We start from the raw sequence: 49,636 nt of genomic DNA on the forward strand, positions 1-49,636 counted from the left end.
CCGTTGGATTGCCGCTCAGCGCGTCCGGGAAGACGAGCAGCGCCCGGCGGCGTCCCGGCGGCATGGGCGGCAGCTTCTCAATGGCACGTGCCACCGCGTCACGTCCGGCCGCTCGGGGGTCCTTGCTGACGGGCCCACCCATCCCCGTCCCGACCTGCAAGTCCACCCCGCAGACGAGCGCGACCACCATTCCCTGGAGCAGCAGCTCGGTTCCCGCGAAGACGCCCGCCGCGCAGCATCCGGCCCAGGGAACGCCTCCAAGCTCCCGCCGGAGCGCCGACGCCAGGTCATTCGCGTCATATTGGTCCGTGCAGAAGACCAAGGCGAAGGTGGGCGCGTCCGCGCCTCGCAGCGCCTCCGCGCTCGCCTCCCGGACGGCGACTTCGCCATCGGGCGAGCTGCTCTTTCCAATCCGCATCCGCATCCCACTGGAATCGATATCCACGCGCGTGCTGGCGTGCAGGTGGCGCTGGCTTCGTTCGGCCGAAGCGGGCGCCTTGTGGGCCTGCCTCGGTTGACACCCCCTCGTTCGCCCGGTTGTATCCGCGTGCTCATCGAGTCAATGCCGTGTGTGCTTGAAAAGGGGGACCTCGTGAGAAACGGAACCGTCATCTTCGCTCTGGCCGTCGTGATTTCCGTGGGGTGTGGCGATGCCGCGGACCCGGACCCCGGCGGGTGCCCCGAGACGGGCACGGGGACGTTGGAGTTGTCGATTGAGGGACTGCCGGCCTCCGCCAGCCCTCACGTCCTCCTCCGCCGAGGCAGTGAGTCCCGGGAGGTTCGCGCGGGTGGCCGGCTGGCGGGGCTCGCGGCGGGCATGTGGACGCTCTCCCCGGAGCCGGTGGCGGTGAGCGGCGGCCGGGTTCGCGCCGCCTATGATGCGCCGGCGCGCCAGCTCTGCGTCTTGGATGGAGAGGTGGCGAACGCGGCCCTCCAATACGCGCTCATCCCCAGCAGCCAGCGGCTGTGGCTGTCCACGAGCAATGGGGCGGCCGAGGTGGAGGCCTTCGCCGCCGTGGACCTGGAGACCACGGGCGCGCCGTCGGCCGCCGTCCAGCTCGGTTCGAGCCCGGGCATTCCCCGGGCTTCAGGGCTCGCGTTCGACAGGCGTGGCAACCTCTGGGTGGCGCTGGGGTCGGGGGAACTGCGGCGCTACCCCGCCGGCGACCTGGGCGCGTCTGGCGTCAAGAGCCCCGATGTCATCATGCGCGGCGGCGTGTTGAGCGCTGGGAGCCCGGGCCCCATCGCCATTGCATTCGATGCCGCTGGCGACCTCTGGACCTCCATCGGGTTCAGCGACACCGTCATCCGGTTTGGCGCGGCCCAGCTTGTCTCCGGCACCGCTCCGGCGCCGCAGGTCGTGCTGAGCGGGCTGGGAGCCCCCTCCACGCTCGCGTTCGACGCCACGGGCAACCTCTGGGTGGGAGACGTGACGGCCGGGGCGTCCCGCGTCCACAAGGTGGCCGCATCGAGCCTCCAGGCGTCGGGCGCCGTGACGCCCGTTGTGAGCATCGACGTGATGGAAGCCGCTCCGGGCAGGAGCTTCGCGGGCCCCGCGGGGCTCGCCTTCGATGGGGAGCGGAACCTGTGGGTGTCCTATGGCGCGAGCGGCGTCGTCGTGCGGCTCACGCCCGCTGACCAGGAGGGCTCCGGCGCGGTGAGCGTCGTCCCGAGCATCCAGATTGACGCGGGCGGCCCCAAGGAAGTCGCCTTCGACGAAGGCGGGGGCCTGTGGATGGCCTACGACTCCGGGAGGATTTCCCGGCTGAGCCCGAGCCAGCTCAGCGTCTCTGGCGCGCCCACGCCTGACGTCGTCATCTCCAGCCCCGACCTCGGGGCCACGCATGGCGTCGCGGTGTATCCGGCCCCCGCGAACCTGCCCTTGTTTCACCGGCTGCCGTGACACGGCGCGGGGAGGGCAGGGGGCTCGGCAACTTCCCGCGCGGAATCGATTTGGGAGCTGACGTCAGTGTAGGGGACGCGACGGCGATGGGGATGCAGGGAGTCCGTATAGAAGTCCAAGACGCCGCGTCGTTGTTGCGGGAAGGCGACGTCTTCGTCATCACCGGGCTGGTGCTGCTTCCCCAAAGCCACTTCCAGGAACGCTTCGCGAGGCCCCGGGCTGAGGAGGGGCATCGGCGGCAGACGGTGCAGTCGCGGTGGGGCTACGCCCGTGTTTCGGGATGACGCACTGTTGTTGTAACTAAGCAACGATTGCCCCTGCCCAGACCAACGCAGCGCGGACGCAATGGAACAGCATGCGCCCCGACTTCCGGCGCCACTGGGCAAATCGATTTGGCGCGTGGCCCACCGACACCACTGGGACACCCTACGAGGGGCATCACGTTCAGGACCTCTGGCACGGAGGCAATCCCACCGACTGGGACAACATCATTCCGTTTCCGCAGGACCTGCACCAGCAACTCCCGTCCGCGTACAAGCAGTGTTACGCGAACAACCCACCGTGGACCAGGACCGGGGTGGACTATCCCAATGGAGAATGCCCTTCCATGAAGGACCTTCTCGCGGAGGTGTCGCGCCTCCACTTCCCGAACCCTCCTGCGACGCCCGAGCAAATTGAAGCGTTCGAGCACAGCGCAGGTTGGCGTCTGGACCCGGACTTGCGCGCCTTCTATCTGCACTGCAACGGTGCGCGCCTCTTTGACCGCATGGACCCTGCCTTCGCCTTCGCTCCGCTGGCGGAGCTTCGTCGTGCCCGGCTCGTCATGCGTAACGACGACAGCGAAGATGCCGGGCCCGCGTCTTGGTATGCCCTCTGCCGTGTGCGGGATAGCAACTTCATCCTGCTTGACGTGAGCGAGCAGCATGACGGCCGCTCCCTCCTTCGTGACGGCTACAACGAGGCGTTTCCAGACCCGGGCTACTGCCCCAAGATTGCCAGGTCGTTTCGGGAGTTCTTGATGGGGGCGCTCAGGTCGGAGGAGCGGTGGTTCTGGCTGTCAACCGAAGATTAGCTGTGGATGGGTCGGAAACCGCATGGCCTGGGCCAGCCGCGCCACGGCCGTCTTGAACTCGCGCCGCTCCACCTCCTGAGCGGCCCTGACAGACGGCTCTCGCCATGCGTGCCCAGTGGCATGCCAGCGACGAGGGTAGCAGGGCTGAGCGTCTTCCGTGCGCTTCGCTCATGACGCGCAACGAACCGTTGAGTGGCCGGGCGGGGGGCTTCCGTCCCCCGTTGCCAGGACGGTAGCGTTGCCCGCATGGCATCGGGCACCGTCTTGCTGCGACTGGGTGTGTTGGGAGGGCTGCTCGCGGGTTCCGGCTCGCAGGCGGCGGAGGCCACGGAGGCTCCCCGCGCCGAGGAGGCTCCCGAGGCCTACGAGTCCTCCTCCGTGCAGTGGCAGCTCCTGGTGGGCGGCCTCACCTCGCTGGACGGCTACGCCTCAACGGGCTACCAGGGATGGTTGCTCGGGGCCGGCTGGGAGTTTCCCCGGCTGCGCATCCGCTTCCAGTACCTGGCGGGCCTCCCGTCGAGCATGGTGGACACCCGCACCGAGGTGAAGCTGGAGCAGTATGTCTTCGGCTTCTGGCTGGACACGCCCGTGCTCCGCTCGGGTGAGTGGCGTTGGAGCGTGGGCGCGGGGGCGGGCTTCCTCCTCTTCGGCCGGACGGCTTTTGCCCGCGTGGGCGGGCTGGACACCGCGGGCCCCCGCTTCCTCCCCGCGTTCCTCACGGGGCCGGATACCTCCCTGCGCTGGCGCTTCTCCCGGTACCTCGCCGTGGAGGGCTCGCTGGCGATGGACGTCGCCTTCGGCCGCCCCCTCATCGGCTTCCAAGGTCCGCAGGGCTTCGAACCGCTCTATGAGGGCTGGGCCATCCGGCCACGGCTGAGCGTCGCGCTGATGGTCTTCCCGTGAAAGGTGGCCGTCCGATGAACAACCGTACTGACCTCGCATCGCACACGCTTCGCGGGCCCTTCCGGCACCTGCTCGTCCTGGCGCTGCTGGCCTGGAGCGGAGGCTGCGCCGTGGAGGACCCGATTGCACGACTGCGCGGCGCGGACAGTGGCACGGGCACCTTCTCCACCGACGACGAGGCCCTGCTCTTGGGTGAGGACAGCCTGGAGCTGGCGCTGCCGGATTGCGTGGAGGCCGAGCCAGCGGGGGACGCGGGCGTGGCCTGCGAGGACGCGGGGACGCCAGACGTTCCGTAGTCGCCTGGTGGCCAGCGTGGGTGGACCTCCCACGCGGTGGGACCCGACAGTGAATCGCACGCCCCGAGGTCCAGGAACTGGCGCGGCCGGAGTCTCGTGTCCATGTTGCGCGCGTCCATCCGGTGAACAGGAAGGTGCGCGTGTTCCAGCCAGCTCCTCGCGATGCGCGGGCCCAAGACGGGAGCTGGCCCGTGTTGCTGTGGGAGCCTGCTTCCACGCGGCCCCGCGCTGGGACGTCCCGGTCAGCGGAGAAGGCATCGACGCCCTGCGCCACGGCGCCCGTGGTGCTGGAGGTGCGCCCGCGGCTGCGCCCGGCGGATGGCGACGTGACGGTGGGCAGCGGCGCCGAGTGCGACATCGTCCTGGCCGAGCCCACGGTGTCCCGCCTGCATGCGCGCCTTCGTCGTGAGCCGCACACCGGGCTGTGGTGCGTGACGGACCTGGAGAGTGAGCGAGGGACGTACCAGGACGGGGTGCTCATCCTCCCGGGCCGCCCGGCGCCGCTGCTGTGCCGTTCCCGGCTCACGCTGGGGAACGTGGAGCTCCTGTTCCTCCGGACGTATGCCTTCGAGCAGTCCGTGCGCGCGTCCTCGCTGACGCCCCCGGTGCGCTTGACCCGCCGGAGGTGACCTCCTAGAAAGGGCGCGCCCTTGGGTGCCCATGCCGGGCTTTCAAGAGGGAAGCCGGTGTGAGTCCGGCGCGGTCCCGCCACTGTGAACGGGCAGCCCTGAGGTCAGGGCCGGGGGCTTCGGTTTGTCGCCACTCCAGCCGCGGCCGAGCGCCGCTCCGGGGGAAGGCGGAAGTCCTCTTCTGGCATGACGCAGCGTGCGCCAGCCGCCAGAGCCCGTCAGCCAGGAGACCTGCCCAGGGGTGCGGCCGAGCCTTTCGCGGGCCCGGGCGGTTGGCCTTCTCTCTTCGTCGGAGGGAGCGGAAGGCGGAGCATGCGGTGGAACTTCCTCGCCGGGCCTGTCGTGTGCCTGGCGCTCAGCCTTCCATGTCCCGCCGGGGCGCAGCCCTCCGAGGCCGAGCCCGCCCCCACGCGCACCACCGTGGTTCGCGGCAGGACACCGCCTCCGCCTGAGTCTCCAGAGCGGAGGGACCCGACGGGCGCCATCACCGTCATCGACGCGCGAGAGCGCGCGGGCGAGGCGCGCGACACGGCGGAGCTGCTCGTGGGCTCGGTGGGGCTCGCGGTGCAGGACTCCGGTGGTTACGGCCAGAGCAAGAGCCTGGTGGTGCGGGGCGCGTCATCCAACGGCGTGCTCGTGTTCCTGGATGGGATTCCGCTCAACGGCGCGGGCGGCCTGTCGGACCTGTCGCTCATCCCCTCCGCGCTGGTGGAGCGCTTCGAGGTGCTGCGAGGTGGCGCGGGCGCGCGCTATGGCTCCGGCGGCCTGGGCGGCGCCATCAACATCATCACTCGCGCGCCAGGGCCGAACCTGCGCACGAGCGGCGAGGTGACCTACGGGAGCTGGAACACGGCGCTGGGCCACGTCGCCGCCACGGGGCCGCTGCTGGGCGGGCAGGCGCTGCTGCTGGTGCACGCGGGCCGCTCGGATGGCGACTTCGCCTACGACGTGGACGACCTGCCCGCCGTGGACGGCAACCCCCAGGTCTCCGAGCGGCGTGCCCGCAACGACGCGCGGGGAGGGGGCGCGCTCCTGCGCTACCGGCGACGGCTGGCGGGAGGCTCGCGGCTGGATGCGCTCGCGGAGCTGTCCCTGGAGGACCGCGCCATTCCGGGCACCGTGCAGAACCCCCAGTCCACCGGAGACCAGGAACTGGGGCGGCTGGCGTTGGGCCTTCGCTGGTCGGGCGTGCTCGACGGGCTGGGGCAGGGGAGCGCGCGAGGCTTCTTCCGGCGTGATGGCCTGGAGGTGACGGGGCACATCCCCGGCGCGGGTGGCGCGCAGCGGCACGCGGTGGGCGGCGTGGAGCTGGAGGGCCGCGGGCCGTTGGGAGCGCGCCAGTCGCTGACCGTCACGGTGGCGACCTCGGGTGAGACGGTGACGCAGGCGGAGGGCGCGCAGGCCGCCTCGTGGTGGCGCGGCAGCGTCATGGCCATGGATGAGGTGCGGCTCTTCGGCGGCGCGTTGGACGTGGTGCCTTCCATGCGGCTGGAGCGGGTGGGCCCGTACTGGCTGCTGTCGCCGAAGCTGGGCGCCTCCGTCGAGCTGGGGCGCGGCTTCGGCCTGCGCGCCAACGCCGGCCAGTCCCACCGCGCGCCGTCCTTCCTGGAGCTGTACATCCGGCAGGGCACGCTGCTGCCCAACCCCGGATTGAAACCCGAGCGCGCCCTGTACGCGGACGCGGCGGTGAGGTGGCGCTCCGGCCCGGAAGACGGCGAGGACGCGGCGCCGCGCTGGGGCTTCACGCTGGGCGGCTTCGCGGCGCTGTATGAGAACCTCATCGCCTATGAGCTGTACCCGCCGCTGATGGCGCGCCCGTACAACTTCGACGCCGCGCGCGTGTGGGGCCTGGAGCTGGAGGGCGAGGCGCGGCCCCTTCCCTGGCTGCTGGCCAGCACGGGTTACACGTATCTGCGCACGGAGAACCGCTACGGGGACCCGCGCTTCTTCGGCAAGGACCTGCCGAACCGTCCCAGGCACAAGTGGGTGGGGCGGGTGCGCGCGGGACCCGACTGGCTCAACGCCCGCGCCGAAGTGCTCTATCAGTCCGCGCAGCGCATCAACCGCACCGGCTCGCTGGACTTGCCCTCGCGCACGTGGGTGAGCGCGGGCGCGTCCAGCACCTTCCTTCACGGGCCGGACCTCACCCTGTCCGTCGAGCTGAAGAACCTCCTCGACGTCCGGACCTTCGACTTCACGGGCTTCCCGCTGCCGGGACGCGCCGTCTACGTGACGCTCGCGGTGGCGCTCGAGCCAGGCGCGTCACCGTCTTCCTCCTCTCCTCGGGAGCTCCATGACTCGCCCGCGTCCCCTGTCCCCTGAGCCGTCCCTTCCGACCTTGCTGCTGGCGGCCGTGGCGGCGCTGCTGCTCACCGGGTGCCCGGAGGAGGGCGCGGTGTGCACCTCCGGCCTGTCCGTCTGCGGCGAAGCTTGCGTGGACCTGGGCGGCGATGCCGCGAACTGCGGCGCCTGTGGCAACGCGTGCGGTGACGGGCAGACGTGTCAGGCCAGCGTCTGTGGCTGCCGCCCGGGGACGGAGTCCTGCGGTGGCGCGTGCGTGGCCACGGCGAGCGATGTCGCCCACTGCGGCGCCTGTGGCAACGCGTGCGCCGCAGGGCTCGTGTGCGAAGCCAGCGTGTGTCGCGAGGGCTGCTCAGAAGGCAGCTTGCGGTGCGGGGGCTCGTGCGTGGACGTGCGCGCGGACGTGCTCAACTGCGGCGCCTGCGGCAACGTGTGCCCGGACGTACAGACGTGTCACGAGGGCCGCTGCGGCTACGACGTGGTGGCGGCCTGCTACACCAACGGGCAGCTCGTGGGCATCCAGGCGGGGACGGACCAACTCGGGCCTCGGCGTCAGTTCGGTTCGGGGGTGCAGACGCTCGCGTCCTGGGACGGCTACGTGCTGGCCGCGGACGCCACGGCGTCGAAGCTGCTCCAGGCGGCGGGCGGCGCGCTGGGGACGGTGGTGGAGGAGGACTCGCTGGGCGGGGTGTCGGGCTCGCCCAACGACATCCTGGTGGACCCGCCTTATGTCTACGTCGTGGACTCGGTGAACAACACCTTGCAGGTGCTCAAGCAAGAGGGCCCCTCCCAGGGCGCGGGGCTGGGGCTGCGCACCGTGACGCAGGTGAACCTGGGGGCGAACACCAGCCCGCAGGCGGTGGCGAAGTGGGGCACCACGCTGTACATCCCCTTGTTCGGCACGGGCGGCTCCATGTTCCAGTTTGGCAACGCCGTCGCGCGCGTGGACATCTCCAACCCCGAGCAGCCGCGCAAGGTGGACACGATTTCGCTCACCGGGCTGGACCTGAAGCCCTTCGACGGCGGCACGGTGTTGCCGCTGCCCTACTCCGTCGCGGCGACGGAGGCGGGGGTGTACGTGAGCCTCACCAACCTGAATCCCTACGACGGCTACAAGCCCAATGGCCCGGGCATGCTCGCGAAGATCGACCCCGCGAGCGGCGGCGTGAGCGCCATCGACCTGGGCGCGGCGGACTGCCTCAACGCGGGCTACGTGGAGGCCGTGGGTGACCAGCTCGTGGTGGCCTGCCTGGGCGAGGCCGAGTACGACGAGGCCAACGGGCACAGCGCCAGCGCCGTGCGCGCCTCCGGGTTGGTGCTGGTGAAGAACGACGCGCCCGTGGCGGCGTACGCGCTCACGGCGGGGTGTGCGCCCGGAGCGCCGGGCTGCAACCTCTCCGTGGCCAGCCGCTTCGCGGTGTCGGAGGGCGCGGTGTACCTGGCGGATACGAACGCGGGCCGCGTCTTCGTGGTGGCGGTGGAGGACGGGCGGTTGGTGGAGCGCCGCGGCTTCTCTTCGCCCCAGGCGCTGGGGCCCGCGCTGGAGGCGTGCCCCGTGGACCCGCGCCGGCCCGTGTCCAATGCCATTGACGTCACCGCCCTGCACTGAGGAAGCGCACGCCATGCCCATGAACCTGACTTCCACTTCGCGTCCCCGCTCGGGCACGTCCGTCCTGCTCGCCACGGTGCTGTGCCTGTTCGCCGGGACGGTGCGCGCGGCGGAGACATCCCGGCTGAGGACGCTGGGGCCGCCCGCGCCTTCCCAGGTGCGGCGCGTGGTGACGCTGGCGCCCTCGCTGTCGGCGATGGTGCTGTCCCTGGGCGCGGGGAGCACGCTGGTGGGCGTGTCCCGCTTCGACGAGGCGAAGGACTTGGCGAAGCTGCCCCGCGTGGGCGGCTTCACGGACCCTTCCGTGGAGGCGGTGATTGCGCTCAAGCCGGACCTCGTCCTGGTGCAGCCCGGGCCGGGCAACCAGCGTCCGGTGGAGAAGATGGCGGAGCTGGGCGTGCCCGTGTTGCTCCTGCCGCTGCACTCCGTGGCGGACGTGCTCGCGGCCATGCGCGCGGTGGGGAAGGCGCTCGGACGGGAGAAGGCGGCGGAGGCGGTGGTGGTGGACATCGAGGCCACGCGCGCGCGCATCCGGGAGGCGGCGAAGAAGCTGCCCGCGCCGCGGGTGCTGTTCGTCTATGGCTTCGCGCCGCTCGTGGTGGCCGGGCCCGGCTCCTTCGCGGACGAGCTGCTCCGGGACGCGGGCGGCGTCAACGTGGCGGCGGACGCGGGCTCCGCGTACCCGGTGTACTCGGTGGAGCGCGTGGTGCGGGCCCGGGCCTCCGTGGTGGTGGATGCCGCGGACGTGGACGTGGGCAAGGACACGCTGCGGGCACTGCCCGGCCTGTCCAGCGCGCGCTGGGTGGACCTGCCCTCCATGGCGCTGCTGCAGCCGGGACCTTCGCTGGGGCGGGGGCTGGAGGAGCTCTTCCGTTTGCTGCATCCGGAAGGAACGGGTAAGGCCGCGCCGTGAGCGAGCCGGCGACATCCCAGCGTGCACAGGGCGGAGCGGGAGGTTTTCGCGCCTCGCGCGCGGTGATGTTGTTCGGGGGCTTCCTCGTGGTGGCGGTGGGGTGCATGGCCGTGGCGGTGCGCTTCGGTGAGCAGTCCATCTCCCTCACCGCCGCGCTGACGGAGCCCACGTCCACGGATGCCGTCATCTTCTGGTCGCTGCGGCTGCCGCGCGCGCTGCTGGGGGCCATCGTGGGCGCGGGGCTGGCGGCCTCGGGCGCCACGCTCCAGGGGCTCTTGCGCAACCCGCTAGCGGACCCGTTCGTGCTCGGCGTGTCCGGCGGCGCGGCGATGGGGGCGACGCTGGCGCTCGCGGTGGGGCTCGGCACCGTGGGGGACGTGGCACCGGGCCTGGGCGGCGGCATGGCGCGGCTGTCCGCGCCCGCGCTCTTCTCCTTCCTGGGCGCGGGGGCCGCCATCCTCTTCGTCCTCTCCGCCAGCCGGGGCTCCGCGTCGCGCGCGCCCTATGCCGCGCTGCTCACCGGCGTGGTGTTCAACGCGTTCGCCTCCGCGGCCATCACCCTGGTGAAGACGCTGTCCGACCCCGACCGGCTGGGGGAAATCCTTTACTGGCTCGCCGGCGCGCTGGGGTACGAGCGCGGCGGCACGCTGGTGCTCTCCGCGTTGCTCCAGGCCGGCGCGATTGGCGTCATGTGGGTGCTCTCCGCACGGCTGAACCTGCTGTCGCTGGGGGACGATGACGCGGCGTCCCTCGGCGTGCCGGTGGCGGCGACGCGCCGTTGGCTGCTGCTGGCCACCAGCGCGAGCGTCGCGGGCGCGGTGGCGCTCACGGGGTTGATTGGCTTCGTGGGGCTCATCGTGCCGCACCTGCTGCGGCTGGCCTTCGGGCCGGACCAGCGGCTGCTGGTGCCCCTGTCGGCGCTGGGCGGCGCGGCCTTCCTCGTCCTGTCGGATTTGCTGGCGCGGCTGGCCTTCCCCTTGTTTGGGGCCGAGCCTCCCGTGGGCGTCGTCACCGCGCTGCTGGGCGGCCCGCTGTTCCTCGCGCTGCTGCGGCGGCGGGTGCGGCTGGGGGCCAGTCATTGACAATGGCTTGCACCCGCCATATCCCCGCCCGCGTCCTCGGTGTCGCCGTGATTCCACGGCGACTCAAGGGAACCCGGTGTGAATCCGGGACTGCCCCGCAGCGGTGAGCAGGAACGAACGCCGTCACGTGAAGCACTGGCCCGAAGCGGGCTGGGAAGCGACGGCAAGTAGGTGGGTGCTCCGTGCACCCGCGCCTGCGAGTCCGAAAACCTGCCGAAGACCCGTGCCTCTGGCACGGACATCACCGAGGCCTCCGAGGGGAGGCGGCGGGGGCGGTGCCGTCCGGCGCGTGTGATGTGCGCCGGGGCGCTGCCTTCGGCCGTGTCCTCCTGGAAGCCCATCCGCCCGTGGGGGCGGAAGAGGGAGCGAGGACACCATGAAGTACGCCGATGTGAAGCGCGCGGGAGCCCGCACGAAGTCCCTGATGTTCGTCACGGCCAGCCTGGTGCTGGCGGTGACCACGGGCTGCGGCTCCGAATGCGTGGACGCCTTCGACTGCCGCAGTGAGAACGGCCCCGCGCCGGAGGGCCAGGCGTGGACGTGCGCCGCGGAGAAGTGTGAGACGCGGCCCATCCAGCAGGTCCCCGAGCCCGACGCGGGCACCGAGCCCGACGCCGGCACGGAGCCGGACGCGGGCACGGAGCCGGACGCTGGCACGGAGCCGGACGCTGGCACGGAGGCGGACGCTGGCACGGAGCAGACGTGTGAGACGGCGCCGCACGACCCCGTGCTCGGCACGCTCCAGCTCCAGACGGGCTTCGAGGCCACGGGCTCCGCGCCGCTGCCGGACGACGTGCTGGCGCTGGCCGCCTCGCCGGGCCCCACGTATACGGTCTACGCCGTGCGTGGCAGTGGCATGGGCATCGACGTCGGCATGTACTCGCTGGGCATCTGGCCCGACCTCCAGCCGGACGACACGAAGCTCTTCGACGTCGTCTCGCCCGCGGACCGCGCGGGGACGGCGACGGTGTTCTCGAACGGCTTCCTGGTGAACGACAGCCGGTATCTCTTCGCGGGCTACACCACGTCCGCGACGGGCGCGCTGGGCTCGGTGGCCGCGTATGACCTGGCGTCGCCCGCCGCGTCCTCCTACATCGATGCGCAGGCCAACTTCACCGCGGCCAGCTTCACCTCGGGGGAGGACTCCGTGCTGCTCGTCAACAGCGTGAGCCTGGGCAACGCGGGGGGCGGCCTGGGCGTCTTCGGCCTGGTGACCTCCGAGACCCCCTTCCAGACGGTGCGCCTGGCCAACTTCCCGGCGGGCGAAGCGGGCGCCAGTGGCTTCACGGCGGTGACGGACAATGGAATCGCGATGCTGGGCTTCTCCAGCAGCGTGGACTTCAGCAACAAGGCCCGCGTGGTGGCGCCGTCGGTGCTCGCGGATGCGCTGCGCGGCGGAGCTCCCGTGGACCTGGGCACGCAGGCCGAGCTCGTGGTGGACAGCGACTTCAACGGGGCCTCCACGTTCGGTGAGGGCGTCGCCGTCAAGCGCGGCGGCTACAACGAGAACTGGCAGTTCGTCTCCACCGATGTGTCTCGCTACGCCCTGTCCCTGGGCATTGAGCCTGGCGCGGTCGTCATTGGCGAGCGCACGCCGGTGCTGTCGTTCGTGGACGCGTGCACCTCCGTGACGCAGCTGGCGCACCTGGGCTCGGACCTGCTGGTGGGCGTGGATGACAGGAACGGCCAGCGGCTGGTGCGCATCCAGGTGGCCCGGTGAGCCATCGCGGCCTCCAGCGCTTCGCCTGGGGCATGGCGCTCGCCGTGCTCCTGGGCGCCGCCGCGTGTGGTGACGCGTCCTCCAGCGTCGACGAAGACGCGGGAGCGCCGGATGGCTCCACGCCGCTGGAGCCCGATGCCGGACTTCCGCCCGAGGACCCGTACGCGGACGAGGTCGTCCTCTTCGAGCCGGGTGACAGCGCGGGCTTCGGGCAGGACCGCTTCCCGGACGTCGTGCTCGGGCCTCCTTCGGGGCTGGGGCCGGACAATGGCTCTCTGGACGTGCTCTCGCTGGGGCGGGGCGGCACCATCGTCCTGCGCTTCACCGACCTCGCGGTGGTGGATGGGCCGGGCGTGGACCTGCTCGTGTTCGAGAACACCTTCCTCGTCGCGGGCGGACTGGCCACGTACTCCGAGCGGGGCATCGTCTCCGTCAGCGACGACGGCGTCACCTGGTACGACTTCCCGTGCGCCACCACGGACGCCGCGGGCGGCTACCCAGGGTGCGCGGGCGTCGCCACCGTCCAGGCCAATCCGGCCAACGGCGTCAGCGCCACGGACCCCGCCGTGGCGGGGGGGGACGGGTTCGACCTGGCGACGGTGGGCCTGGAGCGCGCGCGGTACGTGCGCATCGTCGACGCGGGCAACAACCGCTACGGCGGCACCTCCGGGGGCTTCGACCTGGACGCCGTCGCGGTGGTGAACGGTGAGTCGCTTCGGAGCGGCACCCCGTGAAGCGGCTCCCGCCACGGCCATGTCCCCTGTCCATGACGGGGGAGGTGGATCGCCGCGCCGCGCTCGGCACGCTGCTCAAGGGCACCTGTGCCCTGGCGGCGCTCGGGGCGGGGTGCGGTGACGGGTGGCGGGAAGCCGTGGTGCTCGACCCTCCCGATTCGGGAGGGCCGGGCCCGTCCTGTGCGCCGCGGGCGCCCTCGGGCCCGCCCGGAGAGGACTGGGTGGAGGTTTCCTTGGTGGCTCACCCCTCGCTGGAGGTCCCCGGCGGCGCCGCGGAGGTCCGCGTTCCCCAGGCGCTGCTGGACGTGGTGGTGGTCCACACGTCACCTGGCTGTTACGCGGCGCTCTGGCGCATCTGCACGCACGGTGATTGCGCCGTGGACTGGGTGCCGGCCGACGGCGTCATGGAGTGCCCCTGCCATGGCTCCCGCTTCAGCCAGGAGGGGCAGGTGCTGAATGGCCCGGCGTCCCGGCCGCTCGCGGCCTTCCCCGTGGTGAGGCAGGGCGCCTCCCTCTTCATCCACCGGCCCCGCTGAGCAGCCGCTCGAAGCAGCCGCACCGCAGGTGAAATGACGCGGTGCGGGGCGCCACGCCCTGGCGCCGGGTTGCGGAATACCCGCACTGAGTCAGTGTCTCCTTCTCTCAACAGACGGGAGAGTCGTGTAAGGTCGCGCCCTCGATGTGGCAGATCATCATCAATGGGCCCGGCTACTTCGACACGTCGTACGATCTGCCTGAGGGCGTGACGAGCCTCGGCCGTGCGGACGAGAACGATATCGTCCTGGGCGGCGACCTCGTGTCACGCCGGCATGCGCGGCTGTACGTCGACGGCGACGTGCTGCGAATCGAAGACCTGGGCAGTCGCAACGGCAGCCGCATCAACGGCGCGCCCTTGCAGGGCTCTCGGCAGCTCGTCGCCGGAGACTCGGTGGCGCTGGGGGAGAATGTCCTCGCCGTGCGCCAGCCCAACACCGTGGAGAACGCGGCCACGGAGATGGTGGACCTGGGCGCGGGCGGCGTCGTGCGCTTTGGCCACGGCCAGGACGTGGGCCCCTCCGTCCTGCTGGCGAAGAACGTGCGCGACGCGGACGTGCTGCGGCTCCTGGACAACGTGGGCCCGGTCTCCTTCGACGACAGCTTCTCCGCGTCCGCGCCGCTGCCCGCCGCGAGCCCGCGCGTGGGGCAGGAGACGCTGGTGCTGTTGTTCCGCACCGCGGAGGCGCTCTCGTCGGCCACCACGCTGTCGTCGTTCCTGGACACCACCATGGACCGGCTGCTGGAGGTCACGGACGCGACCACGGCGGTGGTGCTGCTCAAGCACGCCACGGGCGCCATGGTGCCCGCCGCCGTGCGCCACCGCGGCCGGCTGGCCCAGGGCGAGGTGCCCGTCTCGGATGCCATCGTCGAGGAGGCCCTGCGCCAGGGCCGCGCGCTCGCCGTGGGCGACGTGCGCGATGACCGCCGCTTCGCGGGCCGGGAGAGCGTCATCCTCTACGGCGTGGACCGCGTGCTGTGCATCCCCATCGGCGCCGAGCCGCCCTACGCGGGCGTGCTCTACGTCAACCTGTCCGCCAAGGGCGACGCCAGCGTGGAGTCGATGCTGGATACCTGCACCGCGGTGGCGCATCTGGTGGCCACCGGCGTGCAGAAGTTCTCCCCGCGCGAGGACAGCCCCGCGGCGGACAGGCTGCGGCGCAACCTGGAGCGCTTCCATCCGCCGGACGTCGCCGAGCGCCGCGCCGCCGAGGCCCAGAAGCAGGGTGGCAAGCTGCCCGGCCTGGAGGAGCGCAACCTCACCATCCTGCACGCGGAGCTCGTGGGCTTCTCCGTGTTGTGCATGCGCATTGGCGCCGCGCGCGCCACGCAGATGCTCAACGACTTCCACGCGCGGATGAGCGGCATCGTCTTCAGCTTCGAGGCCACCGTGGAGGGCTTCCGGGGCGAGTCCCTGCGCGCCCTCTTTGGCGTCCCCTACGTGAAGGGCGAGGACTCGGTCCGGGCCGTCCGGGCCGCCCTGGCGCTGCGCTCCGAGTGGGAGCGCTCCATGGCGCGCCGGCCCCTGGACGAGCGCTGCGAGCTGCGAATCGCCCTGCACAGCACCCGGGCCCTGGTGGGGCTGATCGGCACCGAGGTGCGTCCGGACTACACCGTGGTGGGGGACGGCGTCGGGGTGGCGGGGTGGCTCGCCGGCACCGCCAGCCCGGGCCAGGTGCTCATCACCGGCAAGGTCCTGGCCACGGTGGGGGCCCGCTTCGACGTCCAGCCGCTGGGCGAGCGCCTCATCCGTCCCCCGAAGGACAAGGTAGCGGCCTTCGAGGTGCTGGAAGAGGATGTAGGCCAGTTGACCAATCCCGGCTTCCGCTGAGGGGGGCGCGTCCGGTTGACGGGTTGCTGCGACGTACCGGGACAGGGTTCAATGTGGACCCCGTCGTGGTGAACCCCCGCACCGCATGAACTCGTCAACCCAACCCGCCCGGTTGAGACCTTTCCGGCCCCAGCCGTTTGGCCGGTACACGCTCCTGTCCCATCTGGCGACGGGGGGCATGGGAGAGATCTACCTCGCGCGGTTGGAGGGGGCGCAGGGGTTCGAGAAGCTCTGCGTCATCAAGAAAATCCTCCCGCAGCTGGCCGCGGACACGGACTTCGTCGAGCGCTTCGTGGGCGAGGCCCGCACCCTGGTCCGCCTGAGCCACGGCTCCATCGCCCAGGTGCTGGACATGGGCCTCCACGAGGACGAGGCCTACATGGCGCTCGAGCACGTGGACGGCAAGGACCTGCGCAAGGTGGCCGCGCGCGTCAGAGACAGGCAGATGCCGCTGCCCGTCACGTTCATCCTCTACACCATGGGCCGGGTGCTGGACGCGCTGGCCTATGCGCACCGCAAGACGGACGACGACGGGGAGGACCTGCGGCTCGTCCACCGGGACATCTCGCCGCAGAACATCCTCATCTCCTACGAAGGGGAGGTGAAGGTCATCGACTTCGGGCTCGCCAAGAGCCGGTTGTCGGCGGCGAAGACGAACCCCAGCATCATCCTGGGCAAGTTCCTCTACATGTCGCCGGAGCAGGCGCGGCACCAGCCGGTGGACCGCCGCAGCGACCTGTACGCGGTGGGGCTTTGCCTCTACGAGCTCATCTGCGGGAAGAACCCGTTCGACGGGGTCCACCCGGGTGAGCTCATGTCCCTGGTGGCGAACCCGCGAATCGCGCCGCTGGACCAGGTGGAGCCGCTCACGCCGCCCGCGGTGACGGCGCTGGTGGCCAAGGCGCTGGCGGTGGACCCGTCGCAGCGCTTCCAGACGGCGGAGGAGTTCCGCGGGCGACTCCACGCCTGCCTGATGGAGATTGATTCGAGCGCGGGCCCGGAGAGCGTCAGCCGCTTCATGCGCGAGCTGTTCGCGGCGGACTTCCAGTCCGAGCGGCGCCTCCTGGCGAGCCTCAAGGACGTGCCGCGCCTGTCCACGGAAGAGGTCCGCGCGCAGGCCTCGTTGTCGGAGGACCCGCTGGCGCCGAAGCTGACGCACGCGATGCTGCCGGCGAAGACCATCCGCCTGGATGGCCCGGTGGAGCCGCTGTCGTTCTTCCCCACGCCCCGCAGCCGCGAGGGCGGTGGTCCGGTGACGGACGGTGAGACGCGCCCGGGCGTCCCGATTGACGAGGCCACCCGCCCCGCGTTCCCCATCGAGGCGCTGGAGGAGGCGGCTCGGGCGCGGAGCGTGCGCCAGGACTCGGCGCCCTCGGTGGAGGTGGGGCCCGAGGCCTTCGTTCGCGGCGGCGGGGTGAGTCCTTCGGCTGCTCCGATGCCTCGCGCGCCAGCGATGACGCGCGAGGTCCAGATGACGTCGATGCCGCCCGAGGCGGTGCCGCCTGGCGTGGCCGCCGCGCGTGCGCTGCTTCCGTCGCACCTGCGGCCGACCGAGCTGGCGATGCCGAGCCTGGGCGGGCTGTCTTCTTCCGCGGCCGCGTCCGTCCAGGTGGAGTCGACGGACGCGAAGGCCGAGTCGCTTCGGGGCAGGGCGTCCGAGGCGAGCCCGAGCGTGATTGCCTCGCTGGGGGCGTCCACGCCCGCGGTGCCGCCGCGTGGGGCGCCGCGTCCGCCGCCGCCAGGGGCCGAGCCGCACGTGCCCGGAGCGGCGCTGCAGCGCACCGGCGTGGTGGTGATGCCCGCGGTCAACGTGCCCGCTCCCGCGCCGTTGCCGCGCACTTCGGCGCAGGCGTCGATGCCCGCCGTTGAGGTCTCGGAAGGGGCTGACGGATACGCGGATGATGACCTCGCGCTGTCCGAAGACGAGGACGCCGCTTCGGCGCGAGAGGACGCGTCCGGGAGCGCGCCCCCGGTCGAGGCGCTGTCGTCGCGGGAGGACGAGGCGGCATTCAGCGAGTCGCATCCTTCTGGCCCGATGCCTCGAACGGCTTCGGTGGTGATGGAGGCCGTCCAGCCGCCTCCGCCGGGCTCGACACCGTCTCGCGCCATTTCCTCCGTGGAAGTGCCTGCGTTGGATGCGCAGGACGAGGCGGCTTCGGGTCCGGTCTCTTCCGTGGACATGTCCTCGGAGGACGGGATGGCATCGCGCACGGAGATGCCCGCGGTGGACGGGCAGCTCGGTGATTCACCCTCGCTGGGCATGTCCTCGCTGGGGGCGCCTCAACCTCCGAAGGGGGCAACGCCCTCGCGAGCCATCCCCGCCGCACCTGCGCCGGGAGCGCTGGCTTCCCGCTCCGAGCCCGCGGTGGACGAGCCTGTCGTGGACGCCACGCCCGCTCATGGCGGGCAGGCCCTCTCCCCCGAGGACGACGCCGCGGCCGCGCACGCGTCCGACGCGGGCGTGTCCGAGGAGGAAGCCGGCCTTTCTTCGGCCGACGCGCAGGCCCAGGCGGACGCCTCGTCGGAGCTGCCCGTGCTCTCCCCCGAGGAGGTGGGGCACGAGGACTCCGCGGCGCGCATCGCTGACGCCGACACGCATCCGCGCATCCACCGTCCGACGCGAACCGAGCGTCACGACGACACCCAGCCCCGCGTCGCGCATCACGCCGACACGGACCCTCGCGTCACCCGCCATGACGACACGCAGCCGCGCGTGGTGCTGGACGCGGGCCTCTTCAACGACGTGGAAGGCGCCGAGGACGAGGAGCGGTCCGGCGTCTCCCGACCCAAATCACGGCGTACCCGGTCGTCTTCCCCGGGGATGGCGCCGGTCAGCCCCGCGCGCAGGACAGGCTCCGTCTCCGCCGTGCGTCCCCCCGCGCCTACCCCCGTCGTGACGGACGAAGAAGACGACGAGAGCGACGACGATGTCCGCGTCTCCCTCACGCCCAACGAGGAGACGCGGCGCACGACGATGCCCGTCCGCCCGGAGACGCGCTCGGCCGAGCGCATCGCGAAAGAGGACACCCGCCGCACGGCGATGCCCGAGCGCCCCGAGCGCCGCCGTAAGGGCCCCCTCGTGTTCGTGCTGGTGTTGCTGCTCATCAGCCTGGCCGTGGCCGGCGCCTTCTTCCTGGGGCCCCCGGCGCTTCGCGCCCAGCTGCTGAGCCAGTTCATGCCGGAGCAGCCCGAAGGGCCCCCGCCCGCGCAGCCCCTGCGGCCCTCCGCTCCCGGCGAAGCGCAGGCGGGCAAGGCCGCCAACGAGGCCGGCCAGCCCCCCGAGGGCAACGCGGCGCAGGCGGGGCCTTCGACTCCTGGGGCGCCCGCGCCAACCGGGGCCACGCCTGGAACTCCCGCGCCCAACGCCGCGCCGCCCGCCGGTGCCACGGAAGGCGGGCTCGACGACTCCTTCCTCGCGCCGCTGGACGCGCAGCCGAACACCGTGGCTCCCGCGAAGCGCGCGCCGTCGGTCCGCAAGACTCGCTCCGCCCGCGCCCGTCCGCTCACCACGCTGGAGAAGGAGTGGCGCGACACGAACGCGCTCTTCAACCAGCTCAACGCGGAGCACTCGTGCGTGGTGCTCGGCCTCTGGTGTACGCGGTACGCCGAGGTGAAGAGCGAGGTGGAGGCCGCGGGCAGCAGCAACAACCCGGAAGCGCTGCGCAAGGTCCGGGCGATGAAGCGCTATCTGCTGCAGAAGCAGCGGGAGCTGTATTAGTCCCGTGGAGCCCCTGCTCGTCACCCGGGCGCTGGTCGCGGGCTACGGTCCTCGTCCCATCCTTCGAGGGGTGGCGTGCGAGGTCCGGCCCGGTGAACTGTGGGCGGTGCTCGGCCCCAACGGGACGGGCAAGAGCACGCTGCTGCGCGCGGTGCTGGGCATGGGGCCCTGGACGCGCGGAGAGGTCCGCCTGCTGGGCCGGGAGCGCGCCGCCTGGGAGCCCCGAGCGCTCGCCCGCAAGGTGGCGTGGGTGCCGCAGACGTTCGAATCCGCGGAGGGCTTCAGCGGCCTGGAGCTGGTGTTGATGGGCCGCAGCCCGCACCTGGGCCTCTGGGGCCTGCCGTCCGCGAGCGACGTGGCGCTCGCGCGGGAGGTGATGACGGAGCTCGGCATCGCGCACCTGGCCGAGCGGCCATCGGAGGCGCTCTCTGGCGGCGAGCGCCGGATGTTGATGCTGGCGCGAGGACTGGTGCAGCAGCCGGAGCTGTTGCTGCTGGATGAGCCCACCGCCTTCCTGGACGTGGCCCATCAAGTGGGTTCGCTCGACCGCGTGCGCGCGCGCGTGGACGCGGGGCTGGGCGCGGTGGCGGTGCTGCACGATGTGAACCTCACCGCCGCCTTCGCCACCCATGTGCTGCTCCTCCGGGACGGCCAGGTGCTCGCGCGGGGGACGGCGAGCGAGGTGCTGGAGCGTGCCTCCCTGGAAGCGCTCTACGGGGTGCCCATGGAGACCGCGCTGGCTCCGTCCGGCGCCCGGCTCTTCGCGCCCCGAGCACCCTCGCGCTGAACCTTCTTCCTGGACCGACAACATGTCCCGCTACGCCATCGCCATCTTCGCCAGCGCGTTCCTCCTGTTCGGCGTGCAACCCCTGGTGGGGCGCTATTCCTTGCCGTGGTACGGCGGAACGCCCGGCGTGTGGACGGCGTGCATGTTGTTCTTCCAGGCGGTGTTGCTGGGGGGCTACGCGTACGCGCACGGACTCGCCTCGCGGCTGGCGCCTCGCACGCAGGCCCGCGTTCACCTGGGACTCCTGACGGTGGCGGTGCTGCTGCTGGGCGCTCGCGCGTTGTTGGCCGGCTCTCCGGTGGCGCCCGGGCCTGAATGGCGTCCGGAGGGCACCGCGCTGGCCGTGCCCCGGCTGTTGGCGATGCTGGCGGTCACCATCGGCCTGCCTTTCTTCGTGCTGAGCACCACGGGCCCGCTGCTCCAGTCGTGGTTCGCCCGCGCGCGGCCGGGCCGCTCGCCCTATCCGCTGTACGCGCTGTCCAACGCGGGCTCGCTGCTAGCGCTGCTCGGCTATCCCTTCCTGGTGGAGCCGTGGGTCGGGCGCGGCGCCCAGGCGTGGAGCTGGGGCGTGGGCTTCGCCTTCTTCGCCGTGGCCTGCGCGGTGTGCGCATGGGACGTGATGAAGCAGCCGGACACGGCGACTGTCGCCACGGCCGCGCCCGTGACGGCCACGCCGCTGACGGATGCTCCCACGGCGGAGGTCGGCGCCGAGGTGGCCCGTCCCACCGTGCGCGCCACGATGACGTGGCTGGGGCTGAGCACCTGCGCGTCGGTGCTGCTGCTGGCGACGACGAACCAGCTCTCCCAGGACGTGGCGGCCGGCCCCTTCCTCTGGGTGCTGCCCCTGGCCGTCTACCTGCTGACCTTCATCCTCGCCTTCTCCCGCGAGTCCTTCTACTCGCGGACCGTCTACGCGGTGCTGCTCATCGCCTCGGGCGCGGGCGTGGCGCACGCGCAGACGCAGGGGCCACAGTCGTCGCTCGCGCTCCAGTTGGCCGCGTACTCCGTGGCCCTCTTCGCGGGCGCCATGGTGTGCCACGGCGAGCTGTACCGGCTGCGTCCTCCGCCGCGCCACCTCAGCGCCTTCTACCTGTGGGTGTCCGCGGGCGGCGTGCTGGGCGGGCTGCTCATCAGCGTGCTGGCCCCCGCCGTCTTCAGCGCCTATTGGGAGTACCCCCTGTCGCTGGGCGCGTGCTGCGTCGTGGCGCTGGTGGGCGTGGCGAAGCAGGCGGGCGAAGCGACGCGGACGCAGCGGCTGCAGCGCGTCCTTCGCGGCGCCATGCTGCTCCTGGTGGCCGGGCACCTGACGTACACCATGGCCAGCGAGCAGGGCCGCGCGCGCTTCGCCTCGCGCAACTTCTTCGGCGTGGTGCGGGTGATGGAGCAGGGCGTGGGCTCGCCGGAGGACCACCGCTTCACGCTGCTGCATGGCGCCATCACCCACGGGCTCCAGTACGTGACGCCCGAGCGCAGGGGCGTGCCCACGACGTATTACACGCCGGAGGCGGGCCTGGGGCTGGCCATCGCCGAGCAGCGCCGGCTGCGCGAAGCCGTGGGGCTGCCCGCGGGGCTGCGCGTGGGTGTGCTGGGGCTGGGCGTGGGCACCAGCGCGGCGTTGCTCGAAGCGGAGGACACCGGGCGCTTCTACGAAATCGACCCCGCGGTCATCGCGCTGGCGCGAGGCGAGGGCGGCTACTTCTCCTACCTGGGAGACACGCCGGCGAAGGTGGAGCTGGTGGAGGGGGACGCGCGCATCTCCCTGGAGCAGGAGCTGGAGGCGGGCGGCGCGCAGGGCTTCGACGTGCTCGCGTTGGACACCTTCTCCTCGGACGCGGTGCCGGTGCACCTGCTCACCCAGGAGGCGGTGGCGCTCTACCGCGCGCACCTGGCGCCCCATGGCGTGCTGGCGCTGCACATCAGCAACGTCCACCTGGACCTGGTGCCGCTGACGCTGGCCCACGCGCGGGCGCTGGGGCTGCACGCGGCGCTGGTGGTCAACGAGACGCAGGGGGACGCGCTGCGCAGCAACTGGATGGTGCTGAGCCCGGACCGCGAGTTCTCCTGGGGGCCTTCCTTCACCCGGGCCTCCGCGCGCGTGCGCCGGCTGGGCCTGCGGGAGGACCCCGACTTCACCTGGACGGACGAGAAGAGCAGCGTGCTGCACGTGCTCCGCCGCGGCAGGCCCTCGGCGAGCGTCAGGGACGTGGAGGCCTCCTCCGGTCCGCCCGGGCCCGCGTCCGCCCAGCCCGGGACGGAGTGACTCAGGCGCGGGGCGTCGCCTGGGGGCCGGAGGTGGAGACGGCGCTCAGGTCGAGCGCCACCAGCATCACCAGCACCGTGCACGGAATCGCCAGGGTGGCCGCGCCGAGCCGGCCGAAGAGCAGGGGCCCCAGCGCGCAGCCGCCCAGGAAGGCGGCGCCGAGCCCCAGGTGCAGCCGGGTCCGCTCGAACTCGACGGCGGTGGGCAGCGCCCACAACCTGCGTCGCAGGCCCGGGAGGCCCTGGCCCCGCGTCCCCTCGCGCAGCCAGGAACCCAGCCGCACCAACTGGATGCCGATGTCGGTGATGATGCCGGTGATGTGCGTGGTGCGCACCACGGCGCCAGAGACGCGCGTGACGAGCGCGTTCTGGAGCCCCATGGCATAGGCCAGACCCCACATGAGCGTCGGCTCGCGCGTGCCGGGGTGGTACGACAGCCAGGTGCCGATGCCGCCAAGCGTCAGCGCCTCCAGCAGCAGCGCGGAGGCGTGGCGGCCCCGGGGGCGCTGGCGCGAGGTCTCCAGCAACACCGACGCGGAAATGGCGCCCAACAGGAAGAACAGCAGGAGCTGCGCGGCCAGCCAGGCCAGGGCCGCGTGGCCCGAGGCCAGGGACTCTCCCAGCATGGCCATGTTTCCGGACATATGCGACGTGTGCGGGCCCAGCGCCACGAAGCCCGTGGCATTCACCAGGCCCGCCACGCCCGCGAGCAGCAGCGACAGCAGCGTGTAGGCCCGCCGGTTCCCCGGAGACGATTCCGATGAGAAGGGCATCTCGGTGCCCGACGCTAGCACCGGCCCCGGGGCTCGGGGGGACCCGCGGCGCTAGCCCGGCGGCCAGCCGAGCGGGCGGCCCGCCAGCAGGTGCAGGTGGATGTGGAAGACCGTCTGGCCGGCGTGCGCGTGGGTGTTCATCACCACCCGGTAGCCGTTGCTCGCGTCCGCGTGCCCGCGCTCCTGGGCCACCTTGGCGGCCGCGGTGAAGAGGTGGCCCACCAGGACGCGGTCCTCCGCCGTGATGTCATTCACGGTGGGGATGTGCTTGTGGGGGATGAAGAGCACGTGGGTGGGGGCCTGGGGATTGATGTCCTCGAAGGCCACGCACACGTCGTCGCGGTAGACCACCTTGGCGGGGATGAGCCCGTCGCGAATCTTGCAGAAGAGACAGTCGGACATGATTTCCGGCTTACCAGCGGCCGGAGCCCCACGGAATGGTCTCCGTGGCCTTCCGTTGCCTGCCGGAAGCCGCATGGGGCCTCCCGGTGGGGCGGCCAGGCCCCGGCTCCTGCCTGGGATGCCGCTCGTTGAGGGCCCAACGACGGCTGTCTGTCCCCCTCAAAGGGCCCCACCGGTGATATCCACGCCCTGACGATGAAATCCATCCGCATCTCCCAGCTCCTCGAGGACCGCGACTACGACATGCGGCTGATGCTCGTCGCTGGCGGCGGTGGGCTGTCGCGCACCGTGGTGTCCTCGCGCATCCAGAAGCCGGGGCTGGCGCTCGCGGGCTTCACCGAGCACCTCCACCCGCACCGCGTCCAGGTGTTCGGCAACACGGAGATTTCGTACCTGGCCACGCTGCCGGAAGAGCAGCAGCGCGAGTCGCTGGCGAAGCTCTTCGGCGAGGAGGAGCTGGCGTGTGTGGTGGTGACCAAGGACCTGGACATCCCCCAGGCGCTCGTCTCCGCGTGTGAAGGCGCGGGGCTGGCGCTGATGAAGACGCCGCTGCTCTCCAGCGACTTCATCATGCGGGTGCAGACCTTCCTGGAGGAGGCCCTCACCGAGTCCAGCAGCCTGCACGGGGTGTTGATGGACGTGTTCGGCGTGGGCATCTTGCTGCTGGGCAAGAGCGGCATCGGCAAGAGCGAGATCGCCCTGGACCTGGTGATGCGGGCCCACCGCCTGGTGGCGGACGACATCGTGGACGTCACCCGCCGCAAGGGGGCCGTCTACGGCGCTGGCAACCCGGTCATCAAGCACCACATGGAGATTCGCGGCCTGGGCATCATCAACATCAAGGACCTGTTCGGCGTCGCCGCGGTCCGCGAACAGAAGAAAATCGAGCTGGTCATCGAGCTCCAGGAGTGGGACCCCCACCAGGAGTATGACCGGCTGGGCGTGGAGGACCGGCATCTGCAGATTGTGGGGGTGGACATCCCCCTGTCGGTGGTGCCCGTTCGTCCGGGCCGCAACATGGCGACCATCATCGAGGTCGCGGCGCGCAATCAGTTGCTAAAGCTACAGGGCCACCACTCGGCGAGAGAGTTCGCCGAGCGGCTCAATCGGGCCATCGCCGAAGGGGCGATGCGCCGCACCCTGGGAGAAGAGGTCGAGTGACCGCCCCCGCGAAACAAATCGTCATCATCACCGGCATGTCCGGCTCCGGTAAGTCCACCGCCATCCGCGCGCTGGAGGATTCGGGCTTCTTCTGCATCGACAACCTGCCGGTGCTGCTCTTGCCCAAGCTCACGGAGCTGGCGGGAGGCGGCCACTTCGAGCGCATGGCGCTGGTGGTGGACGTCCGTGAAGGCGTCTTCCTCAAGGACGCGCCCCGCATCCTCGCCGAGGTCCGCCGCGCCGGGCACCAGGTGGAGGTCCTCTTCCTGGACTCCAGCGACGACAGCCTCATCCGCCGCTTCAGCGAGACGCGCCGCCGCCACCCGCTGGCGCCCAACGGCACCGTCGCCGAGGGCATCAAGGCGGAGCGCCAGGCGCTGCGTGACTTGCGCGAGCTGGCCGACCAGGTCATCGACTCGTCCACGCTCAACGTGCATGACTTGAAGCGCATGGTGCAGGCGCGCTTCAGCCCGGAGCCCGCCGCGGGCCCCAGCCTGTCCATCATGTCGTTCGGCTACCGCTACGGCGTGCCGCCCCAGGCGGACCTGGTGCTGGACGTGCGCTTCCTGCCCAACCCGTACTTCGTCCCGGAGCTGAAGGGGCTCACGGGCAAGGTGCCGAAGGTGGCGGCCTACGTGCTGGAGCGCGAGGAGACGCAGCATTTCCTCGAGAAGGTCGTGGACCTCTGCCGCTTCCTCTTCCCCCGCTACCAGAAGGAGGGGAAGGCGTACCTCACGGTGGCCCTGGGCTGCACCGGTGGCAAGCACCGCTCCGTCGCCATCGCCGCCGAGCTCACCCGGCGCCTGACGGACGACGACACCCGCGTCCAGCTCTGGGATAGGGACATGGAGAAGGAATAGCGCCGCCAAATTGCAATGCGGCTGCGTCGCGGTTTGCTCCCGTTGAATGACAGACAGAATGTCTGTCGGGTTTTGGAGGGATGGGGTTGAATCCCCATCCCTCTTTCAGCAAGGGAGCCCCCGCATGCGCTTCATCAAGTCCGCTGTCTGGTTTTGTGCCGCTGCGTCATTCGCCGCCTGTAGCGCCGCCGACGAGTCTCCGGAGCAGACCGGGCTGGCCCAGCAGGAGGCCGCGCTGACCACGGGCACCACGCAGGGCTGTACGTACTCCATCACCGCCGCGACGGTTCCCGGCACCGTGCCGCCGAAGTACAGCGTGTCGGTGACGCGCGCGGCCTCCAGCACCTGCCCCTGGCCGGAGGCGAGCGTGACGTTGGACTCGGGCTCCTACGCCTTCCCCGCCCGCGCGCTCCTGGCGAACAGCTACGGCCTGGCCGTGACGTACACCGGCAAGTACTCGCCCAGCGGCAGCTCGCCCACCTCCTGCAACGTGCGGCAGATTGACCCGGAGACCCTGGCGGTGGTGCGCAGCTCGGGCATCGCGGTGTTCCTGGGTTCAGGCAACATCTACAGCTGCAACCTGGACCAGACGGACGGCGGCGCGACGCTGGTCGTCTACGGGACGAAGGGCGGCCGCATCTACGGTGAGACGGGCAGCGGCAACAACTACGTCGCCACCTACTACGACTTCTTCACCACCACCACGGCGCCTGTCTTCTACGCTTACTGAGTCATCACGCGCTCGGTGGCGAACGACCCAGGGTCCTGGCTGCGTCAGGGGTTGATGCTGTCAAATTGCAAGGCGGTTGTGACATGGTTTGCTCCAGTTGAATGCTGGACAGGGACTCTGTCAGGTTTTGGGGAGGTGGGGACCTGTCCCCATCCTCTCCGCAACGGAGTTCCCGCATGCAACGCTTCAAGTCCGCCGTCTGGTTTTGTGCCGCCGTGTCGCTGGCCGCCTGTGGTGCCGCCGAGGAGTCCCCGGAGAAGGAGGCGCTCGCGCAGCGGGAGGCCGCGCTGACCACGGGCACCACGCAGGGCTGCACGTACACCATCACCTCCGTGGCGGTCTCCGGGGCCATGCCGCCGCGCTGGGACATCGTCGTGACGCGCGCGGCGTCCGGTACGTGCGCCCACGGCGCGGGCAGCGTGACGCTGGGGACGTCCTACAGCACCCCGTACCTCGCGCTCCTGGCCAACAGCTACGGCGTGGCCACGGCGTTCTCGTACAAGCCCACGCCCAGCGGCAGCTCGCACACGCGCTGCCAGGTGGACCACCTGGACCCGGCGACGCTCGGCTCGGCCCGCAGCACGGACATCACCGTCATGTACGGCACGGCCAGCGTGTACAGCTGCAACCTGGACCAGACGGACGGCGGCGCGACGCTGGTGGCCTACGGGACGAAGGGCGGCCCGCTGCCGGGTGAGGTGGGCAGCCGCCCCAACTACGTGGCCACGTATTACAACTTCTTCACCAGCACCACGCCGGCTGTCTACTACACCTACTGAGACACGGGCGCGCGCCTCAGCTCGACTCGCCCAGGCTGAGGCGCTTGCTGCCCACGCCATTCTTGTCCGCGAAGGACGCCGTGCGCTCGCGGTTGAGGTGGGCCAGGGCGTCACGCTCCTGCTGTCCGCCCACGTCCGTGCGGTTCTCCAGCGCGAAGATGCCGCCGCTGCCGTGGTGCTCCTTGCCCGCCTGGACGGCGCGCTCCAAATCCCTGGCGGACACCCAGTACTCGCCGTTGACGGGGTCCTTCACGCGGAACAAGTCGTCTGACGTGTCGGCCGTCCCGTTGCTGTTGACGCCGTCGATGGTGACCCAGTGGAGCTGGCCCGGCCCGTCGCGCCGCTGCTCGGGCGCGAGCGCGCCATTGAGGATGGCATTGGAGTCCACGAGCGCCAGGCCGAACTGACCGGCCTTCAGCACCTTGCTCGTCGCCGCCGCGTCGAAGTCGGCGAAGCCGTCCGTGACTTCGATGCCCAGGCCCCCCAGCGCGGTCGCCACCTCCGTGGGCGTGGCGCCATCATCCAGGTTGACGTCCACCTGGGCGTGGACAGAGCGGGCGCCGCTGACCTGCGACGCGCGCTCGCGGACCGTCTCCCGCTCCTGCTTCGCGCACAGGCTGCCCTTCGTCACGCTGCGGCTCGCCCGGCTCAGGAAGGCCAGCGTCGCCTCGCCGCAGCCCGTGTCCGAGTCCTGCGCGATGACCGACGCGGTGGGCGCCCAGCCCTTGTCTGCCTGGGCCTGCGCCGCTTCGTTCTCCGGCGCCAGGTCCCGCAGGTAGGGCAGCTCACTGGTCCCCGTGGCGTCCGGCACCGACAGCCGCGGCACGCCCTTGGGCGCGGGCTTCGTGTCCTGGAAGGTGTCTCGCTCCGGACGGGAGGGCGCTGGCGCCGGACTGCTCACCGCGCAAACCAGCGGGGCAATCACGGGGGCCTGGGCGTCCTTCAACACCGAGGGCTGGATGGGCTTGGACAAGGCCTGACGCGCTGAGGTGAACACGGTGGTGACATGCTTGGTCATGGCGGACCCTCCCGGACTTCCTTCGCCTGTCCTGATTATCGGCGACGTGTGTGTCTTGTTGCGCGCGAATCCTTCATGCGCGCAGGAAGGAGGCTCGCTTCCCGGTACACTTGCGGCATGGCCAACACCGATGACCGGGGTTCGGGGGCGGACGCTTCGCCAGAGCTGTCGACGCAGGTCGTGTCAGCGGACGAAGCGAGCGCGGCGCCTCGGAGCGCGCCGCACACGGGGGGCGGTGGTGCGCGAGGGCAGGCCTTGGCGCGCGGTCCGCTGGGCCAGCGGGTGGGGCGCTTCATCCCGCTGAAGCTGCTGGGGCAGGGCGGCATGGGCGCGGTGTACGCGGCCTATGACCCGGACCTGGACCGGAAGGTGGCGCTCAAGCTGTTGAGCGTGGAGGCCCGCTCCGCGGACGAGGAGGGCGGGCGCGCCCGGCTGCTGCGCGAGGCGCAGGCCATGGCGCGTGTCTCCCATCCCAACGTCATCCCCATCTACGAGGTGGGCACCTGGGACGCGCAGGTCTTCTTCACGATGGAGCTGGTGGCGGGTGGCACGCTGGCGGACTGGCGGCGGGAGAAGCTCCGCTCCTGGCGCGAGGTGCTGGAGAAGTACCTGCAAGCGGGGCGCGGGCTGGAGGCCGCGCACGCGGCGGGGCTGGTGCACCGCGACTTCAAGCCCGCCAACGTGCTGGTGGGACGTGACGGGCGCGTCTGCGTCACCGACTTCGGTCTGGCGCGTCCCGTGGACAACCTGCCCCTGGACGAGCAGCCCACGCTGGCGCGCGTGCGCGGCGCCTCGGAGACGTCGCGTCCGCTGCACGACCCGCTCACCGAGACGGGCGTCGTCCTGGGCACGCCGCCGTTCATGTCCCCCGAGCAGTTCCGCGGCGAGCCCCTGGACGCGCGCTCGGACCAGTTCAGCTTCTGCGCGGCGCTGTACCGGGCGCTCTACAACCAGCGCCCCTTCGACCCCGACGAGCTCTCCCGGGCCGCGAAGGCGCTGCGGTCCGCGCCCGCGAAGGTGACGGCGCCGTTGGAGCGGGCCGGGCGGGAGCCCTCGCCCATCCACGAGCCGCCGAGCGACGCCCGCGTCCCCGCCTGGGTGCGGCGCGCGGTGATGCGCGGGTTGTCGCTGGAGCCCCAGGCGCGCTTCGACAGCATGGGGGCGCTGCTGGAGGCGCTGTCTCAAGCGCAGCAGCGCGCACGGGCGCGCAAGGCGGGAGGCCTGGCCGTGGCCACGGCGGCGCTGGTGGGCGCGGTGGGCGGCGGCCTTTGGTTCCAGTCCAGCGTCTGCGCGGGCGCGGAGGGGCTGCTGGCGGACAGTTGGGGGCCCGAGGCCAGGCAGCGGTTGTCCTCGGCCTTCGCCGCCACGGGCAGCCCGCTGGCGGGGGACATGGCGGGCCGGGTGGGGCAGGTGCTGGATGCCTATGCCAGCGGCTGGGCGCGGCAGCACACCGACGCGTGCGAGGCCACGCGCCTGCACGAGGCGCAGCCGGAGGCGCTGTTCACCCAGCGCGTGGTGTGTCTGGAGCGGCGGCACAAGGATTTGCGCGCGCTGGTGGGCGCCCTGTCCCAGGTGGACCAGGCGGGCGTGGAGAAGGCGTTGGACGCCGCATACGCGCTGCCTTCGCCCGAGGACTGCGCGGACGTGGAGGCCCTGGCGAGCCAGCAACCCCGACCCGCGGACCCGGCGCTGCGCGCGGAGCTGGAGTCCTTGGAAGGCGCGCTGTCGGAGGTGAAGGCGCTGGTGGACACCAGCCGTTATCCCCAGGCGCTGGCGGCGGCGAACGCGGTGGAGGCGCGGGTGCTGGCCGCGCGGTACGCGCCGCTGACGGCGGAGCTGCGCTTCCACCAGGGCTGGCTCCACGCCGTGCTGGGAGAGAAGGAGAAGGGGGCGGGGCTGCTGGAGCAGGCCGTCTATGACGCGACGGCGGGCCGGGCGGACCGGCTGGAGGTCTCCGTCCTCAACAAGTTGTTCTACGTGGAGGGGGAGCGCGAGCGCTTCGAGCACGCCTCGCGATGGGCGCGGCTGGGCCAGGCGACCCTCCAGCGGCTGGGCGGGGACGCGGTGCTGCGGGGCGACTTGTTGGTGAACGGCGCCAACCTGGCGTTGATGCGTGGGCAGACACGCGAAGCCCGGGCGTTGCTGGAGGAGGCCAACACCGTGCTGGCGGACGCGCTGGCGCCAGGCCATCCGAAGCGCGCGCGGGTGACCTTCTTGCTGGGGCGGGTGCTGCTGGAGGTGAGGGACTTCGCGGAGGCCGCGCGGGTGATGGAGGCGGCGCTGCGCCAGACAGAGGAAGCGGTGGGGCCGCGGCACCTGGACGTGGCTCGGCGTCACCAGGGCCTGTCCATGGCGCTGCGTGAGCAGCGGGAGTTCGCGCGGGCCCTGGAGCATGCCCGGGCCTCCGTGGCGCTGCACCGTGAGCTGCTGGGCGACAGTCACCTGAAGCTGGCGGAGGCGCTCGACGAGGAGGGCATGAGCCTGCTCGCGCTGGGGCGCCATGAAGAGGCGCTGAAGGTCTACGAGGCGGCGCTGGCGGTGAAGCGCGGCCAGCTGGGGCCCGACGACGAGGACCTCCAGTACTCCTACGACGGCGTGGGGCAGGCCCTGCTGGGGCTGGGGCGCACGCGCGAGGCCCTGGTGCCCCTGCGCAAGGCGGTGGCCTTCACGGGCGCGCAGGAGGACTCGCTGGGAGAGTCGGGCTTCGCGCTCGCGCGGGCGCTGTGGAAGGAAGGGCAGGGCTCGGAGGCGCGGGCCGAAGCGGCGAAGGCGCGTGAGCGCTTCACGGCCTCGGGCCGGACGCGGCAGGCCGAGGCGGTGCGGGCCTGGCTGGAGGCGCTGCCTCCGGAGGCGAAGGCGGCGAAGCCCGCCCGTCCCCAGCAGCGCAGGCGCCGCTAGGGACGGGGGTTGCTGGGGCCTACGGCGTGCTGAAGAAGGAGCTGGTCGTGTCCGCAGAATAGATGGGCAGGAGCTCGTGCGTGGAGAACGGCCTCCGCGTCACCTCGGCGTTGGGGCTGTCGATGGCCATCACCCGCACCGCGTAGACGGTGTCGGGCTCCAGGATTCCGGGAGGCAGCCGGACCTCGGTGGCAGTGCCCGGCAGGTAGAAGAGATTCTGACCCATCAGAGTGTAGTACTCCTCGGAGTAGCGCTGGAGCATCACACGGTAGGCGGTGGGCGCGCCGTTCGCGGGGGGCTGCCAGGAGATGATGGGGCTGGTGTTGCCCACCACGCGCTGGGAGGACGCCGGGATGCCGTCGATGGCCAGCCCGCGCGGCGGCGTCAGCCGGGGAGCGATGGGGGCCGCGACCAGGTTCTCCACGTAGTCCGTGCTTGAGATGAAGCCGGACAGCGGGCGCAGCAGCCCGCCGCTGCCGGGCGGCGCTTCCATGGCGCGGAACGAGTAGCTGGCACTGCCCACCAGCCGCCAGTGGGCCGGATAGGGGTTGCCGTACGGCAGACGGTCCGTGAGGGTGAACGACGCGCCCTGGGGCAGCAGGAAGCTGAAGACCTCTCCTGAGTAGCCAATCCAGCCCTCCTCCGGGCCATGGGCGGAGACGTCGATGTAGAAGGACGGGGTGCGCGGCACGGCGGCGGGATGGACGTCCGACGCGTAGGGTGTGAACGCGCCCAGGCGCCACTCGAGGGAGACGTTCGATTGGGGCACCTCCTGCATTTCGCCGCTGATGGTGAGCGGGGTGAAGCCATCCGCGGTGAAATCAAAGGGCGGCACATGCATGCTTCGGACAAGGCTGTTTGCGACCAGCGGCGCGCCCGTCGTCGGCAGCGGCTTTCCAAAGACGTTCGTGAGCTGATTCACATACATCCCGTCGCCCTTGGCAGCCTCGAAGACAGGGATGAAGTTCGTCAGGTTGCTGGCCTCCGTGTCCGACGTCTCCAGCTCGGTCGTGCCGGTGGGGATGGTGTTGCGGAAGTACGCCTCGCCTGCGAAGTCCACACTGCCTGAGACGAACTGCAACCGACTGCCATAGGCGAGCCCACCGGCCTGTTGCCAGGGCGCGAGGTTCGTGAGGCTCACGGACAGCGGCGTGTGGTAGGTCGAGGTGAAGGCGGTGTCCTGCCGTCCCAGGTAGTTCCGGCCAATCTCCACGTGCCGTTCGTCGGTGAGGACGTAGGCGCTTCCACTCCTCAGGTAGTACTCTCCTTGGGGAACATTCAGGAAGCGGTAACCTCCGTTGTACGGCGCACCGGCGATGCGGGTGAAGCCGCTGTGGGTCCGGAGCAGCACCTCGGGGGGGTTGGACGACATGTCCTTGCCCCGGACCGCGACGCCCACCGAGGTGAAGAAGCGTTCGGTGTTCATCACGAATACCGCGTCCTGACCGGTGATTTCGCTCTCGTCGGGCTCCTTGGCGTCGCCAGGGATTTCCCCCGTGACAATCCCGTCGCCCGTGGGGCCGCTCGGCGTCGCGGGAGCCGGGTCCGCTTGTAAGTCATTGGGCATGTCGGGCCCGCCATCGGCACAGCCCGTCAAGACGGTACACATCGAGACACACGCCAATCCAAGGCGACGCAATCGCATGAGCTTCCCTTTTCTGAGAATGATGACAGGGACGTCCCGGGGGAGGGACGTTGGCTCAGGAGTTTGGGGAAGTCATGCGGATGCCGCAACCCAGGCAGGCCGGGTCCGCGGAATTGCTTCTCAAATGAGGGTCATCTCTCCTCGCCACTGTCTGGCTAGAGCGGCAGGGCACTTCATTTGTCGAAAGTCAGGCTTTCACGTCTCAGTTGCCTGTAAAGGCATCCAGCCCGCCATGACAGCTCCGTGGCGCCCGGCCCCCCGAAGCGGGCCGGGCTCCACGTCAGGACGCGCTCAGTCCGCGGTGAAGTACACGTTGTCCAGCAGGAGCGTGTCCGCGGCCGGGCCCGCGCCAGCGATGAAGACGAACGGCGCCCGCACCGCGTTGAGCTGCAATCCGCCCGCGACGAAGTCCGCCAGCGGAATGGCCAGGTGGTGCCACTGCCCATCATTCGTGTAGCCGTACTGTGCCGCGGGGAGCTGGACGCTCTGGTCGTCGTTCATACCAATGGACACGTCGGCGAAGCCCGGGTCAGCCGAGTTGAGGCTCACGTGCAGCGTCGTCCAGCCATCCAGGTTGCGCGCCGTGTCCCAGTGCACGCCGAAGCCCAGCCACGCCTTGCCCGCGTGCACCACCAGGTCGGACTGGCGGCCCTCGATGCGCGTGGTGGCGGGCTCCAGGGAAAGGGTGCCGTCGTAGAGGTAGATGTGCACGGTGGTGTTGTCCACCGGGATGTCCTGGGAGCGGCCCCCTTCGTAGAAGCCCACGCCCAGGCGCCGCTGGCCCTCGACATAGGGATAGGGGCCCGGGAGCGCCTCGTCGTTGGGCTCCCCGCCCGCGTCGGGCCGGTCGTAGCCCTGGTCCGTGTAGTCCGGCACGCCCGGGTCGGGACGGCAGCCCGCCAGGAGCAGGAGCGCCGCGAAGCCCGCGCGCCTCATGGCCGCACCGCCCGGTCTCCGCCGCCAGCCGTGCTCATCAGCACCCAGCCGCCTTGCACCGCGCCGCCCATCTCCACGATGCCCTTGTACGCGGGCGTCGCCAAATCGTAGGCGTAGGTGCCCGTGGCGTCGTACGTCACCGCGTCCGGGAAGGAGTCGAGCATCGTCTGGTATGCGCGGATGGCCTGGAGCCGCACCTGCGGCAGGTCCTCCTGACGCGCCTCACCGTTCTGGTAGATGGCGAGCAGGTTGTTGCCCACGTAGAACTGGGCCTCGCCGCCCGGCTCGCGGGCCAGCACCGTGGCCCACGAGTAGAACGCCGCCACGTTGCCGGCGCGGGATTCGATGTCCCACTTCGTCTCCGCGCCGGGCGTGCTGGCGCGGAACGGATTGTTCGGGTCCTCCAGCACGGACTGGTCTGGATAGATGCCGACGTCCGGGCTGTGGAACTGGAGCGTGAGCCCGTCCAGGGATTCGCCATACACGAAGCTGGCGGGCTCGTAGCAGCCGGTGACGCCCCCGGCGCAGGCCAGCAGAAGCCACGTCTTCATACGTCCTCCGTTAGAGAGACAGGATGGCATACGCGCCCACCTCGAATTCGCGGCCCTCGAGCCCCTGGTCGAGCGCCGTCGCGTTGAGCCCTTCCGAGTACTGGTCCAGCATGCGCACCAGGCCGCGCAGGCCGAAGCGCGTCGTCACCGTCCCCATCACCGGACGCTTGAGGCCGTAGGACAGGTCTCCGCCGAGCTGGATGGGATAGGTGAGGTTGAAGACGCGGTGGTAGTCATACGGGCCCCAGTTGTTGAAGTGGAGCTGCGTGGTCAGCATCAGCGTGTCCCACAACACGGAGGCATCCACGCCGAAGCGCCGCACCTGCCGGTCGTCCTCGCCAGAGGACTGGTTGCTGCCGGCGAAGGCGGCGCCGAAGATTTTCAGCCGCTGCATCGGGTTGGTCACCACTCGCAGCGTGGCCTCCCATTCGTCCCGGGCGGACGGCGCGTTGCCGAAGGCCACCATGCTGCCGTCCGCGAGGATGGCGATGCCCGCGTCGCGCGACGTCGGCTGCCGCCGGTACACCAGGTCCAGCCCCGCGGCGAAGGGCGCGTCCTCGCGCATGTCGCGGTCCCACTGCCAGAACCAGGTGCCGGGCGTGGGGTCGAAGGTGAGGAGCAGCTCGGCGCCCAGCGTCTCGCGGTTGTCCAGGACGGTGAAGGCATCCACCAGCACGTTGCGCGGACGCACGCCAGCGAAGTACCGCCCTGACTCCGGGTCGAATGCGTCCTCGATGCGCGGGTTCGGCCCGATGAGGGGCTTCTGGTACAGCAGGTTGGGCGACACCTGGAACGCGCTGCCGACCTGCACCACCGCGCCGGCCTGTCCGCCGAAGTGGTTGCCACGGCCGCTCTCGCGCAGGCTCCAGCCCGTCAGCAGGATGCCCTGCTCCGGACCACCGTCCGCCACCAGGCCTCGGTAGGAGCCCTGGAGGAACGTGCGCACCGCGCCCAGGTCATACGTGAGGCGGGCCTTGGCGCCCAGGGTGTCGAGCACCTGGATTTCGTCCCGCAGCACCTCGTAGCCGCTGTCGAGGTAGCCAGGGCCGGCGGTGGGGCGCGACCAGGTGAACGCCTCGCCCACGCGCTGCGGGGCCGCGAGGATGCCGCCCACCTCCAGCGACATGGGCCCCTTCGTCCAGCCCAGGGACAGCGTCGACCTGCGCGCCACGCGCTCGCGGATGACGGAGGCGGTGAGTTGGGTGGCGCCCCGGGCGATGTCCTCCTGGTGCATCAGCGTCAGCGTCACCGGCCCCACGCTCCGCCGGTACTTGGCGACGATGGACGGGTTGGCGCCCCAGTAGAGCTCCGGGCCCACCGCCACCTTGAGGCCCTCCAGGTGGTTCTTCCCGGTGAAGACGACGCCGAAGGGGGCGTTGCCCTTGTAGATGTCCAGCGCGGGGCCGTAGTTCGCCTCGCGGTACAGGCCGAAGAAGTCGCCTTCCTCGCCCCAGTGGAAGTGGGCGGTGCGGTAGAAGCCCTCCAACTGGAAGTCCGCGCGGTCCAGCTTGAACTCGGCCTGGTACAGCGCCAGCCGGTCCAGCCCCAGCGGCTGCTGTCCCGCCGGGTTGCCCACGCCGGGCACGGGGGCCTGGCCCACGCCGCCGTTGGCCGTCGCGGGCGCGGGGGGCGTGCCGCGGTTCTCATAGAAGATGTTGTTGAGGCGGTTCTGCGCCACGTTGCCCACGACGTTGAACGAGGCGCGTCCGTACACGCCCGAGGTCGGCTGGAGCGCCAGGTCGAAGAAGACGGACTCCGTGTGGTCCGCGGACACCTGGTTGGGCCGCACCGTGGCGATGCTCCCGCGCGACAGCGAGCTGTCCATCATCAGGCGCAGGTTGGAGACGCGCACCGCGCTGAGGTCATCCGCCCGGGCCAGCGCGATGGACGACTCATAGCCGCGCGACAGCTCCGTGGGGCGGATGGACGCGAAGTGTTCGCGGATGGTGTCGGGGTTGGTGGTGGGGGCGTACGGGTCCATGCGGAAGGCCGCCTGGAGGACGTAGTACGCGGTGCGCGGCTGGAGGCGCGCGATGCCGGCCTCGTCCTCGGGGCCCAGCGCGCAGATGCCGAACCACTCCTCGTTCATGTTGTTCTGGCCAGCCACGAAGTCGGACGCGTAGCCGCCGTTGGGCCAGGACGCGGTGGTGTCGTGGATGGAGAGGTTGGCCTCCTGGTTGTACTTCCACCAGCCGTCCACCCACTGGAACACGAAGCCGCCCAGGGCGTTCTGCGCGCGGCCCTGTCCGTAGGCCTGGGAGTAGATTTCCTCCCACTGCTTGCGCAGGTATTCGGCCTGCGCCAGGTGGTCCTCGCGGCCGGCCTTGGCGTCGTAGGCGTCCGCGCCGAACTCGGTGAACATGACGGGCTTGTTCAGCTTGCGCAGCACCTCGTCGAACAAGTCCCGGGCGGAGGGGCCGCGGTAGACGTTGGAGCCCAGGATGTCCAGTTCGGGCATCAGCCGCGCGATGAGGTCGATGTACTGCAAGTCGCCATTCGCGATGGAGACGGGGTGCAGTGTGTCGCGCTGCTTGATGGTCCGCACCGCCTCGCCCATCAGCGAATAGAGGTGCTCCGCGCGGGCGGTGTCCTCCTGGCCGGGCAGCGCCTCGATTTCGAAGCTGGTCCAGTGCAGGCCGTAGTTGTTCTCATTGCCCAGCATCCATATCAGCACGCCGGGCACGTCCCGGTACTTCTCCACCTTCTGCGCCAAATCCGTGAGCAGCGCGCGGCGGTGGTTCGGGTTGGAGTAGTCCGTGTTCGGCACCATGACGCCGTCCACGTTCGTGCCGTAGCGGCCCATGAGCGGGTTCACCACGGTGTAGATGCCGTAGTTCTCGTGGATGTACGTCACCCACCGCGGCGGGATGTCGTCGAACTGCCGGATGGCGTTGACGCCCATGTCGCGCAGCAGCGTCATCTCGCGGTGCAGCACCGCGCGGATGAAGTCCTCCTGCTGCGTCCACAGCGAGTACCGGTAGTTCTCGCCAATGGGCGTGTAGCCCCAGTTCATGCCGAGGATGGGGAAGTCCCGGCCGTTGACCTGGAGCTTGAAGCCGCGCTCGTCCTGGTGGACGCGGACGGCCTGCGCCGCCGCGTTGACGGTGACGGGCGGCACCCGCACCACCGGGGCGTCCGGCGCGGGCGTCTGGGGCGCCACGGGCTTGTCGGCGGCCGGCTCGGTGGCGGAGGGCTCTGCGGGCTGGGGCCCGGCCACCGTCGGTGTCTGCGTGGGGGGGACGGCGGTCTCCGGTCCGCTGGGCGGCGGCACCTGACCCAGCGTGAGCGCGAGGCTGGTGACGAGGAAGAGGGCGTTCACGCGGCGAGCTCCACATCCAGCCCGTTCTTCGCCACCAGGGCCTTGTAGAGGTGCGCGCTGTCCTTAGGGATGCGGCGCTGCGAGTCGTAGTCCACGTAGACCATGCCGAAGCGCTTCTGGTAGCCGAAGGCCCACTCGAAGTTGTCCATCAGCGACCAGGCGAAGTAGCCCGCAAGCGGCACGCCCTGGCGGATGGCCTCCAGGGACGCCTCCAGGTGCGAGCGCAGGTACGCCACGCGCTTGTCGTCATGCACCTTGCCGTCCTCACTGGGGCCGGTGGCGTAGGCGCACCCGTTCTCCGTGATGTAGAGGGGGCCGGGCCGGTAGTGGGTATGCAGGTGCACGAGCAGTCGGGTGAGGGCGGGGGCGTACACCTCCCAGTCCATGTCGGTGCGCTCGGGCTCGGGGTGCACGGTGCGCGGCGCGTTCCGCGACTCCGGGATGCGGTCGCTGCGCATGATGGCGCGTGAGTAGTAGTTGATGCCCAGGAAGTCGGTGGAGACGGCGATGGCGGCCAGGTCGCCGTCGCGCACGAAGGGCAGCGTGGACGAGGCCAGGTGCCCGTCCTTCACGTAGTCCTCCACCACGTCCTCCGGGTAGCCGCGGCCGTAGAGCGGATCCAGGAACCAGCGGTTGAAGCTGCCGTCATGCCGGCGGCACGCCTCCGCGTCCTCGGGGCTGGGAGACGCGGGCTCCGCGGGCGACAGGTTGAGGGTGATGCCTACCTCGGCGTCCTTCACGTTGGCGCGGATGACGGGCACCGCCTGGCCGTGGGAGAGCAGCGTGTGGTGCGCGGTGGCCAGCACCTCGCCCCAGTTCTTGTGGCCGGGGGCATGCTCGCCGTTGCCGTAGCCGAGCACGCTGATGCACCAGGGCTCGTTGTGGGTAATCCACCGCTTCACGCGGTCACCCAGCTTGCGGCTCATCACGTCGGCGTACTCGACGAAGGCGCTCGCGGTGTCACGCGCCGGCCAGCCGCCCTTGTCTTGAAGGGCCTGCGGCAAATCCCAATGGTAGAGCGTGACGAAGGGCTCGATGCCCGCGGCCAGCAGCCCGTCCACCAGCCGCGAATAGAAGTCCAGGCCCGCGGCATTCACGGCGCCGCGCCCGGTGGGGAGCACGCGGGGCCAGGCCACGGAGAAGCGGTAGGACTTCACGCCCAGCCAGCGCATCAGCTCCACGTCTTCGCGCCAGCGGCGGTAGTGGTCGCACGCGACCTTGCCGTCCGAGCCGTCGCTGATTTTTCCAGGAGTGGCGGCGAAGCGGTCCCAGATGGACTCACCGCGGCCGTCGGCGCTGGTGGCGCCCTCAATCTGGAAGGCGGAGGTGGCCACACCCCACAGGAAGTCATTGGGGAACTGCCGCATTGTCGGAGGCTCCTTTCGAGGATTCGAGGTGGCAGCGGACCGTGTGGTCCGCGGCCTGGACATGAGAGGGGGGAAGGGTGTCGTGGCAGCGCGCCTCCGCATGGGGACAGCGGGGCGCGAAGGGGCAGCCGAACACCGGCATGGGGCCCGTGGCGGGCCGCACCGGCAGCGGCGTATCGAGGAAGTCCGCGCCGTCCGGCACGGCGGACAGGAGCAGCCGGGTGTAAGGGTGCCGGGGCGCGGCGAGCACGTCCGCTGTCCTGCCGGACTCCACGACGCTGCCCGCGTACAGCACCAGGACGCGGTCGGCCAGATGGCGCGCGCTGGCCAGGTCGTGGGTGATGAAGAGGATGCCGATGCCGCGCTCGCGCGTCAGGCCACGCAGCAACTGGAGCACGCCCCGGCGCGTGGACACGTCCAGCATGGAGGTGGGCTCGTCCGCGATGATGACGTCCGGCTCCACGGCCAGCGCGCGCGCCACGGCCACGCGTTGCCGCTGGCCGCCGGAAAGCTCGTGCGGGTAGCGCCGCGCCAGCTGCTCCGCGGGCGTCAGGCCCACGGACTCCAGCAGGGCGTGGACGCGGTCCTTGAGTCCGGCGCGGGTGGCCCGGCCATGGCGCAGCAGGGGGCGCTCCAGGTGGTGGGCCACGGTGTGGACGGGGTTGAGCGAGGCGAAGGGGTCCTGGAAGACCATCTGCACGCGGCCCCGGTACGCGAGCGACGCGCCGCCGCGCTCCAGGGTGAGCACGTCCTCGCCGCCCAGCCGCAGGCTCCCGGCGTCCGGCGTGTCCAGCCGCGCCAGCACCCGGGCCAGGGTGGACTTGCCGCTGCCGGACTCGCCCACCAGCGCGACGATTTCGCCGCGCTCCAGGGTGAAGGACACGCGGTTGAGCAGGGTGCGACGCGAACGGGAGAGGAAGCCGCCCACGGGCACCGTGCGCAGCAGCTCCGAGACCTCCAGCAGCGGGGCGCTCATCGGCCACCTCCCAGGTGAGCGTTGGGTGTCGTGGCGCGCATGGGGGCGGCCTTGTGGCCGCGGGGCGCGGGCGTCGGCGCGGTGGCGGCCCGCGCGAGCCGCTTCATCGTCCACCTCCCCGCGCGGAGGCCGGGGCCGTCGTGCGCTCCGAGGCCGCCAGCGCCACGTCCGCGGGCGCCTGCGCGTCCGACGGGCTCAGGTGCGGGAAGGAGGACAGCAGCAGGCGCGTGTACGGGTGACGCGCGCCCGTGCGCAGGCGGTCGGCGGTGTCCACCTCCACCAGCTTGCCGCCCTGGAGGATGCCCACGCGGTTCGACAGCGCGAGCAGCAGCGGCAGGTCATGGGTGATGAAGAGCACCGCGAAGCCCAGCCGCTGCTTCAGCTCCAGCACCCGCTGGAGCAGCTCCTTCTGCACCACGACGTCCAGCGCCGTGGTGGGCTCGTCCATCACCACCAGCTTCGGCTCCAGGGCCAGCGCCAGGGCGATGCCCACGCGCTGCCGCATGCCACCGGAGAGCTGGTGCGGCCACGCGTCCACCAGCTGCGGCGCCAGCCCCACCATGGTCAGCAGCTCCCGTGCGCGCGCATGGGCCGCGGCGCGGGTGGTCCGCCCGTGGGCCGCGAGCGTGTCGTGGAACTGGTCCCCCAGCGTGAGCACCGGGTTGAGCGCGCTCATCGCGCTCTGGAAGACCATGGACACCTGGCTCCAGCGGTACGCGCGCAGCGCGGTTTCATCCAGCGCGGTGACGTCCGTGCCATCCAGGAGGATGCGCCCTTGCGTGATGCTGGCGGCCGGAGGCAGCAGGCGCAGCAGCGCGTAGCCCAGCGTGGACTTGCCGCTGCCGGACTCACCCGCCAGGCCGAACACCTCACCGGGCGCGATGTCGAAGGACACCGAGTCCACCACGCGCGAGGGGCCACGCTCCGTGGCGTATTCGATGCACACTTCGCGGAGGCTCAGCAGGGCGCCGGACGGCGGCGCCGCGTCCGCCGCGGAGGACTGCGCCGAGCGAACCGGCGTGGTCGCCACCGGCGGCGCCTTCAGCGCCGGGTTGGTCACCTCGTCGATGGCGGAGCTGAGCAGCGTCAGGGAGAAGCCGACCAGCGCGATGCAAACGCCGGTGGGCACGAAGACCCACCAGGAGCGCGTGAGCAGCGCCGCGTCGTTGCCGGCCCAGTAGAGGTTGGTGCCCCACGTCACCGCGCCCACGTCGCCCAGGCCAAGGAACTCCAGGCCCACCTGTGCGCCCACCGCGTAGAGCGTGTTGCCGATGAACGACGAACCCAAAAGCGACGCCATGTTGGGCAGCAGCTCCCGGACGACGATGCGCGAGCGGCTCTCCCCCGCGACGAAGGCGGCGGAGACGAAGTCCCGGTTGCGCAGCGCCATGGCCTCGGCGCGGAAGACGCGCGCGTTCCAGGCCCAGCCGGCCAGCGACAGCACCACCACCATGCGGAAGGGGCCGGAGGGCAGGTAGGCGCCCAGGACGATGGCCAGCGGCAGGCCGGGGATGACCAGGAACACGTTGGTGGTGAGCGTCAGCACGTCATCCACGCGGCGGCCCAGGTACCCGGACGTCACGCCGATGAGCGCGCCCATGAGCGTGACGAGCGCGCCCACCGCGAAGCCGATGGCCAGCGTCTCACGCGCGCCCACCACCGTCTGCGCCAGCACGTCCTGTCCCTGGCCCGTCGTCCCGAACCAGTGCGCGGAGGAGGGTGGCTGGTGGGGGCGGCCCACCAGGTCCGTGGGGTCCATCACCAGCCAGGGCCCGAGGAGCGCGAGCACGATGAAGCCCAGCAGGATGCTCCCGCCCACCGCCGCCTTGCGTTGGCGCAGCAGCCGTCGAAGAAGCTCACGCATGGGCGCGGGTCCTCGGGTCCAGCCACAGGCACAGCAGGTCCACGGCGAAGTTCGCGGCGAGCACGGCGAAGGTGATGGTCAGGAAGAGCCCCTGCATCAGCGGGTAGTCCTGGTTGCGCACGGCCAGGATGAGCAGGTAGCCGGTGCCCGGATACGAGAAGACAATCTCCGTCAGCAGCGAGCCGCTCAGCACGAAGCCCAGCGCCATGCCGAAGCCGGTGACGTTGGGCAGCAGCGCGTTGCGCGCGGCGTAGCGCAGCATCACCTGCCGGGGCGGCAGCCCCTTCGCGTGCGCCAGCCGGAGCGTGTCCGTGCCCAGCGTGGCCACCATGGTGTTGCGCATGCTCAGCATCCACCCGCCCAGCGTGGCCACGACGATGGAGGCCGCGGGCAGGAAGGCGTGCCGCGCCACGTCCGCCGCGAAGGTGAAGGACAGCGCCGGCTCCAAATCATGGGAGTACGCGTGCCGCAGCGGGAACCAGCCCAGCCCGAACCCGAAGAGGTACAGGGCCAGCATGGCCAGCCAGAAGTAGGGGAAGGCCCCCAGGAAGGCGAGCGCCGGCGCCACCGTCGCGTCCAGCCACCCGCCGCGGTTCCACGCCGCCAGCACGCCCAGCATGGAGCCCACCGTGAAGCTGATGATGACCGCGCACCCGGCCAGCCCCAGCGTCCACAGCAGGCCGGTGCCAATCACCTCGGACACGCGCGCCGGGTAGTACGCGTAGGACAGGCCCAAATCGCCGCGCAGCAGGTGCTTCAGGTACGTGGCGTACTGCACGTACCAGGGCGCCTCCGTGAAGCCGAAGGCGGCGCGCAGCGCCACCATGGCCTCGGGCTGCACGCGGCCCTCGAAGCGCGCGAACATGGCGGACGCCGGGTCACCGGGCGCCAGCCGGGGGATGACGAAGTTGAGCGTCAGCGACGCCCAGGCCGCCAGCAGGTAGAAGCCCAACCTCCGCAGGACGTAGGCCATGGCGTTATGGCTCCCTCGGGGCGAGCGTCGTCAGCACCAGCAGGCTGTCGGGCTCGGCGTGGGGGGACAGGCGCGCGTAGGGGTTCTGCTCGGTGGGGAAGCCGGTGAAGCGCCGCGAGTTGGACTCGCCCCAGGACGGGTTGGGGAAGAGCGGGATGGACGGCGCCAGCTCGGAGTAGCGCCGCTGCACCGCCGCCATCAGCGCGTGCTGCGCGTCCTCGGCGTCCGCGCGCTCGAAGCGCGTCAGCAGCGCGTCCGCTTCCTCATCGCCGAAGCGGTGCCAGTTGGCCGCGGCCACCTCGCCCACCGGGCGCACCGTGCGTGGGGACAGCTGCCACTTGTAGAAGGTGTACGGCGTGGGGCCGTCCAGGGACCAGGAGATGGCCAACTGGAACTCGCCCTTCTGGAGCCGCGCGTACCACGCGCCGAACTCGTAGGTGCGCAGCTGCGCCTGCACGCCCAGCTTCCGCAAATCCCTGGCGACCACCTGCCCGGCGCGCACCCAGTCGGACCAGCCGCCCACCACCTCGATGTCCAGCGACAGGGGCTGGCCGTCCGCCTTGCGCCGCAGCCCGTCCGGGCCTTCCTTCAAGCCCGCCTCGTCCAGGAGCCGCTTCGCCGCCTCCAGGTCGTGCTTCACCCAAGCGCCCTGGGCCGCGTCCGCGTCGCGCCACGCGGTGTACGCGTCGTTGAGCGCGGTGGCGTCCGCCGGCCGCGTGTAGCCGTACATGGCGATCTCCACCAGCCGCTCGCGGTCCAGCGCCATGCTCAGCGCCTTGCGCACGCGCACGTCGTCCAGCGGCGGCAGGGTGGTGTTGGGGTAGAGGAAGACGGTGCTGCCGTAGAGCGGGAACCAGCGGCCGTGGTGCTCGGGGTCCCTGGCGACGAAGGTGCGGTCCACGGCGGGGACGAAGTTGCCCGCCCAGTCCACTTCCCCCTCCACCAGCGCCAGGTTGGCCTGGTCATTGGTGGGGAAGGCCAGGAAGCGCAGCGCGGAGACGGCGGGCTTGCCGGGCTGCCAGTAGTGCGGGTTGCGGCCCAGCTCGTAGACCTGGTTGCGGAAGACGGTGACTTCGGTGAAGGGCCCGGTGGCCACCGGCTGTGGGTTGGTGAACGTCACCGGGTCCGCCACCGTCTCCCAGACGTGCCGGGGGACGATGGGCTGCTGCGCCAGCTCCGCGAAGCCAGGGATGTAGACGCGGGAGAACTGGAAGGCCACCGTGTGCGCGTCCTCCGCGCGCACCTCCTCCACGAAGCGCCACACGCCGCCCGCGTCCAGCGCCGCGTGCTGCTTCAGCAGCTGGAAGGTGAAGGCGACGTCGCCCGCGGTGAAGGGCCTTCCGTCCGACCAGCGCACGCCGGAGCGCAGGGTGAAGCGCAGCGTGCGGCGGTCCTCGGACCACGCGTGGCCGGTGGCCAGCCAGGGCGTCCACCGGCCCACCGCGGGGCTGAAGATTTCAAGGCACTCGTAGACGCCCGCGCGCGTGGGCCAGCGCGAGCCGGCGCCCGCGAACAGCGGGTTGAAGTTGCGCACCCAGGCGCTCTGTTGCTCCACGGAGACGAACAGCACTCCGGGCGGCCGTGGGCGGGGCTCCACCTTGCAGGCCACCAGCAGGAGTGTCAGCGCCCAGAGCGCGGCCCTCACGTGGGCCTCGCGTAGACGCGGACGTAGTCCACCTTCATCTCCTGGGGGAACACCGTGTCCCGGCCCACCGGGCCCACGAAGGTGCCGCCCACGGCGACGTTGAGGATGATGAAGTGCGGATGGTCGAACACCCAGCGGGCGCTCGCGGGGAGCTGGGCGGGCGTCGCCTCGAAGAAGGCGGTGCCGTCCAGGAACCAGCGGATGCGGTTGGGCTCCCACTCCACCGCGTAGACGTGGAAGTCCTCGTTCAGCCGGGCGCCGCTGACGACGTAGTCCTGGCCGATGTTGTCGCCACCGGAGTACCCCGGCCCGTGCAGCGAGCCTCGGAGGATGGACGGCAGCTGACCCCGGTACTCCATGATGTCGATTTCGCCGCACTCCGGCCAACCGACGGTGCCGATGTCCGCGCCCAGCATCCAGAAGGCGGGCCAGATGCCGCGGCCCACGGGCAGCTGGATGCGCGCCTCGATGCGGCCATACGTGGGCTCGTAGCGGTCCTGCGTCCGGATGCGCGCGGAGGTGTAGTCCCGGCCGCTGTAGCGCTCGCGGCGCGCGGTGATGACCAGGTTGCCGGCGCCGTCATGCGCGGCGTTCTCCGTGCGGTCGGTGTTGAACTCCAGCTGCTCGTTGCCCCAGCCATGTCCTCCCACGTCATGCACCCACCGCTCGGGTGAGGGTGGCGTGCCCTCCGTGCCGTCGAACTCGTCCTGCCACACCAGCTCCCAGTCCGTGCCAGGCTGCGGGTTGCTGTGGGGCGGCGGGGAGCCAGGGCGGTTCACCCGGTTGGCGGCCGGGTCACAGGCGAGGCCCGTCAGGGCCAGGGCCACGGGGAGGAGGCGCTGGAGCGTCATGCAGATTTGCCTAGGTGTTGGAGGGGGAAGAGGGTTCGGTCTCTCAGTGCGGCCTGGAGCACCAGAGTGGCCGCGCCCACGGCGATGGCGCGGTCTCCCAGCGCGGAGGTGACGATGCGCGTCTCCGCCATGGAGGTGGACAGCGCCCGCTTGCGCACCGACGCGCGGAGCGGGTCCAGCAGCAGGTCTCCCACCGACGAGATTTCACCGCCGAGCACGACGATGGCGGGGTTGAGCAGGTTCAGCAGGCCGGCCACGGCGATGCCCAGGTAGTGCCCGAGCCCGTCGATGACCTGCCGCGCGGCCGGCTCTCCCGCCCGCGCGCCTTCCACCAGCTCGCGCACCGTGAGGGCGCGCTTGTCCTTGCGGCCCATCAGCTCCCGCGCCCGCTCCAGCAGGGCCGCGGACCCGATGAGCGTGACGAGGCAGCCGCGCAGGCCGCACACGCACTGCGGCCCGGAGGAGTCCACCGCCATGTGGCTGATTTCGCCCGCGGTGCCGCCCGCGCCACGGTAGACGTCGCCGTGGATGATGTGGCCGGAGCCGATGCCCGTGGCCAGCTTGATGTACGCCAGGTCCTCGCCGTTGACGCCCGCGCCCCAGTAGCACTCCGACAGCGCGCCCAGGTTCGCGTCGTTGTCCACGAACACCGGCAGGCCGAACGCGCTCCGCAGGGACTCCTGTACGTCGTAGTCGCGCCAAGCCGGCACCAGCAGCGGTGACAGCCTCCCGGGCGCGGACGGGTGGACGGGGCTGGGCACGGCGACGCCCATGCCCGCCACCGAGCGGCGCGGTACGCGTTCTGCGTCCAGGACCGCATGGACCAGCTCGCGCACCTTCTGGAGCGTGCCCTTGGGGTCCTCGCGGACGGCGTGGCTCGCGTGCCGGTACGCGCGCACCCGGCCCCGCAGGTCGGTGAGCGCGGCCGTCACGTGGGTGGCGCCCAACTCCACGCCGATGAGGCTGAACGCGTCATCACAGAAGCCGATGAGGGTGGGGCGACGGCCGCCCCGGGACACCCCGGCGCCAATGCTGCGCACCAGGCCGGAGCGCTCCAGGTCCACCACGATGGCGGAGACGGTCGACGGACTCAGCTTCGTCCGCCGGGCGATTTCCGCCCGGGAAATCTGACGCTCGCGCCAGATCATGTTGAGCAGCAGGCTGCTGTTCTGCGCGCGCATGCCCGCCGCATCGACCGTCGTCACCGCCGTTCCCACTCGCATCGTCCTCTCGCTCCGTTCCGCCGCGAGGATGGGGTGGGTGTCAGTGCCAGTGGATGTCGTCGATGAAGAAGACGAGCGGAGTCGTCCTCCCAGCAGCGGTCCACCCGAAGCCACCCACCACCGTCCCATACCGGACGCGGCTGATGTCGATTGTGTACTGGGTCGGGGTGGTGGTGAGCGCCACGTTCTCGACTTTCGCCTCGAAGCCGTCGGGGGCGTTCATTCCCACCATGAAGGAGACGACCTCTCCGCCCTCGGTGCCCCAGGCGTAGAAGGACACGGTGTTGGCGCCGTCCGGGACGCTGAAGCCGGGCTGGTCGCCCCAGTTGCCTTCCGGGTACTGCCAGTACACGCCCGCCCAGCCATCGTTGCCAGGCGTCCAGGTGAACTTGTGGCAGGCCCCCAACTGCGTGCCCGCCCGCCCTGGCAGGCATTCGGTGCCGTCGTAGGTGACGCCGCCCTGCGAGCCGTCGCCCATGTAGCCACTGGGAATCCAGGTGCCGTCCACGGCCAGGGGCAGCGTGGGGCCGGTACCGGCGTCTTCCTCGGTGCCCGCGTCCGGCTCGGTGCCCGCGTCCGGCTCCGTGCCGGCGTCCGGCTGCGTGCCCGAGTCGGGCTGCGTGCCGGAGTCAGGCTGGGTGCCTGAGTCCGGCTGCGTGCCTGAATCCGGAGTTTGCTGACCTGCGTCAGGCGTTGGCGTCGGGGCCTCTTCCGGGTCACAGCCCGCCACCAGACCAGACACCGCGAAAACGCCCGCCGCCACCCACGCCCACGCGAAACGCTTGTTCGGATGCATGCGCTCCCCTCCACAGCTGGAAGACTTCGTTCTTACTGCGAAGAAACCAGGGTGCTTCGAGAGTCGTCGTTCACTGGCACGGCGCGTCGCAACTCCCTGCGCAGCCACGGACGAACAGAAGTTCTTTCGAGTGGCGAAGAAAGTACCAGCGAGATTCCGGTGATTGCAAGTCTGTGACAGTCTATTCCCCGTGACGCGTTGCTTCAAAGCCAGACGGCCCACCCTCCGGAGGGAAGGTGGGCCGTGGCGGACGCCGGGTTGGGAGGCGCTGCTATTCGTCGCTGACGGGGTCCAGCAGGTAGCTGACGCGCACCATGAACTCGCGGGAGAAGACGGGCATGGGCGCGTGGCCGCCGTTGTAGGGCTGGGCGATGCGGAAGTTCGTGCCGGTCAGGTTGTAGACGCCCGCGCCAATCTCCAGCCCGCGCGTGCCCACGTCCTGCGCGCGCACGAAGAGGTTGAGCAGCAGCTGCGTGGGCAGCGCCTCCACCGCCGCGTTGCCTTCGTCGTCCGGCACGTCCACGGCGTAGCGCTTGCCCACGAGGACGGCGGTGGGGCTGACGGTGAGCCAGGGCAGCACCTTGATGCTGCCGGTGAGCGCGGCCTTGTGCGTGGGCATGCCGGTGAAGGCGTTGGGCTGTCCGGGGACCTGGTAGTCCTCCACGTCATTGCGGCCTGACGGGGTGTAGAACGAATAGTTGAGGGCGGCGCGGCCCCAGCTTCCGCGCACGTGGTAGTCCAGCTCGACGCCGCGGCTGCCCAGGCGCCCGAGGTTGCGGTAGGCCTCCGTGTTCGTCGCCGCGTCGTACGAATAGATGATGGGGTCCGCCACGCCCATGTCGAAGGCGTTGGCGCTCAGCGCGTGGCCTTCTCCCAGGCGCAGCGTGCCCTCCAGCTCGAGGACGGTGGTGCGCTCGGGGCGGATGTCGTCGCCCAGGCTGATGTTTTCAATGCTGGGGGCGCGGAAGGCGCGGCTGAACAGGGCCTTGCCGCTGAACGGCCCGAAGCCGCGCAGCAGCACCAGCCGCGGCACGAAGGACTCCCCGAAGGCGCTGTGGTTCTCCACGCGCGCGCCCGCCACCACGTTGACGAAGGGGTTGGCGGAGAAGGCCTCCACGAAGCCCGCCACATTCACGTAGGAGACGCGGTCCGCCTCCTCGGGACCGAAGCCCGTCTGGAGGCCCACGCCCACCGGGCCGTTGACCCGCCCCTGGTCGGACGTCACGTCCACGCCGCCGGTGAGCTGCAGCCAGTCCAGCGCCGCCCAGCGCGCCAGCGTCCGTCCTCGCAGGCGCAGCACCTGCTTGTCGTAGAAGAAGGGCGACTCCTGGTCCGAGTCACTGAAGGGCTTGGAGAAGGTGAGGTTGATGCGGGGGACGATTTCCACCCGCGCGTCCGGGCGGAACCGGTCGCTCAGCTCCGCGTGGAAGGACTCGAAGTTCGTCGGCGCGGGCGCCTCCAGCACCTCGTCGAAGGCGATGATGGCGGAGGTGCCATAGCGCTGGTACAGCACGCTGAGCTGCAGGTCCTTGTAGCCCACGCCCGCCTGCACCATCGTCGGGTCCAGCCGCGAGTTGCCGCCCAGTTGCGCGGAGTTGCCGAAGAAGTCCTGGAAGACGCCGCTGCTGCGCTGCGCCTGGGACAGCCCGGCGGACGCGAAGATGCTCAGGCCCGGCGCGGACTCGAACACCTTGCGGCCGGAGACGGTGAGGCCCCGCCGGCCGTGGACGCCGCTCATCTGCCCGTACATGCCGGACACCATCAGGTCCGTGCTGCCCTGGACGCCGCGGGTGACGACGTTGATGACGGCGAGCTCCGCGTTGCCGCCGTAGATGACGGAGCCGGGGCCGCGCACCACCTCGATGCGTTCGATGAGCTCGATGGGGAACTCGTTGCCCAACTGCATCGTGGAGTAGAGCTGCTCGTTCATCTCCTTGCCGTCCACGACGAGCAGCACCTTGCCCTCGTAGCCCCACAGGCCGCGGAAGCCGGGGCCCACCGCGCCCTGGATGTCCACGCCGAAGAAGAAGCCGGGAATCTGCAACAGCAGGTCCATCAAGTCCCGGGCGCCGGTGTTGCGAATCTCCTCCGCGTTCATCGCCGTGACGACGGCGGGGGACTCCTGGAGCGGGGTGACGGCGAAGGAGGCCACCTGGCTGTGGACCTCCGGCTCCTCGTCGCCCAGGTACCCCGCGTCGGTGTCCTGGGCGAGCGCGGGACTGGCGCACAAGAGGAGCAGGGCTCCGAGTGAAGGTTCGGACCACCTACGACAACGGCGCATATCGACCTCGATGAGGAAAAGGAGCGCGGCTCTCCGCGCGAACGGCTTCACGTCAGCGGATTCGGACGGCGGTGCTCTGGTCCGCCACGACGTCGACGGTCAGCTTCCGCTTCACCACGCCATTGACGCGGACCTCCAGGCGGGCGGGCCCCGCGGGGAGTCCCTGGGCGACGAGGGGTGGGAAGCCATAGGGCCGGCTGTTGATCCACACCTCGCCGTAGAGCCCGGGAGACGTCACGTCCAGGCGGCCCTTGCCCGTCGCCGTGGGGGGGGCGGTGGCCACGGACGGCTCGGCGG

The 49,636-nt window shown here is 71.0% G+C and carries 38 protein-coding genes, 1 pseudogene and 2 riboswitches; of the genes and pseudogenes, 21 read left to right on the forward strand and 18 right to left on the reverse strand.

Translation table 11 applies throughout. The features are described 5' to 3' along the window. On the reverse strand, window positions 1-424 hold a 424-nt coding region (locus HV826_RS26380), incomplete at its 3' end, for an FIST N-terminal domain-containing protein (RefSeq protein ID WP_303623592.1). Window positions 425-592: 168 nt separating this feature from the next. Here HV826_RS26380 and HV826_RS26385 point away from each other — a divergent pair. The 16 genes from HV826_RS26385 to HV826_RS26460 all read left to right on the forward strand — a co-directional run bounded on the left by HV826_RS26385 (window position 593) and on the right by HV826_RS26460 (window position 22,292). Further along, on the forward strand, window positions 593-1,903 hold the full coding sequence (locus HV826_RS26385) for a hypothetical protein (RefSeq protein WP_176419741.1): 1,311 nt from the start codon (window positions 593-595) through the stop codon (window positions 1,901-1,903). Window positions 1,904-2,510: 607 nt separating this feature from the next. Then, window positions 2,511-2,975, forward strand: a complete 465-nt coding sequence (locus tag HV826_RS26390; RefSeq protein ID WP_176419773.1) for an SMI1/KNR4 family protein — start codon at window positions 2,511-2,513, stop codon at window positions 2,973-2,975. 246 nt (window positions 2,976-3,221) lie between these two features. Then, window positions 3,222-3,878, forward strand: coding sequence for a hypothetical protein (locus tag HV826_RS26395; RefSeq protein ID WP_217917428.1), 657 nt, complete (start codon window positions 3,222-3,224; stop codon window positions 3,876-3,878). Window positions 3,879-3,892: 14 nt separating this feature from the next. Further along, complete coding sequence (locus HV826_RS26400; RefSeq protein ID WP_176419743.1) at window positions 3,893-4,174, forward strand: hypothetical protein; 282 nt, start codon at window positions 3,893-3,895, stop codon at window positions 4,172-4,174. Window positions 4,175-4,314: 140 nt separating this feature from the next. Continuing rightward, entirely contained in the window at window positions 4,315-4,803 is a 489-nt protein-coding gene (locus tag HV826_RS26405; RefSeq protein ID WP_368670994.1) for an FHA domain-containing protein, read from the forward strand. A gap of 6 nt (window positions 4,804-4,809) precedes the next feature. Beyond that, a riboswitch (cobalamin riboswitch) is annotated at window positions 4,810-5,057 on the forward strand. Window positions 5,058-5,115: 58 nt separating this feature from the next. Then, entirely contained in the window at window positions 5,116-7,125 is a 2,010-nt protein-coding gene (locus HV826_RS26410; protein ID WP_176419745.1) for a TonB-dependent siderophore receptor, read from the forward strand. Beyond that, window positions 7,097-8,713 carry an MXAN_6577-like cysteine-rich protein gene (locus HV826_RS26415; RefSeq protein ID WP_176419746.1) on the forward strand — a complete coding sequence of 539 codons (1,617 nt, stop codon included), beginning with the start codon at window positions 7,097-7,099 and terminating at the stop codon, window positions 8,711-8,713. Before HV826_RS26410 ends, HV826_RS26415 begins: the two co-directional genes overlap by 29 nt. Before the next feature lie 19 nt (window positions 8,714-8,732). Continuing rightward, complete coding sequence (locus tag HV826_RS26420) at window positions 8,733-9,626, forward strand: ABC transporter substrate-binding protein (protein ID WP_255217427.1); 894 nt, start codon at window positions 8,733-8,735, stop codon at window positions 9,624-9,626. Then, a complete protein-coding gene (locus HV826_RS26425) occupies window positions 9,623-10,708 on the forward strand; it encodes an iron ABC transporter permease (RefSeq protein ID WP_176419748.1) in 1,086 nt (361 codons plus the stop codon). Before HV826_RS26420 ends, HV826_RS26425 begins: the two co-directional genes overlap by 4 nt. 20 nt (window positions 10,709-10,728) lie before the next feature. Next, window positions 10,729-10,941, forward strand: a riboswitch (cobalamin riboswitch). Window positions 10,942-11,084: 143 nt separating this feature from the next. After that, entirely contained in the window at window positions 11,085-12,428 is a 1,344-nt protein-coding gene (locus HV826_RS26430) for a hypothetical protein (protein ID WP_176419749.1), read from the forward strand. Next, a complete protein-coding gene (locus HV826_RS26435) occupies window positions 12,425-13,162 on the forward strand; it encodes a cell surface protein (RefSeq protein ID WP_176419750.1) in 738 nt (245 codons plus the stop codon). Before HV826_RS26430 ends, HV826_RS26435 begins: the two co-directional genes overlap by 4 nt. 32 nt (window positions 13,163-13,194) lie before the next feature. Further along, entirely contained in the window at window positions 13,195-13,698 is a 504-nt protein-coding gene (locus HV826_RS26440) for a ubiquinol-cytochrome c reductase iron-sulfur subunit (protein ID WP_176419774.1), read from the forward strand. 143 nt (window positions 13,699-13,841) lie between these two features. Continuing rightward, on the forward strand, window positions 13,842-15,527 hold the full coding sequence (locus tag HV826_RS26445) for an FHA domain-containing protein (RefSeq protein WP_176419751.1): 1,686 nt from the start codon (window positions 13,842-13,844) through the stop codon (window positions 15,525-15,527). Between the two features lie 85 nt (window positions 15,528-15,612). Next, a complete protein-coding gene (locus HV826_RS26450; RefSeq protein ID WP_176419752.1) occupies window positions 15,613-19,245 on the forward strand; it encodes a serine/threonine protein kinase in 3,633 nt (1,210 codons plus the stop codon). A 4-nt stretch (window positions 19,246-19,249) separates the two neighbouring features. After that, entirely contained in the window at window positions 19,250-20,032 is a 783-nt protein-coding gene (locus tag HV826_RS26455) for an ABC transporter ATP-binding protein (RefSeq protein WP_176419753.1), read from the forward strand. A gap of 22 nt (window positions 20,033-20,054) precedes the next feature. Then, complete coding sequence (locus tag HV826_RS26460) at window positions 20,055-22,292, forward strand: fused MFS/spermidine synthase (RefSeq protein ID WP_176419754.1); 2,238 nt, start codon at window positions 20,055-20,057, stop codon at window positions 22,290-22,292. A gap of 1 nt (window position 22,293) precedes the next feature. Here HV826_RS26460 and HV826_RS26465 read toward each other — a convergent pair whose 3' ends face one another. Further along, complete coding sequence (locus HV826_RS26465; protein WP_217917427.1) at window positions 22,294-23,064, reverse strand: YoaK family protein; 771 nt, start codon at window positions 23,062-23,064, stop codon at window positions 22,294-22,296. Between the two features lie 51 nt (window positions 23,065-23,115). Beyond that, window positions 23,116-23,466, reverse strand: coding sequence for a histidine triad nucleotide-binding protein (locus HV826_RS26470; protein ID WP_176419756.1), 351 nt, complete (start codon window positions 23,464-23,466; stop codon window positions 23,116-23,118). Between the two features lie 195 nt (window positions 23,467-23,661). Between HV826_RS26470 and hprK the strand changes: the two genes are divergently transcribed. The 4 genes from hprK to HV826_RS26490 all read left to right on the forward strand — a co-directional run bounded on the left by hprK (window position 23,662) and on the right by HV826_RS26490 (window position 26,996). Then, window positions 23,662-24,627 (forward strand): HPr(Ser) kinase/phosphatase, encoded by a 966-nt coding sequence (gene hprK, locus HV826_RS26475; protein ID WP_176419757.1) that lies wholly within the window; start codon window positions 23,662-23,664, stop codon window positions 24,625-24,627. Beyond that, window positions 24,624-25,487 (forward strand): RNase adapter RapZ, encoded by an 864-nt coding sequence (gene rapZ, locus HV826_RS26480; RefSeq protein ID WP_176419758.1) that lies wholly within the window; start codon window positions 24,624-24,626, stop codon window positions 25,485-25,487. Before hprK ends, rapZ begins: the two co-directional genes overlap by 4 nt. A gap of 124 nt (window positions 25,488-25,611) precedes the next feature. Next, on the forward strand, window positions 25,612-26,217 hold the full coding sequence (locus HV826_RS26485; protein ID WP_176419759.1) for a hypothetical protein: 606 nt from the start codon (window positions 25,612-25,614) through the stop codon (window positions 26,215-26,217). A gap of 176 nt (window positions 26,218-26,393) precedes the next feature. Next, window positions 26,394-26,996 carry a hypothetical protein gene (locus tag HV826_RS26490; protein ID WP_255217428.1) on the forward strand — a complete coding sequence of 201 codons (603 nt, stop codon included), beginning with the start codon at window positions 26,394-26,396 and terminating at the stop codon, window positions 26,994-26,996. A gap of 16 nt (window positions 26,997-27,012) precedes the next feature. Here the strand turns inward: HV826_RS26490 and HV826_RS26495 are convergent, their stop codons facing one another. After that, window positions 27,013-28,014 carry a hypothetical protein gene (locus tag HV826_RS26495; RefSeq protein WP_176419761.1) on the reverse strand — a complete coding sequence of 334 codons (1,002 nt, stop codon included), beginning with the start codon at window positions 28,012-28,014 and terminating at the stop codon, window positions 27,013-27,015. Between the two features lie 117 nt (window positions 28,015-28,131). Between HV826_RS26495 and HV826_RS26500 the strand changes: the two genes are divergently transcribed. Next, the gene (locus HV826_RS26500) at window positions 28,132-30,912 is read left to right on the forward strand and encodes a serine/threonine-protein kinase (protein ID WP_217918787.1); all 2,781 of its coding nucleotides are present in this window, start codon (window positions 28,132-28,134) and stop codon (window positions 30,910-30,912) included. A 19-nt stretch (window positions 30,913-30,931) separates the two neighbouring features. Here the strand turns inward: HV826_RS26500 and HV826_RS26505 are convergent, their stop codons facing one another. The 14 genes and pseudogenes from HV826_RS26505 to HV826_RS26570 form a co-directional block, all read right to left on the reverse strand. Further along, the gene (locus tag HV826_RS26505) at window positions 30,932-32,479 is read right to left on the reverse strand and encodes a fibronectin type III domain-containing protein (RefSeq protein WP_255208062.1); all 1,548 of its coding nucleotides are present in this window, start codon (window positions 32,477-32,479) and stop codon (window positions 30,932-30,934) included. A 369-nt stretch (window positions 32,480-32,848) separates the two neighbouring features. Continuing rightward, the gene (locus tag HV826_RS26510; RefSeq protein ID WP_176419762.1) at window positions 32,849-33,493 is read right to left on the reverse strand and encodes a hypothetical protein; all 645 of its coding nucleotides are present in this window, start codon (window positions 33,491-33,493) and stop codon (window positions 32,849-32,851) included. Beyond that, the gene (locus HV826_RS26515; RefSeq protein WP_255217429.1) at window positions 33,490-34,044 is read right to left on the reverse strand and encodes a hypothetical protein; all 555 of its coding nucleotides are present in this window, start codon (window positions 34,042-34,044) and stop codon (window positions 33,490-33,492) included. Before HV826_RS26515 ends, HV826_RS26510 begins: the two co-directional genes overlap by 4 nt. Window positions 34,045-34,054: 10 nt before the next feature. Continuing rightward, a complete protein-coding gene (locus HV826_RS26520) occupies window positions 34,055-37,363 on the reverse strand; it encodes a glycoside hydrolase family 2 TIM barrel-domain containing protein (protein WP_176419764.1) in 3,309 nt (1,102 codons plus the stop codon). Then, entirely contained in the window at window positions 37,360-38,730 is a 1,371-nt protein-coding gene (locus tag HV826_RS26525) for a GH1 family beta-glucosidase (RefSeq protein ID WP_176419765.1), read from the reverse strand. The genes HV826_RS26520 and HV826_RS26525 overlap by 4 nt, the downstream gene beginning before the upstream one ends. Then, entirely contained in the window at window positions 38,711-39,706 is a 996-nt protein-coding gene (locus tag HV826_RS26530; protein WP_176419766.1) for an ABC transporter ATP-binding protein, read from the reverse strand. Before HV826_RS26530 ends, HV826_RS26525 begins: the two co-directional genes overlap by 20 nt. 103 nt (window positions 39,707-39,809) lie before the next feature. Continuing rightward, on the reverse strand, window positions 39,810-41,570 hold the full coding sequence (locus HV826_RS26535; protein ID WP_176419767.1) for a dipeptide/oligopeptide/nickel ABC transporter permease/ATP-binding protein: 1,761 nt from the start codon (window positions 41,568-41,570) through the stop codon (window positions 39,810-39,812). Next, complete coding sequence (locus tag HV826_RS26540; RefSeq protein ID WP_140795476.1) at window positions 41,563-42,543, reverse strand: ABC transporter permease; 981 nt, start codon at window positions 42,541-42,543, stop codon at window positions 41,563-41,565. Before HV826_RS26540 ends, HV826_RS26535 begins: the two co-directional genes overlap by 8 nt. A gap of 4 nt (window positions 42,544-42,547) precedes the next feature. Continuing rightward, window positions 42,548-44,188, reverse strand: coding sequence for an ABC transporter substrate-binding protein (locus HV826_RS26545; RefSeq protein ID WP_176419768.1), 1,641 nt, complete (start codon window positions 44,186-44,188; stop codon window positions 42,548-42,550). Next, a complete protein-coding gene (locus tag HV826_RS26550) occupies window positions 44,185-45,039 on the reverse strand; it encodes a family 16 glycosylhydrolase (RefSeq protein ID WP_176419769.1) in 855 nt (284 codons plus the stop codon). Before HV826_RS26550 ends, HV826_RS26545 begins: the two co-directional genes overlap by 4 nt. After that, window positions 45,036-46,262 (reverse strand): ROK family transcriptional regulator, encoded by a 1,227-nt coding sequence (locus HV826_RS26555; RefSeq protein ID WP_176419770.1) that lies wholly within the window; start codon window positions 46,260-46,262, stop codon window positions 45,036-45,038. The genes HV826_RS26550 and HV826_RS26555 overlap by 4 nt, the downstream gene beginning before the upstream one ends. A gap of 40 nt (window positions 46,263-46,302) precedes the next feature. Next, entirely contained in the window at window positions 46,303-47,058 is a 756-nt protein-coding gene (locus HV826_RS26560) for a hypothetical protein (RefSeq protein ID WP_176419771.1), read from the reverse strand. 271 nt (window positions 47,059-47,329) lie between these two features. Then, window positions 47,330-49,288, reverse strand: coding sequence for a TonB-dependent siderophore receptor (locus HV826_RS26565; RefSeq protein WP_255217430.1), 1,959 nt, complete (start codon window positions 49,286-49,288; stop codon window positions 47,330-47,332). Window positions 49,289-49,391: 103 nt separating this feature from the next. Continuing rightward, a pseudogene (locus HV826_RS26570) lies at window positions 49,392-49,636 on the reverse strand (PEGA domain-containing protein); the annotation flags it as partial.

It is taken from the genome of Myxococcus sp. AM010 (genome assembly GCF_013372585.1).
GTDB classification, from domain to species: Bacteria; Myxococcota; Myxococcia; order Myxococcales; family Myxococcaceae; genus Myxococcus; species Myxococcus vastator.

Bases quoted from the DNA above. Each gene is read 5' to 3' on its own strand.
- HV826_RS26390 (WP_176419773.1), top strand. From the start codon at position 2,511: ATGAAGGACCTTCTCGCGGAGGTGTCGCGCCTCCACTTCCCGAACCCT.
- HV826_RS26395 (WP_217917428.1), top strand. From the start codon at position 3,222: ATGGCATCGGGCACCGTCTTGCTGCGACTGGGTGTGTTGGGAGGGCTG.
- HV826_RS26400 (WP_176419743.1), top strand. From the start codon at position 3,893: ATGAACAACCGTACTGACCTCGCATCGCACACGCTTCGCGGGCCCTTC.
- HV826_RS26410 (WP_176419745.1), top strand. From the start codon at position 5,116: ATGCGGTGGAACTTCCTCGCCGGGCCTGTCGTGTGCCTGGCGCTCAGC.
- HV826_RS26415 (WP_176419746.1), top strand. From the start codon at position 7,097: ATGACTCGCCCGCGTCCCCTGTCCCCTGAGCCGTCCCTTCCGACCTTG.
- HV826_RS26420 (WP_255217427.1), top strand. From the start codon at position 8,733: ATGAACCTGACTTCCACTTCGCGTCCCCGCTCGGGCACGTCCGTCCTG.
- HV826_RS26430 (WP_176419749.1), top strand. From the start codon at position 11,085: ATGAAGTACGCCGATGTGAAGCGCGCGGGAGCCCGCACGAAGTCCCTG.
- HV826_RS26440 (WP_176419774.1), top strand. From the start codon at position 13,195: ATGACGGGGGAGGTGGATCGCCGCGCCGCGCTCGGCACGCTGCTCAAG.
- HV826_RS26445 (WP_176419751.1), top strand. From the start codon at position 13,842: ATGTGGCAGATCATCATCAATGGGCCCGGCTACTTCGACACGTCGTAC.
- HV826_RS26450 (WP_176419752.1), top strand. From the start codon at position 15,613: ATGAACTCGTCAACCCAACCCGCCCGGTTGAGACCTTTCCGGCCCCAG.
- HV826_RS26460 (WP_176419754.1), top strand. From the start codon at position 20,055: ATGTCCCGCTACGCCATCGCCATCTTCGCCAGCGCGTTCCTCCTGTTC.
- HV826_RS26465 (WP_217917427.1), bottom strand. From the start codon at position 23,064: ATGCCCTTCTCATCGGAATCGTCTCCGGGGAACCGGCGGGCCTACACG.
- HV826_RS26470 (WP_176419756.1), bottom strand. From the start codon at position 23,466: ATGTCCGACTGTCTCTTCTGCAAGATTCGCGACGGGCTCATCCCCGCC.
- hprK (WP_176419757.1), top strand. From the start codon at position 23,662: ATGAAATCCATCCGCATCTCCCAGCTCCTCGAGGACCGCGACTACGAC.
- HV826_RS26485 (WP_176419759.1), top strand. From the start codon at position 25,612: ATGCGCTTCATCAAGTCCGCTGTCTGGTTTTGTGCCGCTGCGTCATTC.
- HV826_RS26490 (WP_255217428.1), top strand. From the start codon at position 26,394: ATGCAACGCTTCAAGTCCGCCGTCTGGTTTTGTGCCGCCGTGTCGCTG.
- HV826_RS26495 (WP_176419761.1), bottom strand. From the start codon at position 28,014: ATGACCAAGCATGTCACCACCGTGTTCACCTCAGCGCGTCAGGCCTTG.
- HV826_RS26500 (WP_217918787.1), top strand. From the start codon at position 28,132: ATGGCCAACACCGATGACCGGGGTTCGGGGGCGGACGCTTCGCCAGAG.
- HV826_RS26505 (WP_255208062.1), bottom strand. From the start codon at position 32,479: ATGCCCAATGACTTACAAGCGGACCCGGCTCCCGCGACGCCGAGCGGC.
- HV826_RS26510 (WP_176419762.1), bottom strand. From the start codon at position 33,493: ATGAGGCGCGCGGGCTTCGCGGCGCTCCTGCTCCTGGCGGGCTGCCGT.
- HV826_RS26515 (WP_255217429.1), bottom strand. From the start codon at position 34,044: ATGAAGACGTGGCTTCTGCTGGCCTGCGCCGGGGGCGTCACCGGCTGC.
- HV826_RS26525 (WP_176419765.1), bottom strand. From the start codon at position 38,730: ATGCGGCAGTTCCCCAATGACTTCCTGTGGGGTGTGGCCACCTCCGCC.
- HV826_RS26530 (WP_176419766.1), bottom strand. From the start codon at position 39,706: ATGAGCGCCCCGCTGCTGGAGGTCTCGGAGCTGCTGCGCACGGTGCCC.
- HV826_RS26535 (WP_176419767.1), bottom strand. From the start codon at position 41,570: ATGCGTGAGCTTCTTCGACGGCTGCTGCGCCAACGCAAGGCGGCGGTG.
- HV826_RS26540 (WP_140795476.1), bottom strand. From the start codon at position 42,543: ATGGCCTACGTCCTGCGGAGGTTGGGCTTCTACCTGCTGGCGGCCTGG.
- HV826_RS26550 (WP_176419769.1), bottom strand. From the start codon at position 45,039: ATGACGCTCCAGCGCCTCCTCCCCGTGGCCCTGGCCCTGACGGGCCTC.
- HV826_RS26555 (WP_176419770.1), bottom strand. From the start codon at position 46,262: ATGCGAGTGGGAACGGCGGTGACGACGGTCGATGCGGCGGGCATGCGC.
- HV826_RS26560 (WP_176419771.1), bottom strand. From the start codon at position 47,058: ATGCATCCGAACAAGCGTTTCGCGTGGGCGTGGGTGGCGGCGGGCGTT.